The following is a 57,671-nucleotide window of genomic DNA, read 5'->3' on the forward strand; positions in this document are numbered from 1 at the left end:
TCTGTATTTTCAGTGTTAAAAGGCAACGCACGGCCATGTATCACATATTCTTTTCCGGCCATCGCTGTTGAAAGTACGTTAGGCTTATCATTGATATACTCTGCATCAATACCATTATCCGGCCCATCTGTTGCGCCGTCGATATAACCGGTATACATCTGCGAATATACTCCGGCAGCATTGGTCAGGTTAAGATAAACCCCATGGCTCTCAGGGCGTTGAATGCTGTTGTTCGCATTCCTGAAGAATTGGTTGGATGTATTTTCACTTCGCATGCTGTTATTAAACACAACCTCATTATCCGTTGGGTTTTCAACCATCTGAACTATGAAGCCCTGGCCTGTACGTATAACCCCAAGCGGATCAAGATCGGTATTCGGTTCTCCGTTATCTACATATTGGCCTGACCTGTTCATGGTTACGTAGGCTGACGTTGCTGTTGATGCATTCTTTTTACGCCAAACATAAACCGTCCCTGTAATTACGTTTTCATTCTGCGACAGGAATGCCGGCAGGTTAAGCGGTGAAGGGTAGGGGTTACCAACAAGGTGATAGCTTCCGCCTGTATTTGAAAGCGTTACTGAAATATCGCCATTATTTGGAACTCCCGTAAATTTACCGTTGAAAACCATTGTGGCAGTACCATTATTGTATTGCGTCACAGTACCGTTTATAGTGCCTGTTGGAGCTTGCGTGTCAAAATTATAACCGCCATTTGGCATACGTATAAGATATCCTTTCCCTGGTTCAAAATTACCATTTGCGCCTATATACATTCCATTTTCTTGTCCTTCATTTTCTCCCGGCTCAGGACTGTATTGGTAATAACGCCCCGGAGTTGTAGCTGGTGAAAATGAAACTATATCCTGACCCGCTACCGGCGATGACCACATTACATAGTCATTCCTGAACAGTGGTGAGCTGTCACGCTTAACAGTGATTGCGCCGCTATTGTTGTTTTGTGCATTATTCTGGATCAGGTTACCATTGTTCTCCACCACAAAGTTTTCGGCAGTGGCATTGTTTACTATGTTATTCTCAACGGTAAAGTTTGTACCTGCTGCAACTGTGAATATACCGCTGTTTATCGTTACGCTTTTTGGTGTAAACACGCCGTTTGTACCCGTATTATAGTTGGTTTCAATAGCGGTGTCAATAGTTTCATTTATTACTAATGGAGTAGTGCCGTCAGCGTAGAATTCAGGAACCCATTTAGCAGTACCGTTTACATCTTTCCATGTAACCGTACCTCTTGTAATTACCTCTACAGTTTCAGATTCTGCAGTTGTACAATCAGCTGTATAAGCGCTTACCCTGTAGTAGTATGTTGTAAATGGATCAAGGCCTGTAACTGCGGCAGAAGATGATGACCCACCCGCTACATCAAAGTTTTCATAACCATCAACAAACAGAGGGATAAGGCCGCCGTCATAGGTATGCTTGCCTAAATATGAAATGAAAACATTAGTTGCTACAGTTTCAGCTATCCATTCGTTTGTATTATATGTGGTTGACGGTGATAATACCGATGCTTTCCTTCTCAGGTTTACATCAGCACCCCAGTTGGCGCTGCTGTTTGCCACACCAACAATATCAATCATTGTGCTGCCTTTAAACAAGCCTATTGCATCATTGCCTGTAAAATGCACTGTTGGGCCACCTTGGGCTGATTGGCTAAAATTCAGCGAAGTAGTCAAGCCTGAAGGATGAGCAGGGTCAATAGTCAGGCTGGTAGCTCCATCTGACCTAAGAATGTAAACGCTGCCGGCAGGAAGGCTAACAGCAGGAAAATTGAATATGTATGACGACGTCGCCCCGAAATTCCCGCTACCATTTTGCTGTTGCCTTAGAGAGTATCCCGACAGGTTAACATCCGCACCGGTGCCATTATAAATTTCAAGAGCTTTATTATTGCCCGTCACGCTTTCAATGTATTCTGATATGATAAGGTCGGTACCAAAATTGCCAATCCCAAACTCAGGGCTTGTGCTTACATCAAGTTTGTAACCTGCTGCGTTTTCTACGGCCTCCCAGTTTGCGGTAAAGCTTCCGGCAGCTATTTCAGTAGCTTCGAGGCTTTCAGGCGCTGCAATTGCAGTGGTTGTGAATGAAAGCTGTGCGCTGTAAACCGATGCGCCTGATGTTGTTGTGTATGCCCTGTAATAATACGTTTTACAAGGCAGAAGGTTTTCAAGTGTAACAGTATATGCCCCGCCTGTAATTCCTGTGCCGGCTATCTGTGTGCCGTTACCCGGTGTAAAATTGTTTATTGTGCTGTACTCAATGCCATAGCCCGTATTGGTGGTACAGTTACCTTCTGTTGAAGTTGCGTTTATACTTGCCGATGTCATAGTAATGTTGGCTGCAGCTTCGGCAGTTGCCACGGCAGCATTAAATATACCCGCGCCTGTTACAGGTACTGTCAGCGTTGCGGCAGTGTAAGGCGCTGAGCCCTGTACCACGATATTTCCGTTATAGGCTTGTACTGCTGTTGGGCTGAACTTAACAAATACGGTTATCTCACCTCCGTTAAAGTCTGGAATTGAAAGTGTTGAGGTATAAGTGCCTTCTTCAGTAAGTGAGTAAGTATACCCTGTAAGCGCAGCAACAGTAAGCGTTGCACCCGTCATTCCTGAACCGGTAAATGTGAAAGAACCTGTTTCTGTAGCATTAGTACATACATCACCAAAAGCAAGGTTGTCGGTTTCGCCTAATGTAAGATATTTTAAAGTCGTAACTTCTATTGTATTAGAATTGTCTGTTGTACAATTAGTGCCATACGCACGCACCCTGTAGTAGTATTGGGTATCAGGGTTAAGGCCCGTAACTTCCTGAGATGTGCCTGTCGTGACAGCCAGGTTGTTGTAGCCGGCAATAAGTTGAGAGTTGCTTACTTTAATATCGCTGATCTGGAACCTGTTAAGGCTTGTAGCAGCTGTTTGTATCCTGAATTTAGAGTTTGCAGTGCCTCCTGTTACAGGTATGCTGTAAGTGACAAACTGGTCGGTTAATACAATTGTCTGCAACGTGGCTGAAAAAGTTGAGCCATTTGCTGCATGTAAAATAGTGATTGATTTATTTGTAGTTGAAGATACGTCGTGTTTTGCAGTGATGTATAACGTAGCAATACCACCGGTTGAAGATAGGTTAACAGTAGGTGTTGTAATATGGTGTGTGCCGCTGCCTGTTGCTACCCTCACACTGCCACTTTCTGCATATACATTGGTACCTGTCCATCCTGTAGTTGAGGTAAGGCTGTTTATCTTTTTGTTTTCGGGCGTGGTTGTGTTTGTAACCGCTATATTGTAATCAGTCTCACCTTCAGCAGGTGCAGTAACACCTGAAAAATCTTCGTTTAAGAATATAGTTTCAAAATCAGGGTTGGCGCTTACATCAAGGTAATAGCCTGCAGCTCCCGGTACAGCATTCCAGTTGGCTGTAAAGCCGGTTTGTGTTAGGCCAGTTGCATCTGTACCGGCTGGTGCAGATAGGGCAAGGGTTGTAAATGTACCCTGCGTGCCATAATATGTACCTGTTGCGTCAGTTACATATGCTTTGTAGTAATACACAGTACATGCGGTTAGGCCGGCAATATCAACAGTAAAGTTTCCTGAAGCAAGATTACTGCCTGCTACAGCTGTACCCGTACCATCACCAAAATCAGGTGTAGTACTGTATTCTATACCGTAGCCTGTAATACCGGAACAACCCTGGGTAAGCTGGCCTGCAAGTGTTGCCCCTGTTACTGTTACATTGCTGCTTGTACCTGTTGCTGCCATGGCAGGCGTATTTACACCTTCGCCAAATACAGGTATATTAAGTGTGCTTGTATTGTTTGAGTTAATACCAATTGTACCCGGAACGCCGCCAACTTCTTCAGGGTAAGACTGTACGGCTGTAGGACTGAATTTTACATAAACTGTAATAGCTGAGCCAGTATTGTTGAAGAACAAGCCGTTTTGATAGGTTCCGTTCTCCGTTAAAGAATATGTGAAACCTTCTAAACTATAAACGGCTATCTGCTGTCCTACCGGCACATTATTTGCCTGAAAGGTAAAGTAGCCTGCGTTGCTGGTAGTATTGATACACAAAGGGCCAAATGCAAGGCTGCTGTCTATAAGCGTGAAATAAGGAGTCGATGGTGATGCAGTTGATTCTGTTGTTGAACTGCTGTACGGTGTTTCGATACCCGATATATTACGCGCTTTTACATCAAAAGTATATGATGTGCCCGCACTCAAGCCGGTAACAACAAGCGGTGAAGCAAGCGTAGTGCCTGTAAGCCAAACTTCTGTATCTGTAACGCCGCCCAGACTGTTGATGTAACGTATGCCAACAGGAGTAAGTATCCGTATTACATACTCTGTAGCTGTAGGGTTACTATTTGCATCGTTGGTAACAGTAAGTGTTGTAGTTGTTGGGTTATTTACCACAGGCATACCCGGTGTAGCTGCTTTGCTATAAAAATTATTTATTGCACCGTAGCCTGTTGCAGTACCGTTATTTGCGAAAGCGATATAGTAATATCTTGAGTTGGGTAAAAGCCCTGATATTGCGATAGTAAAAGCGGCATCGGTATCATCTGTATCATCAACTGTAGTTGCATTGGCATTATCTACGGTAAGGTTTTCACCGGTTGAATTCCATACGAAGCCCTTGCGTACTATGGCAGCATTACCGTTGTTTGTTACGCTACCTTTAATATTCGCACTATTTACGCCGGCATCATCCTGGTTATTGAATGTGGTTGTTACCACTGTAGGCGCTACTATGTTGAGTGTAGAAAATGTTACAATGCTTCCATAAGATGTTCCTTCAGGGCTGGTGGCATAAGCCCTGTATTTATAAGATGTATTCATTGACAGCCCCGTTAATGTTGAAGGGTAGCTGCCTGTTCCTGTACCATCGTTGGTAATCCCCAGGTTTGTGGTTATTGTCGGGTCGGCCGATGTTGATAATGCCCATACAATACCTTTGGCGGTTACCGTACTTGCTGTTACTGACGTGCCTCCTGTTGTACCCAAAGCGGTGACGTTACCACCTCCTGTGGCTGAAGTTGTAGTAACATTTGACTGTGCCGTTGTTGTAACTGTTGGCAGGGAGGCTGTGTAGAAGCTTAAAACTGTTGGCGCATATGATGTGCCGGCAGCATTTGTTGCATATGCCCTGTAATAATATAGTGTACCGGGTGTAAGGCCTGTAAGTGTGGTTGTAAAATCACCTGTAGCCGTACCTGTGGCCACTGATTTTGAATGAGATATGGTTGGCGTGGTCGCGGTTGATGAATATACAACACCCCTCTCGGTTAATGTTGCGCCGCCATTGCTTGATATATTACCACCCGATGCAGCGCCGGTTGTTGTAATGGCAGTAGCCGTTACGGTTGAAGCAACTGTTGGAGGATTTCCTGTAGCGTAAGATATTGATACATTGTCAAGCGCTATACCGTCACGTGAGCCGCTACCGCCTAATTCTGTGTAACTCCAGCGGATATATACAGTGCTCGACCTATTATCAAGCGCTGAAATATCAATATTTGTATAAGCTGTTGTCGTACCTTCCGCAATTGTTCCGGAGGCATAAGTCCCACCGGTAACAGCGGTAAATCCGCTTGTTGGAGATGTTGTGCTTATTTCCAGATTAAAGCTGTTACTCCGGTTTTGTTCGCGGATTTTGATTACACTGTAAGATATTTTTAATGCTGACTTACCCGTTGTATTTGTTATTGAAAGTACAATTGAGGAAGGTGAGAATGCACTGCCAGATCCTAAAAGCCCTATTCTTGAGCCATAATTATAATTAGCTCCGGCTGTACTGCTTGAGGTACCAACACTCATCGCGTTGTCAGCAGTAGTCCCGTCATAAGAAGTCCACCCTGTAGGATAGGATGTTCCGCTGGCTCCGGGAGTAGTATTAAAATTTTCAGAATATGGAGATGTAGCGGGTAAGGTCACCTGCGCCCAGGCTCCTACACCTGCTAAAAAAAACATTATCAGAAAAATGCATTTCATCGATTTTTCTTGTAGTAGTTTCTTCATTATAGTATTTTTTTAAATTTTATCCGTTGAATTTTAAGAGGTTACAAATATTGTATTCAAATGTTAACTAAGATACACATTTATATCAACACTCTGTTATCATTTTGTTAACAGGAAAAGCCCCTTGCGGGGCTTCAGGATAAAATCACAAAAACTAAACAAATTTATTATCGCTTGAGCGTGAAATGCGCTTTAAACTCTTTGGTCACTTCCACGCCGTCTGTCATTTCTTTGTATTCTACGGTGAACCAGTAGTCATCTGCCGGTACCGGGCTGCCCATGTAGGTGCCGTCCCATCCCTCGCCTTCAGAGGCTATCTGCTTGATGAGCTTGCCGTAGCGGTCAAAGATGAAGATCTTGGCTGTAGCATTGTTGTTCCGGCTGCCAAGGCCTACGATGTTCCACCTGTCATTGAAGCCGTCTCCGTTCGGGGTGAAGAAGTTCGGGTAGTCGATGATGCTTACATCAACTATGGTAAGCGGCTCACAGGCATCTGCCGTGGTGTCGCGCACTCTCACATCATGGTCTCCCGGTGTCACACCCGTGAAGATGTTGCTTGCCTGCCATGGGCCGTTGTCCAGCCTGTACTCATAGCTGCCATAGCCTTCTACGGTGATGGTTATAGTCTGGTTATCACTAAATGCATTGCTTACCGTATAACCGTTGCCTACCGGTACTGCCTGGCTGCTGCGTACTACCTGTACAGGTGTCTGCGGATTTGATACGCACCCTGTGGCGCTGGTGGCTATCACAGAGTAGGCCCCTGCCTCTTCTGCAAGGTATGATGGCCCTGTGGCTCCCGGTATCACGTTGCCGTCTCTGTACCATACAAAGGTATGGGTGGCATCCAGCCCGCTGTCAAGGGGTAGCGGCCTCACAATTGCACCTGAAGGGTATTCCACACATATGGTGCCTCCTGTAAGCTGCGGCTCAGGGAGCCTTTCAACTAGGATGTCAATGCTTACATACCCCCTGCACGGTGCCTGGGTGGCGGTGTTTGTTACCACTGCCCATACTGTTACCAAATCAGGTGAGTTGGTATTCACATACGCGTTCGGGGTTGCTATGGCCACAGCGGCAGGGTTCACCCTCGGGTCTTCTTCATAATAGGTTACCGTAAACTGCGGCTGCGGCTGGGCGCCTATAATGTCGGCATCCATCGTAGTCAGGTTAAGCTGCGTTATACCGTCATTGGTGCCGTCATTGTCACATGTGTCAGGCACATTGGCAGGGTTTGGCGTGTTGGCTACCGCACCAAGGTCTATAAGAAGGTCAAATGTACCAATGGCATAGCATCCTGTGGCTATGTTGTCGGCACGTACCCATACCTGTTTCTGAGGCACGCTGCTTACGTACTGGTTTGGCATGGCCGGTGCGCCTGCCTGTGCTGCTGCAAGGGTTTCAAAGAACCTCACATTGTAGTCAGCTGCATTCTGGCCTATCAGTATCTGCGGCGTATGGCTGTTAAGTATAAAGGTTGCCGTGCCTATATATGGTATCTGGCATTGTGCATATGGCCTGATAGCAGGGGTATTGGCAGGGTTGCCCAGTACCGGAAGCGGGTTCACCACTATCTGGAGTTCCACCACACTGTAGCACGGGGTATCCAGCGGGTTGCCCGTATTGGCTGTCATCCTTACATAGATGGTAGCGCCGGCGCTTTGGTAGTTTCCTGCATTTGGTATTGCATTGGTGCCTGCCTCAGCATCTGCCATACTGGTATGGAAGGTGATGATGGCCGAGCTGTCATTGTTCCTGATGTCGGCTTCTGCATCGTTCAGGTTAAATTCTGCCATGCCTGCCCCTATTGCAGGGTCTTCGCACTCCTCAAGGGCATCAGGGGTGGTATCCGGGTTCGGCTTTGGCAGCACCCTTAGCGTTAGGGTGGTATAGCTGCGGCATCCTTCAGGGCCGGTTACCCTTACAAACAGTGTCTGCGCGGCTCCTGCAGGCTTCACATAGGCCTCAGGGTTAGCTATGGCCACTGCCGTGGTGTTGGTGCGCGGGTCCTGTACAAAGTATTCTACCGTATAGCCCTGGCCTACACCGAAAGGCCCAAGTATTTCATTGTCTTTTGTGGTAAGGTTAAACGTGGCCGAGCCTGTGCTTGGTATCACATTGCTGCATACTGCCAATGGTGTTGGCGTGGTTAGCTGTAGCGGCTTGCCTATCTCCAGTTCAAAGCTTGCTATGGCGAAGCAGTCATCGCCATCGGTAGCCCTTACCCAGATGGTCTCCCCATTAGTGCCTATATAGGTTGTCGGGTTGGTTATCCTGGGTGCACCTGCCTGGGCAAAACTTTCCTGCTTAAAGTATTCTATGGTATAGCCGGTTCCTGTTAACATGGCTTGCACATCGGCATCACGCTGCCTCAGGTTTACTATGGTCTCGCCGTCCTGGTCATTGCTGTCCTGGTCACACAGCACTATGTTATCAAGCTCTTCCAGCACCGGCGGGGCGGTTACTTTAAGCTCAAGCCTCTCAACCTGGGTGTTTACGCAACCTGTCACCGTGTTCTCTATCCTTAGATAGATAAACTGGGCATTTGGTATTATATTGGTATAGCCTGAGGTATTGGCTATATAGTTATTGTTACCTGCCTGGGCATCTTCAAGGGTTTCGTAAAAACGTATCACAAGGCCAACGCCGTTGTTGATCATTGCTGCTTCAAGGGCCTGAAGGTCAAACACCGCATAGCCGTTGGCGCCGCATGCCTGAAGGTTCTGTGCCGGCGGCATGGTTATCTGCGGAAGCGGCTCTACCCTGATGTCCATCAGCACTACCCTGTAGCAGCCGGTTACAGCATTGGCCACCCTTACAAAGATGGTCTGTACCGTGCTGGTGTTGGTATAGGCTTCAGGGGTGGCTATCGCCCCTGTGTTTGCCTGGGCTGCCGCCATGGTAAGGTGGAAGCTTACATTCACGCCTGTGGCACCGCCTGTTATAGCAGCTATCCTGGTGGTAAGGTCAAACACCTCGCGCTCATCGCCCGGGTTATTATCATCACACAAGGTATACGGCACCGGGGTGTTGGCCACCGGAAGCGGGTCTACCACAAGTTCAAGCGCTACTACGTCATAACAGCCTGTTGGATTTGAGGCTACATTATTGGTTACCCTTACATACAGCGTGGTGCTTGGGCTACTGTAGCTGGTTACGTTGGTAATGGCGCCTGTGCCTGCATCTGCTGCTGTCTGGCTGGTGTGGTAGGTCACCACATAGTCGGCAGGGCTTTGCGTGCCCAGTATCTCGGCATTCCTTGTGCTCAGGTTGAATACGGCTACACCGTCTGTATTGTCATCGCACACATGGTACGGCTCAGGCTCTGTAGCCTCAGGTACCGGGTTGGCGATAAGCTGAAGGGCCACAACATCAAAACAGTCAGTCAGCGTGCTTTGCACTCTTATATATACAGTTGGGACTGCTGCGCCATTGGCGTTAATGTTAGTATAACAGTTATATTGTGCAGGCTGTATTACATACCCGTTGAACTCTGCACCTTCTTCGGTCTCGTGTACCGTAAGGGTGACGTTTGGTATAGTAGCTGTAAGCTGGGCTAGTGTCGGGTTCAGGTTAAAGCATGCCACGTTGTCATTGTTCAGGTCGCACTCCTGAAGCGGTGCCGGGTTCGAGGCTACAGGGCCACCTGCAGATGGATTTACAGTAATAACCTCATTTGAGACACACCCATCAATACTCATTACAGTAACTGTATAACTTCCGGGCTCAACGGTAAAAACATTGCTGGTTTGGAAATTTATTCCATCAAGGCTGTAGGTAAAACCTGAACCAACCGGAGATGTTACCGTGATTGTTCCTGTAGCAGTAGTACATGTTGGCGGCATTTGTGACAATTGCGGTTGTGAAGGTATAGCAGGTGCATTGCCTACTGTTATAGTGCCAGATGCTGTACAGCCGTCAACATTTCTTACAGTTACTGTGTGCTGACCCGGCGTTACATTAGTAAACTGGTTTGATGCCTGGTAAGCGCCGCTATCTAGTTTATATTCAAGCCCTGCTACAGGCAATACTACTATGCTTCCGGTTGAGGTTGTACAGTTTGGAGGCGTTTGCGACAGTATTGGTGCATTAGGTATTGCCGGTGCAGCATTTATTGTAACCGGGTCTGATGCATTTGTACAGTTAGCAGCGTTTCTCACAGTTATAATGTGTGTTCCCTGCGATACATTGTTGAAGATGTTAGAAGTTTGGTATGGCCCTCCGTCAAGGCTATATTCAACGCCGGCAATAGGATTTACGCTTATTGAACCTGATGTACTGCAGGTAGGCTGTACAGGTATCGCAACAGGCTGTACGGGAGCCAGAGGTACAGCGTTAATCACTGCAGTGCCAAAATCTTCACATCCATCAGCATTTTTCACGGTAACATTATAAGTGCCCGGAGCGAGGTTGCTGAACTGGCTATTGGCCTGGAATAAAGCGCCAATACTGTATTCAAGCCCAGTTCCCTGTGCGTTTACTATGATTGTGCCGAATGAAGTAGTACAAGTAGGATGCTGGATACCAATATTCACTATTTGTGGTGATGCCGGAGCCGGGCTAACCATTATGGTGTTCGAAGCTGTACAATCCGCAGCATTTTTTACCGTCACAGTATGCGAACCGGAATTTACCCCTGTGAATATATTTGATGATTGATAAGCGCCGCCGTCAAGGCTGTATTCCAATCCGGCAACAGGTGTAACTGTAATTGTGCCTGTAGCTACCGTGCATGTAGGCGGGGTCTGCGTCAGCTGTGGCGTGGCAGGCGAACCCGGAGCCGGGTCAACTATTATAGTGTTTGAAGTTGTACAACCCGCCGCATTTTTTACTGTCACCGTATGCGAACCGGAATTTACTCCTGTAAATACATTTGATGCCTGGTAAGCGCCACTGTCAAGGCTGTATTCCAATCCGGCAATGGGTGTAACTGTAATTGTACCCGTAGCTACTGTGCATGTAGGCGAAGTCTGTGTCAGTTGCGGCGTTGCAGGCGAACCCGGTGCCGGGTCAACCGTTATGGTGTTTGAAGCTGTACAACCCGCAGCATTTTTTACGGTCACTGTATGCGAACCGGAATTTACTCCTGTGAATATATTTGATGCCTGGTAAGCGCCGCCGTCAAGGCTGTATTCCACTCCGGCAACAGGCGTAACTGTAATTGTGCCTGTAGCTACTGTGCATGTAGGCGGAGTCTGTGCCAGTTGTGGCGTTGCAGGCGAACCCGGTGCCGGGTCAACCGTTATGGTGTTTGAAGCTGTACAACCCGCAGCATTTTTTACTGTCACTGTATGCGAACCGGAATTTACCCCTGTAAATATATTTGATGTCTGGTAAGCGCCTCCGTCAAGGCTGTATTCCAATCCGGCAACAGGCGTAACTGTAATTGTGCCTGTAGCTACCGTGCATGTAGGCGGAGTCTGTGCCAGTTGTGGCGTTGCAGGCGAACCCGGTGCCGGGTCAACCGTTATGGTGTTTGAAGCTGTACAACCCGCAGCATTTTTTACTGTCACTGTATGCGAACCGGAGTTTACTCCTGTAAATATATTTGATGCCTGGTAAGCACCTCCGTCAAGGCTGTATTCCAATCCGGCCACAGGCGTAACTGTAATTGTACCCATAGCTACTGTGCATGTAGGCGGGGTCTGCGTCAGCTGTGGCGTGGCAGGCGAACCCGGAGCCGGGTCAACCGTTATGGTGTTCGAAGCTGTACAACCCGCAGCATTTTTTACCGTCACTGTATGCGAACCGAAATTTATCCCTGTAAATATATTTGATGCCTGGTAAGCGCCGCCGTCAAGGCTGTATTCCAATCCGGCTACAGGTGTAACTGTAATTGTGCCTGTAGCTATTGTGCATGTAGGCGGGGTCTGCGCCAGTTGTGGCGTTGCAGGCGAACCGGGTGCCGGGTCAACCGTTATAATATCAGATGCGGTGCAGTTTCCAACCTTAATAGTTATAGTGTACGGTCCGGGCGCAAGGCCGTTAAAAATATTTGAACTTTGAAAGGTTGTACCATTATTACTATATGTTGCACCTGTAACAGGCTGTACCGTAATAGTTCCTGTGGCTGTAGTACAGGTTGGCGGTGTCTGTGAGAGTATGGGAGGGTCAAGGTTAATGACATAAAGTTGTGCGGCTGTACTTTTTATGTTGCAATTTGATGATGTCATTTCGCAATAATATTGCGTATCATCAAGCGATGCAGGTGCAGCTATCACAGTAAGAGTTGCAGATGTAGCACCGCTGAAGTTTGGCCCGTTTATTACATTAACCCAGTTACCTGCTGCGTTAAGCATTTTCCATTGGTAGCTATAACCTGTGGGGCTGCTAAGAGTTGCTGTAAAAGTTGTGCTGGCACCCGCGCATATGGTTTTTGTTGCAACAGGTGTAACTGTTGGCGGCGTTGGTAAATTGAATACGCCGAGGTCAGCACAATAAGACGGATCAGGACTCGTGCCATGCACAACAATATCCCAGTCAGCACTATTAAATACGTTTTTAGGCGCAATTGCCGTGGGTTTCCTCCTTGTTGTAAAACCTGCTGCAGCGCTGGTGATATGAGCAACATCAATAACAACATTGTTTTTGAGCAGTTCAAATTTATCATTGCCGTTAAAGCCGTTTCCAAATTGTATGGTAGAAGGCGGTGTGGTGCATATTGACTGTAGTGGAGCTGTACCGTATAAAAGCAGTGTACTATTTGGCCCTATAGAGCCGGGCAGTACCAGGTCATAACCGGCGGTAGGGGTATTGTCTTCAATATCTCCATACCTTAGCAATCTGTATTGTCCGTTAAATATAATAGTACTTGCAGTAGGGTTATATATCTCAATCATACCACCGCTTCCTGTTTTCTGGTCATATACTTCTGATATGAAAATATCAGGTACGGGTGCCTGCGGCGTGCTGCATTGTGATGTCATCACCGAAAAATTTCCTGATGATGAGCCGTTACACCCAACAGCGTCAAAAACATCTATTTTGCCGGTAGTCCCGCCAGATGGCAGTACTGCTTCAATTTCTGTGTTGGACAGTACAGTATAATTTGTTGATGATACCCCGTTAAATTTAACAGCGCTCGCACCTGTAAATCCATTACCTAAAATGGTAATTTTTGTTCCGGCAGGCCCCGTGGCCGGACTGAAGGATGAAATAACTATACTGCTGCATGTTGACGCTACTGTACCATTTAAAGTAAAATCATCGAGCCTGAACCAACCACCTGTTGCGTTGGTCAGCCTGAGTTCAATGGTGGCGTTCCCGGTAATATTTACAGGCGTTGGCAGCGTGGTCACGCCTACAGAAGCCCCTGTGTTAACTGGTGTTGTACCGGTGGCAACAGATGTATTGTTGATTAAAAGTTCCCAGTTTTGCGGGCCAGAATTACTGCGAACCCTCCAGAAATTAAATGATGTTATAGTTGCCTGATAATTTGTGGTAACATTGAATTTAAGGTAAATGCTTGTTGTGCCGACAGATGTGTTTACCTGTATTGCCTGCCCCGGAGGCGCCCCAACACCGCTTGTCCAGCTGTTTTGGCTATTTGTCCATGATGAGTTGGATAAATTAGGATGTATTGTTACAGGTGCTGCCGTATAAGGGTGTGTAGTTATGGTTGTTGTTCCAAAGTTATGCTGGTAAAGCTGGCCACTCATATTCAGAGTGCCGAGTAACATAAAGAACGGTATAATAAAAAATTTAGTAAAAAGCCTGCTCATATCCTGTTGCATTTCCCATTGGTTTTAACAGGCCGAAATTAGATGATATAAGATGAAAGCTAATTTGTAAATAGTTATTTTTTAATCACTTAAATTTAAACTTAATGTTACGAGTGTTAATGAAAAGTTAAGAGCTACAATACTGCGGCCTTTAACTTTTGAAAGATTAAAACTAGTTTTCGCGGTTAATATATACCCATCCGGTTTTTGATGTTCCGGAGGCCTCAATAATGTAATAATAAGTACCTGTCGGCAGCTCATTATCATTACTCCCCTGGCCATGCCATTCATTTACATAATTGTTTTTGGAGTATACTTCTTTTCCGTAACGATTATAAATCAACAGCCTGCTAACATTTAGGCCTGCCAAATTAAAGCTGTCATTTTTAGAATCATTATTTGGCGAAATACCTTTTGGCACATCGCAGAAAATACCGTTTATTATAAATGTAAAGGTTTGTGAGCATCCGCCATTTGCAGTTACTTTCACTGTTATATTGAAAGGAAATTGGACAGTGTTTTCCTGGAAATATTCAGTGGCATCAAATGTATTTTCACCTGATGAAAGCAGCTGGCCTGATGCATCACGCCACTCAAATGCTGATGTTGCAACATCGAAAGAGTTATTAAGCGGAAGTGCTTCCAGTATGTATTTCCTGCCTGAAATGGTTTCTCTGCATCCTTCTGTACTTCCAATTTCAGGGATAACACCAGTGTCCGGGTTCACAGTTACAGTAATAGCAGGCGACACACATCCCGCCGCATTTTTTACCGTAACATTATAGGTATTAGCCGCTACGTTGTTGAAGATATTGCTTGCCTGGTAATTAATCCCGTCAATGCTATAGGTTACACCCGCAACTGGCGTAGCCGTTATAATTGCAGGAGTGGTACATGTCGGCTGGGTAACAACAGCCACAGGAGCAGCAGGAGCGCCCGGTACAGTATTTACAACTACGCTAACTGCAGGTGATACACATCCCGCTGCATTTTTTACCGTAACATTATACGTATTGGCAGGTACATTATTGAATATATTGCTTGTCTGGTAATTAATCCCGTCAATGCTGTAGGTTACACCCGCAACCGGCGTAACCGTTATAATTGCAGGTGTGGTACACGTTGGCTGGGTAACAACAGCTACAGGAGCGGCCGGCGCGCCGGGAGCAGGATTTACAGTTACAGCCACCGCAGGCGACACACAACCAGCGGCATTTTTAACGGTAATATTATAGGTGTTGGCAGCTACGTTGTTGAATATATTGCTGGCTTGATAATTTATTCCGTCAATGCTGTAAGTCACACCCGCAACAGGGGTTACAGTTATTATTGCAGGCGTAGTACACGTTGGCTGGGTAACAACAGCTACAGGAGCGGCCGGCGCGCCGGGAGCAGGATTTACAGTTACAGCCACCGCAGGCGACACACAACCAGCGGCATTTTTTATCGTAACATTATAGGTATTAGCCGATACGTTGTTGAAGACATTGCTGGCCTGGTAATTAATCCCGTCAATGCTATAGGTTACACCCGCAACCGGCGTTACTGTTATTGTAGCAGGTGTGGTACACGTTGGCTGAGTAACAACAGCCACAGGAGCGGCAGGAGCGCCCGGTACAGTATTTACAGTCACGCTTACAGCAAGCGACACACATCCCGCGGCATTTTTTACCGTAACATTATACGTATTGGCAGGTACATTATTGAATATATTGCTTGTCTGGTAATTAATCCCGTCAATGCTGTAGGTTACACCCGCAACCGGCGTAACCGTTATAATTGCAGGTGTGGTACACGTTGGCTGGGTAACAACAGCTACAGGAGCGGCCGGCGCGCCGGGAGCAGGATTTACAGTTACAGCCACCGCAGGCGACACACAACCAGCGGCATTTTTTATCGTAACATTATAGGTATTAGCCGATACGTTGTTGAAGACATTGCTTGCCTGGTAATTAATCCCGTCAATGCTATAGGTTACACCCGCAACAGGCGTTACTGTTATTGTTGCAGCAGATGTACATGTCGGCTGGGTAACAACAGCTACAGGAGCGGCCGGCGCGCCGGGAGCAGGATTTACAGTTACAGCCACCGCAGGCGACACACAACCAGCGGCATTTTTAACGGTAATATTATAGGTGTTGGCAGCTACGTTGTTGAATATATTGCTGGCTTGATAATTTATTCCGTCAATGCTGTAAGTCACACTCGCAACAGGGGTTACAGTTATTATTGCAGGCGTAGTACAAGTTGGTTGAATAACAACAGCTACAGGAGCGGCCGGAGGGGCTATAAGTGAAAGCTGTACAGCATTGCTTGCCAGTATACACGTACCCAAAGTGGCTACGCAATAATATTGGTTTCCTTCAAAGGAGGCAGGGATATCATTAAGTATAAGCTTATTTGTAGTAGCTCCTGAGTAATTTGCATTATTCGCCACATTTACCCAGTTACCAGCGGCATTAAGTACTTTCCATTGGTAGGTAAAGCCTGCAGGTGCACTGATAGCGATTTCAAAAAATGAGTCACCGCCGGGGCATACGGGGATATTAGCAGGCTGCATAGTAATGGTTGGCGCAGGTGGCGGCGTAGTACCATGGCTGCCCAAATTATCACAATAATTATTTGGGGTAGTGTCATTGTGTAAGGTAATATTCCAGTCGTTGCTTTCATATACAGCATCCGGTGCAATTGCATCAGGCTTGCGTATCATTGTAAAGCCCGGCTGTGAACTCGGGGTATTTACAATATCAATCCGCTGTCCGTTTTTCAGCAGTTCAATCTTATCATTGTCATTAAACCCTGAAACAAAACTATTATCATTGTTATTGGGGGGGCAATACAAATGGCGGGGTTGGGTAAAGAGCCTGCTACAAGGAAGGTAGATTCAGGATCAATTGTGCCGGTAATGTTAAGTATATAACCCGGCGTTGGGGTATTGTCTGAAATATTGCCGTAACGCTGCAAAACATAAGTGCCTGTAAGCACAATAGCATTGTTGGTAGGGTTATATAGCTCTACCATACCGCCGCTGCCTGTTTTTTGGTCATAAAGTTCGGATATATAGATTTCACTCCCTCCGGAAGATGATATGCTGCAGTTAGAGTATGTTACCGTAAAATTACCGCCCGTGCCTGTACAGGTTTCAGTAGTGGCGCTTATGCTTCCGTTATTAGCATTTGCAGGCACTACTGCTTTTAAAGATGTATCTGAAATTACAATAAATGATGCTGCACTCACACCTCCGAATTTAATACTGCTTATACCTGCGCCCGTCTGGAATCCGCTGCCGGTAATGGTTACAACTGTACCAACCGGGCCCGTTGCAGGAAACACAGATGAAATTGCAGGATTAGTGCATTGGGGTGAAGCGTTTGTTGTTTGAGCCGATATGCTCGCTGAAAACAATATCACATAAATGAATATTGTACTTAAAATATTTAGCTGTTTTTTCATAACGGGGAGTTTACGGTTTTCTCAAATGCCAAAAAGACAAATGCTGCGCAAGCTACCTTATTAGTACAAGATGTTTATTAAGACAATTTTAACAAATAGTTAGTTCTTAGACACAAAAAAAGCCCCGGATACGGGGCTTAAATTTTATGTAAGGTAACTGTTATTTTATAACAACGTTTTTAGATGTTGTTTTTCCGGCAGCAGTTACATTTACCATGTACATTCCTTTTCCGGCGCTGCTCATATCAACAGGCTCATTGGCATTTACTTTTTTAGAAAGTACCAGTTTACCCATTGTATTGAAAACCTCAACCTGCGCGCTTTCATTACCTTCGGGCAGTGCCACGTTAAATTTACCGTCAGTCGGGTTAGGGTAAAGCTTTACACCTTCTTCTTTAACGGGAGCGCTAAATGTTTGAGCAGGCCTTGCAGAGTCGCTGTAGCATGTCCATGCAATATCGTCTATAACCGACCTATTACCGCTGTTTTCAATCCTGATTGTAGCATTACCGGCAACATTTATAGGTTCAGAATAAACAGCCGGAGTTGTAGAAGATACTACAATATCAGCGCCATATTGCATATCGTTTACAAAAACCTTAATTACAGAGTTGTTTGTGAATACCCTGGCATATGAGAAAGTAAGCGTACCGATTCCGCCGGTAATTACAGAAGTATTTTCTACTTTACCAACTCTTACGGCAATAGCCCTTCCGTTTAAGGTCTGGTCTGTCCTTGCATCTGTAGCAGTCCATGTCACACCATTATCTCCTGTCCAGTTCCTTGTAGCATAAGAACTTGCATTGGCAGGCATATTTGCAAAAGTTTCTGCACCGCCGCATGGGCCTTCAAGCGTTGAAAGCTCATCTTCAAGGCCTGCGCTGTAAGCAGGGCCTTCAAGGCATCCTGAATTGTTGTAAGCATAAACAAAGAGAGCATATGTTGCAGAAGCATTAAGCCCTTCAATTGTAACTGCACTGTCAGGGCCTGCATATACTACCGTACCATCGCCAAGCGAATCACCGGCTTCATATACAGTGCCGTTTACAGGTGGTGTAACGGTTCCGCCTTCACTTACAACTATTACATATCCTGTAGTAGTAATTCCTGTTATAGTTACATCTGCACCTTCAATAGTTTCGTTAGAAACAGCTATAGCGCCCGCAGCATTGTCAGGTGCAACACATACATCCTGAGCTTCAGCAGACAGGTTAACCACACATGAAGCTTCATCAATATCAGAGCTTTCAATTGTAAGCGTAGCCGGATTATTACCCGCAACAGCGCTGTTGAATTTTACAACAACTTCCTGAACATTGAGAGAGTCAACTGTAAACGGCGCTACAGGAGAAACTATAGAGTAGTTTATTGAATCGCTAAGGGTTAATGCAGTTACATCTAGCGCTGTTTGTCCCTGGTTTTTGATTGTGAATGTCGCAAGGCTGTCAGTGTTGATTTTCACCACACCAAAATCAATAGTAAGGTTGCCGCATGTTTTGCTTATTCCGTTAGCGTCAAGCAATTGAATTTCTGCCGTTTCAGATACTGTGTAGCAATTCCATGTAAGGTCGTCAATAATCACCCTGTTGCCGCTGTTTTGTATTTCAACAGTAACATCTCCAGGTACATCAATAGGCTCAGAGAAAAGCGTTGCAGTATCTGAAGATACAGTGATGTCTCCGCCATATTGTACACCGTTTACAAAAACTTTAAGTGTAGAGTTGCCTGTAAACACACGCTTGTAGTTGAATGAAAGCGTTCCTATACCGCCTGTTACAGGGGTGGTATTTTCAAGTGTTCCTGTGCGTAAAGCGATAGCCCTGCCTGTAAGTGTCTGGTCTGTCCTTGCGTCTGTAGCGCTCCATGCAACACCGTTGTCACCTGTCCACGTCCTTGTGGCATAAGCGCTGGAGTTTGCCGGCATGTTAGTAAAAGTTTCAGTAGCGCCAATGCACGGGGCAACAGGCGTAGTGAATTCTCCTGTAAGCTCACGCGCGAATATTGGCCCCTGTGTACAGTCAACATTGTTGTATGCATATACAAACAGGTAATAATCAGTGTTTTCAGCAAGGTCTGCCAGTGTAAATGCGGCATTGTTACCATTGTAAACTACCACACCTCCGCCTATGCTGTCACCTACTGTATAAGTGGTTCCGTCTACAGGAATGGCTGTAAGAGTATTGTCTAATGAAAGTACGGCAAGGTAGTTATCTGCCAAAACATCAAGCACATCAACATTGGCCGATGATGCTGTAATACTATCAACAGCTACTGTAGCGCCAGTAACATCAGGCGCGGCACAAAGCTCAAGGGCAACACCTGTAAGGTTTACAGTACATGAGCCTTCATTATCATCATTGCTTGTAAGGGTAAGTGTAGATGTCTTTAAGCCGCCGGTGGCAGCCTCAAAACGTACAAGAACAATAGCAGAACCCGATGCCGGTACAGAAAATGCACCTACCGGAGATATAACTGCAAAATCTGTATTGTTGCTAAGTGATACAGAAGATACATTAAGTGCAGTTGTGCCGATATTTTTTACAGTGAAAACAGCGTCGGTATAAACACCTGTTGCCTGAGAGCCAAAATCAATTTCAAGGCTTCCGCAGTCGGCATTTGTTCCGGCGGCATTTGCAAGCTGAATTTCAGGGCCTGTTACAGGAGTTGAGTAGCACGTCCAAGCAATGTCATCAACAATGGTGCGGTTGCCGCTGTTTTTGATTTCGATTGTGGCATTTCCTGTAACATTTACAGGATAAGAAAATGTTGCAGCAGTTTCTGATGATACCGTGATATCACCGCCAAATTGTACGCCGTTTACATATACCTTTAATGTAGAGTTGCCTGTAAATACCCTTTTGTACTTAAAGCTTAGTGTGCCCACGCCTCCTGCAGCAGGTACAGTGTTTTTAATAGTCCCGGTTCTTACAGCAATAGCTTTACCGGTTAAAGTCTGGTCTGTACGAGAATCTGTTGCGCTCCAGGCAAGGCCGTTATCGCCCGTCCAGGTACGTGTTGAGTAAGTGCTTGAACTTGCCGGTATGTTGGCAAAGCTTTCAGAGCCCCCGCCCGTACATTCAACTACTGCGGCAGTTGCAGCATCAAAACCCGAGAAGAGGTTGGTGGTCACTGCACCGGCAATGGTCATCCCTGCCATGGCAATGGCTAAAAAGAATCTTTTTCTAAACATGATTAATAATTTTAAGTTGGTGAATGTTCTGTTAAAGCATTTTTCTACCTGCAGGGTTTTATCGCTTTAGTGAACCAAAGGTATATTGAGGAATGATACAGAAATCGTTTTCGAGGCTAAGGTTTCATCATTCCTGTGTTAATAAAGTGCTAATAAACAAGAGTGTAGCTTCAGGAATTGTAAACTTAATTACAATGTCATTATATATTAAAATACCATCTATCATTTATGCCATTACCTGTAAATCTTTAAAGATGCGATAATAATTAAAGAAAATTTTTAAGGATGTTGAAAAGCAATTACTAATATTTATACATTTGTTAGTTGTTAAAGAAATATTAATAAAATTTTTATGAATCAAATCTACTTTGTGCTGCAGCAGGCTTTAGGGCTTTCTGCAAAAAAACAGACAGAAGATTTTACTGTGACCAAATCACCTGGCAGCAGTATAAATGCTTCTTATGTTACAGCCTTATTAGCTGTAATGCTGTTTTCCTGCTTGGGGGCCTACGCCCAGACAAGTTATTATTCCAAAGCAACGGCTACGGATTTTAATGATGTTAACAGCTGGGGAACCGCAACTGACGGTACGGGGACTGCTCCTTCGGCAATCTCAAATGCCGATAATTTTATCGTAGCAAACAGTGCTGCATTAACATTAACAGGTAATGCAGCGGTAAGGCAGCTAACAGTAACTTCGGGATCATTGGCTGTAGCTTCAAATACGCTTACGGTCGGTATTAATGCTCAAAAGAATTCAGTGCTGCTTATTAATGGCGGAACATTGAATGTTTCAGGCGGAACCATTAACATTGATGGCTACCTTAGTTACACCTCAGGTAATTTCAGCCAAAGCGGAGGGTCAATCATAATTGACCCTAATAATGCCGGCGTTGCTGCAACAAGTACAACGTCAACCCAATACTCGCTTAACATTACAGCTGCAAATGCAGTAAACTGGACGGGAGGATCTATAACTATTCTTGACCCTCCTGCTTCTACAGGCACTTCTCATTACTCGTTTTATTACAATACCTCTGCAACAGCAGAAGTATCTGTTAACCACACCATTAAATTCGGGAATGGTGTCTCTGCAGATGCGGGTGGAAGTACTGCCAACTTCCTAATATATAACTATGTCGGAAGCGGCAAGCTGAACTGGGGTAACTTTGAAGTGTATGGGCCATCAGCCAATAACCGCAAAGTAAGGCTTTTTACATACAGTAATGGTATACGAGGCAATGTCACGGTTTATGACACAGCTGAGTTAGACATGAACAGCATTACCATGTATATTACCGGTAATGTTACTATCAACTCTGGCGCTACCTGGACCGCAAGCGGAACTGCTTATTTTGCACAGGCATCAGGAACAAGTTTTGTGGTAGGTACAAACCCTTCAACGGTAACTATAGCTCCGGGCGCTACAGTACGAAACCTGGCAACATCGCCAACAGCCAACTTTAGCCAGGTTACTGTAAATAATACTTCTTCTGCAGGAGTTACGTTTAATGGCACAAGCGCAATCAGCGGCCAACCTGCAGGGTCACTTTCTGTAGGCAATACTCTTACATTTGTTGCCGGTAAGATTACTTCATCAGGCAGTATGCCAATAGTACTAGGTACATCTGCACCGTCTACAGGAACATTAACATATACCTCGGGTGGATTTGGCACCGGAACTGTTTTCGGGCGTTGGTTTACGGCAGCAGGAACAGGTAGCGCTTTTACAGCAGGCGCTGATGTTACTACAGCTACATCAAGATATCCGTTTGTTAATGCTGCTAATCAAAACAGGTCGGCATGGATAGAAAGATTAAGCCCTGCGTCAGCCGGAGGCGTACTTGCTATGACATATAATGAGGCTGCGGGTACAAGTGCTATAAACGTAGCTGACGGTGCATATACCGCAAATCTTAAATCAAATGACACATGGTCTGCATCTGCGCTTGCTGGTACGCCGCTTGCGGCTACAACTTTTAAAGTGCATATACAGGCACCGGGAATATTTGGTCTTACACCTTCAGCAGCAAATGTTAGGGTAATACAAGGCAACACATTTGTTGGTACACATCAGGCGGGTACTATAACACCAGGCGGACAAAGGGTTGGCCTTACTGCGGCAGAGCTTACAGCGGCGCCATTTGCCCTGGCATTAAACTCAGCTGACCTTCCTGTAATTTCACTTGCCGGTGGTGACTGGAATAACCCTGCTATCTGGAGCAACGGCGCAGTACCTAATTGTAATACTTCAGTAAATATTCAGGCGGGGCACACAGTTACCGTTAACAGTACTATTAATGAAGTTAAAGGTATTACAATAAGCACTGGTGCAACGCTTGTTGTTGCCAGCGGAGACCTGACAGTTGGCTGTACGTTGTATAATAACACGCTTACAAATAACGGTACACTTACAGTGTCAGGAGGAAGCCTGTATATAAACGGTAATCTCAATAATACTGCAACATCAACTTTTGCCCAGCTTGGGGGTGAAATTTATATTGACGGTAATAATGGGGTGGTGGCAGAATCTGTACCATCAGGCACTCCGCTATTTAACCAGTTGTCAACAAATATCAGCCTAAGTGCAGGTATTCTAACCTTTATAGACCCGCACATAGCCACAACCAATACAAATGGTTATACACTATTTTTTAGCAATGGTACACCAACAGTTTCAACACTAACTGCTTCGTTACTGCATACTACAGTATTTGGTGATGGCGTGTCTTCAGACGCCGGGGGTAGCACAAGCGGTTTCTATATCAATAACTGGGCGTCATCAGCATATTTATCTTTTGGCAATATAGCTGTAAATGGCAACGGTGGTACAAACCGTAACGTTACAACAGTTTACCAACTTACTGCAAACGGTGATGTAACTGTTACATCTAACAGTACTCTTACTGCGGCTAGCCTTATTATTGGCGGTAACCTTGAAGTAGATGGTACTTTTGTAAATACAACCGGCACAACTGCGGCAGTTGTTGCCAGCAATACAGGTACGGTACTTACGTTTGGCCCATCGCTTAACGCGCAAACATTTGTAAATAATGGTACAATTGCTAACCTGGCAACTTCGCCTACGGCAAACTTCGCAGCATTATCCATTAATAACGGCAATGCTCAGGGTGTAACACTTGCCAGCCCAATCAGGGTGAGCGGTACACTTACACTTACGGCAGGTAAGATTAATACTGATAGTGATAACATGCTTACACTTGGTACTGCTACTGCTGCAGGTACACTTACCGGGGGCAGTGCCACTGCGTACATAAACGGGCCGTTTGAAAGAACGATTGCTAATAACAATGCCAATACAAACTACATACATTTCCCTGTAGGTAAGACAGCTTACGCCCCTATATGGCTGGCTCCGGCAACTACATCTGTAGCTGTAATGAGAGCTGAAGCTTTTGATTCAAATACAGGTACTGCCAATGCGGCAATTATGGACCTAGCTTCAAACAGAAGATGGGAAGCTCCTTTGGTATCAGGTACTGTAAATAATGTTAATGTAAGGCTTGGAGGAACATTCGTGGCAGACAATATACCGGTAATGGCTAATGCCGCCGCCGGTCAATATAACAGCACTTTTGGTTCTACCGCTACATTTGTGGCAGGGCCGCCAACAACAATACAATCAACTACACCTGCAGCAGCAGGTGATTATACAGGGTTTATCTCGTATGCTAAATCTAATCTTTGTTCAGGTACACCAAATCCGGGCAACACAATAGCTTCGGCAACCTCAATCTGTTTAGGTACTTCAGTATCATTATCAGTAGAGAATGCCACTGACGGATCTGGAGTGTCATACCAGTGGCAAAGTTCAGCAAACGGTGTAAACTTTACAGATATTGATGGCGCTACAGCCGCAACATTAACTGTTACCCCTGCAGCGCCTACATATTACCAGCTTAAGGTGACATGTTCTGCAGGCCCGGCAGTGGGCACATCAACTTCTGTATTTGTACAATTTACAAATAATATCACGGCCAGCAGTGGCGATACACGTTGTGGCGCAGGTATAGTAAACCTTGGTGCAGCCGGTTCAGCCGGAAGTACCGTAAAATGGTATACTGCCCAAACTGGTGGTGCAGCAATAGCTACAGGTGATACTTACTCACCTTCAGTTTCTGCAACTACAGATTATTATGTGGCAGCTGAAGTTACAGGCGCCCCATCTGTAGGAGGAAAAATGACTGTAGCCACAACAGACGGCGGTACAACACCGTCAACATACGGACTTGTTTTCAACAGTAATGGCTTTAAGCTAAATTCAGTTGATGTATACCTAAACTCAACTACTGCCGGAAACGTTAGTATGGTATTACAAAACAGTTCAGGCGTTCAGCTTTTGGCAGGTACATTTGCGGTGCCAGCCGGTAATGCTACAAACCCGGTACAATATTCAATACCTTTAAACTGGGAAATTCCTGCAGGAACAGGCTTGAGGCTTTTGGCAATATCAGGGCCAAGCATGATTCGTGAATTTACAGGAACCGCTTTCCCTTATGCGTTAGGTACAGTAGGCACTATTACCAGCGGTTATATAACGGGTACATCTACTACGTATTATTATTTCTATAACTGGAACTTTAATACAGTTTGTTCTTCACCGAGGGTTAAAGTTACAGCTACTGTAAACACGCCTCCTGCTCTTACACTTAGTACTAATACTGTTACTATATGTAATGGTGCAACATCAGCGCCTGTAACAATTACTGCCGGAGGTACAGATTATAGCAATTACAGCTGGACGCCTGCTTCAGGCGTAAGCGGTAACGCTGTTACAGGATGGACATTCAACCCAACTGTATCAGGCACCTATACTCTTAACGCTTCACAAAGTTCGGGTGACTTATGTACTGCAAGCGCTACAGTTGCCGTTACAGTTAATACTGTGCCAACAGCCCTTACAATTACAAATTCAGGTGCAACAAGCACATGTATAGGCACTGTACAGTCGCTTACTGCTACTGGCGCAACAATACCGGGACAAGCAATTGTTGGTACAGATGTTACGCTAAATGCGAGCAATACCACAAACGCAGCTTACCCTGCGCCATATGGTGCTTATTATGAAAATACAAAACAGCAGTATCTTATACGCGCAAGTGAGCTTACAGCACTTGGTATGTCAGCAGGTAGTATAATTAATAATATTACATTTGATGTTACTACACTTAATGCTTCAGGCTTACATAAAGCATACACTATAAGTATCGGAAATACTGCACAGTCAGCTATCGCTACATGGGAAACAGGCCTTACCACAGTATTTGGCCCTGTTGACTATCAACCTGTATCAGGTGCAAACACGCACGTATTTAGCACTAATTTTACATGGAATGGTACGTCTAATATAATTGTTCAGGTTTGTCACACTAACGATACTACAGGTGCAGGTACAAACTTTACTAACAATGCGCTTAGTAAATATACTACAACAGCATTCAACAGTTCATTGGTTTACAGAGTAGATGATGCTAATGCTTGTGCAGGTACAACAATTACTTACACACAGGCTAAAAGGCCAAATATGGTATTTGGGCTTACTAAGCCTGAAAGTGTTACATGGTCACCGGCCACAAACCTTTATACTGACGCAGCTGCAACTACAGCTTACGTGTCTGGCAGTAATGCAAATATGGTGTATGTGAAACCTGCGGCAGCTGGTGCTATACTGTATACAGCAACTGCAGGAACAACCTGCCCTGTTACTGCAACAGTTACAATTAGCGCTGTTGATTGTGCTATAGGCTGGGGTAACCTGCAATGGCCGCCTAGCGCAACCATAAATACATGTGGTACAGAAACTGTATATGGTAAAGTATGGAAAGAAAATATTACCGAAGCTGCGGGTGCAAACCCTAATATGAAAGCGTGGGTAGGTATTTCAACAACAAACACCGACCCTGCAACCTGGACTGAAGCGCAGTGGAATGCTGCACAATATAATGTTCAGGTTGATAATGACGATGAGTATAAATATACAATCAGCGGCCTTGCTGCAGGTACATATTACTATGCTTTCCGTTATCAATATTTAACAGGTGCTTACTGGTATGGCGCATATAATGCCGGTGGTGGCGGTGCCTGGAATGGTACATCAAATGTAAACGGTATGCTTACTGTAAACGCGGTAGCTTTACCAACAGCATCAAACCAGACTGTTTGTGCCGGCGCTACAGTGGCTAACCTTGTAGCTAGCGGTACAGGCCTTAAGTGGTATAATGTTCAAATAAACGGTACTGCACTTGCATCTACAGATGTTGTAACTGCAGGTACATACTATGTATCTCAAACTATTGACGGATGTGAAAGTGCACGTGTAGCAGTAGTTGTTACTATAAGCTCATTTGATGCTCCGGTAGCTGCTGTAACTCAGCCTACCTGTAGTGTTGCAACAGGTACAATTACTGTTACATCACTGGGTACAGGTTACACATACAGCATTAACGGTACTGATTTCCAATCAGAGCTTGAGTTTGCAAATGTTGCTCCGGGTACTTATACGCTAACGGCTAAAAACAGTATTGGTTGTACAGCTTCAGCATCAGTAACTGTAAATGCACAGCCTGTTGCTCCTGTGGTAGATGATCCTGCAAATGTAACTGTTTGCGGAAGCTATACACTACCGGCACTTACAGTAGGCAGCTACTTTACTGCTCCTAACGCCGGAGGAACTATGCTGATGGCTGGTGATGTAATCACTACTAACCAGACTATCTATGTATTTGCTGAATCAGCAGGATGTTCAGATGAAGAAAGCTTTACTGTAATGGTAAACCAGTCGCCAGATCTTGGTACGGTTTCAGATGTTACTGCTTGCGGCAGCTATACACTTCCTGTACGCACAGTTGGTAACTACTACACCGCTCCAAACGGAGGTGGTACAATGATGGCTGCAGGTACAGTTATCTCTGCAAACCAAACAATTTATGTGTATGCTGAAAGCGGTACTACGCCAAACTGTACAGCAGAAGAGTCGTTTGATGTAACCATCACTACAGCTCCTGCACAACCTACAGGCGCTATTACGCAGACTGTTACTGTTGCTGACCCGGCTGATGCTACTATCGAAGACCTTGAGGCCACAGCAGCTGAAGGCGTACTATCTTGGTATGCAAGCGAAGCGGATGCACTTGCGGGGATAGATCCACTTTCTCCAGGCACACAGCTTACCAATGGCAACACATATTATGCTACTGCGGCCAGCGGTACTTGCTACAGCACAACTGCGCTTGCTGTAACAGTAAGTGTTGCACTTGGCAGGGACGATTTCAGCTTTATAAACCTGAAATACTATCCTAACCCAGTGACAGATAAACTTACAATCAGTCACAGCAGCGCAATTACTTCGGTAGAAGTTTATAACCTGCTTGGCCAGCTTGTAATAAGCCAGCGCCCTGGTACTGCAACAGTTGATGTTAATATGGCCCAGCTTCAGGAGGCAACTTACATTGTAAGGATTTCTGCTGAAGGTAAGTCTAAAGACTTTAAAGTTGTAAGGAAATAAGCTTAGGCTTATGCAAATAGAAAGGCCTCCCATAAAAGGGAGGCCTTTTATTTTTGTGCCATATATAAAAACAAAAAGAGGGCTGTAAAAGCCCTCTTTTGCTGTTAGGTTTTTTTAACTATGTGCCAGATTTGGTGTGTAGTAAGGTACTGTATTACGTATAATTTCTGCAGGCCTGCTTTTTTGTGTAATGCGGGTAAGCACTACATCATTACCGGCTGCAGAAAGCACATAATCATTTTGTTTAAAAAGTCCGAAAACTGTAAATGGTATTTCCTGGCCTTCAGCCGGCCTTTTCATTATAACCTGCTGGGCAGTTAGTTTATTACCGCCAATACTATAATAAATTGCGTTGCTAAACCTGTATTTAAGTAAAATCAGGCCTTGAGGCCCTTCTACAGGCTGGTGGTCAAGATGCAACAGGCGGATAGTTTTTTTACGTCGCGGCACCAGTTCAAAGGCTCGCTTTGCAATCTGGTAATAAAGTAAAATTTTTTGTGGCATATAGTAAAGTTATAGTTGGACTGCTAATTTATAATGACATTATGTGATGTGCATTATTACAAGGTTGCTATTTTTTTAGTTTTCGATAAACTGATTTTTTTATCGGATTAACGGAGATTTTCCTGCTAATATTTAAGTTAGTCCTTATCCTCGCACTAAAATTAATGCCGGTTTCTTTAACATTTCATGAGGAATTATTTGGATGCTGAATATGTATCTTTATTTGCAATGCCGCGAATATGCAGGAAATCATACCAACACAAAATAAATCCCGTTTTATAGCCGGCCGATGGGCACGTATCACTCTGCGCGCGTTAACAGTAATTATTGTATTACTTGTTTTTGCCTATGTGTCATTGGCATGGTATATACATTCTAATAAAACTGGAGTGCTTCAAAAGCTTACTTCATCTGTCAATGATAATATCTCCGGCGAGGTGACAATTGGCGATGTTGAGCCGACATTTTTGCAGGGTCTCCCATTAATATCCCTCCGGCTTGAAAATGTAACCATACGCGACAGCATGTTTTCCAAACACGGCAAGACACTATTGCGGGCGGAAGAAATAGCAATCGCCGTAAATACATTTGCCATGCTTCGCGGTACCGTCGAGATTAAGAGTGTAAGCATAAGCCGTGCGGCTATTGCACTGCATACCACAGCCGATGGGTATAGCAATACGAATGTATTCAGGAAAGGGCGCAGCACCGGCGAAGGTAAGGGAGGCAGTTTTCCTGAATTAAAGAAAATTATGCTTGATGATGTGAGCCTGGAGATTGACAACCGGAAGATGGGTAAATTATACAGCTTCAGCGTAAATAACTTTAAAGGTAAGATTGAGTATACATTGCCAGGATGGAAAGCTGTTGTGAATCTTAAAACAATGGTTAACAGTATGGCATTCAGTACCCGGAAAGGCAGTTTTATAAAAGGTAGGCATGTCGAGGGCAGGTTTGATATTACATTTAATGAAGATTCCGGATTACTTACTTTTAAAAGAAATAAGCTTGATATTGGCGGTGAAGACTTTTATGTAGCGGCCAGGATGAAAACCGGAGGCCCTTCAGCTGATTTCGCTATTGCCATAGAAAATAAAAGTATACTGTGGCGTGATGCGGCCAATTTGCTGTCTCCAAACATTACCCGTAAGCTTGTGATGTATGATATTAAAAATCCCATTAGCGTAAAATGTAACCTTATAGGTGATTTTAATGCAAAAGGAGACCCGTTAATTTATGTAACAGCTTTGGTTAAGAATAATGTTGTTGATACGCCGGGAGGTGAAATTGCCAACTGTAATTTTAAAGGCATATTCACTAATAATAATATCAGGCAACAGGGATTCAACGATGCAAATTCGGCCGTGAAGCTTATTGATTTTACCGGTGATTATAATGGAATCCCTGTACAAATGAAGCGGTTTTACATTCTTGACCTTGAAAAGCCTGTTGCGCGGGGAGATTTTAAATCAGATTTTGAAGTTAAGCATCTCGGAAAGATTATAGATGCAGAACTGCTTCAGTTTAAAAAAGGGCATGCTCAGGTGGCTGTTGATTTTACAGCTGACATAGTAGATTTTAAACTGTCAAAACCAAAGTTGAAAGGCCTTGTAAAAATAGAAGGTGCAGATGTTATTTATACCCCGAGAAAACTGAGGTTTAATGATGTAAATGTTGCACTTGATTTTACAGATACCGATTTAAACATCAGTAAAATTACTTTGAAAACAGGAAGGAGTACGGTTTATATGGAGGGGAGCATCCAAAACTTCCTGAATGTATATTATAATTCGCCTGAACAAGTAGTGCTGAACTGGAAAATACATAGCCCAAACCTGCATTTAGGTGAATTTTTAGCCTTCCTTAATGAAAGAACAGGCAGCGTAAAAACTAAGCGTAAGCCAACAAAGGGGAATTTTACTGAAGAACTGAATACACTTTTTGAAAAAAGCAATGTCGACATGCAACTAAAAGTTGACAATTTGTATTACAATGCTTTTCATGCCACTAATGCAAAAGCTAGTGTGCTGCTTACCGATAATGCGATTATCCTGAAAGATGCAGGGCTTTATCATGCCGGGGGCGGCCTTAAGCTTAACGGCAGCCTTGCACAAACCGGTAAGTATAACCGTTACACAGTAAATGCTGATGTGCGTAATGTAGATGTTAACCGTTTTTTCAAAGCGTTTAACAGCTTTGGGCTTGAGTCACTTAAACCTGAAAACCTTAAAGGTTCGCTGTCAGCAAAAGCAAATCTTTCAGGCCTGATGAATAATGATGGCGGACTTTCACCAAAATCTATGCAGGGCAATATGGGTTTCAGTCTTAAAAATGGGGCACTTATAAAGTTTGAGCCTGTTCGCAATATTGGTAAATATGCTTTCCCGTTTCGTGATATGGATAATATTACATTTAAAAACCTGAACGGAGTATTTATTGTTAAAGGCGAAAAGGTTACTATAAAGCCTATGCAAATAAACAGCAGCGTACTCAACATGGATGTGGCAGGAGTGTATTCTTTTGGGAAGGGTACAAACATTAATGTAGATGTACCATTACGTAACCCAAAAAAAGATAAAGACATAAGCGATGAAGATGAGTTGGCAAAACGGCGCAACCGTGGCATAGTATTGCATCTTACAGCTCAGGATGATGACGAAACCGGAAAGGTGAAAGTTAAATTGGGAAGAGGGTAAGGTTAAGCTAAATATAATAGCCGCAAGTTATAAGCCAAACTCAGAGTTTATATATAGTAGAATAGGCAACGAACTTGTGGCTTGTGGCTATTAAACTAATAACTTATTAATTTTTCCCCTCTTTTTCATTTAAATATTTCCAGTAACGTTTTGGTACGTGGCGAATATGCAGCTTCATGTTTTTACGGGCAGGTATGTTGGTGCTGTTAAAGTAATCTTTCCAAAGCATAGAGGCTAATTCTTCTTTTTCATCAATCATTTCTGAAGGGAGTGTTACTTTTGATGTGTTAATGTTTGATACAAAGTCATAAGTGATTTCCTCAACACGGTGCAGATTATAATACAGCCCGTATTTGCGTTTTACATCATAAATTATCCATCGCTGGTCAGCATACCGGTCTTTAAAAAATTTGGCTACGAGAGGCAGTACGTTATAGTCGGGTTCAATAGGGCAATAGTATATGCCGTCAGCAGTTTTCTGGAAGCGAATAAAGGCTTTCATACGATGGCGTTCACGGCTCACGCTGCGTTCCATTTTTCTGATTGCAATAACGTACGGATTACCAAAGTTGTTTTCTGCGCCTTGCGAATTGTCAAATATGTATATAGCAAAATTGAAGAGATCACTAAATGTTTGGGCATCTTCGGCCAGGTGAACTTTATAAAATTTCTGCAGCCATTCCGGTGACAGCTTTTTTTTCAGGCCATCCCATACACGTTTCGCCTTAGCTTCGTCAGGTACAATTATATGTCTTTCTTCCAGCATGGCAGGTTGGTAATGTTTATCCCATACTAAAATTGCACCTCCCGCTGGTTTGAGGTCATAAAAGTCAAATATAGCCGTAAGCGCTCCTTCAAATGTGCCATCAAATATAAACGTTACCATAAGCTAAGCTGGTTTTGGGCTGTCTTAAGATATTTACTGCTGCTTTCTGCAAGAATAGCATTTTTAAGATATGGAGCATCCGGCTCATTTAGCAGGTAAGGGCTGTCCGCACAGCGTATAAAATGTTTTGCCCTGTTATAAGCAATGCCTATTTTTTGTAGCTGATCACTGCGCAATTTTCCAAATTTCCGGGCCTGTATAATTTTTAATGCTGATTGTACCCCAATGCCCGGTACGCGCAATATCATTTTATAATCGGCCCTATTAATGTCAATAGGGAACTGGTCCAGATTACGCAGCGCCCAGCTGAGCTTAGGATCCATATCCGTATCAAGCCTTGGGTTGGCAGGGTTAAGCAGCTCTTTTACATTAAACCCGTAAAACCGCATAAGCCAGTCGGCCTGGTATAAGCGGTTTTCCCGGAGTAATGGTGGCTGTGTGCCAATTACAGGCATCCGGCTATCATAACTTATAGGGATATAGCCGGAATAGTACACCCGCTTCAGCGAATAATTTTTATAATACTGGTCGGCACTGTACATGATTTCCATATCAGTCTCAGGCGTTGCGCCAATAACCATTTGGGTGCTCTGCCCGGCAGGCACAAATTTTGGAATGGTTTTTATAAGCCCTGTTTTCTTTTCGTCTTTGTATTGGGTAATAGTATCCTTAATGAAACCCAAAGGCTTTTTTACATCCTCGTGTGATTTATCCGGCGCCAAAAGTTTAAGGCCGGTTTCAGTAGGCATTTCAAGGTTAATGCTCATCCTGTCAGCATAAAGTCCGGCTTCAGTAAGCAATTCTTCACTTGCCCCAGGTATGGTTTTAAGATGGATGTAGCCGTTAAAACGCTCTTCAAGGCGAAGGCGCTTTACAATACGTACCAGGCGTTCCATGGTAAAGTCAGCATTTTTAAAGATGCCCGAACTCAGGAAAAGCCCTTCAATATAATTTCGACGGTAAAAGCTCATGGTAAGTTCAACTACTTCGTCTACAGTAAAAGCGGCACGTTTTACATCATTACTTTTACGCGATACGCAAAATGCGCAATCATAAATACAGTGATTTGTAAGAAGTATTTTCAGTAGTGATACACATCGGCCATCTTCAGTATATGTATGGCATATGCCATTAGAGCTATCACCTATGCCTTTATTGTCATTTTTCCTGTTACCACCACTGGATGAGCATGATACATCATATTTTGCAGCATCAGCTAAAATGGTCAATTTCTCTCTTATCCGCTCAAACATCTCCGACTATTTTCGCAAATATAAGAAAAAAAGCTTAGAAAAAGTTAAATTTTTGTTTTTTGACAAAAATTATGTGATTTATAAATAGGGTTTGTATTTTCAAATTTGTTATTATTGTCTGTTAAATTCTTCTTAAATAACAATTTGTCATTTGTAAGGCATAGGTTAATTTATTAGCGATAATTTAATAATTGAATAATGTTTAATAAAAGTTTCAATTTGATTAGAATTAGAAAGATTATATAAAAGGTTTAAGAGGTTTAATTTGAATTATATAAAAAATACATGACTTTGATAAGAAAGCCTTAAATATTAATATATTACAATAACTTTAACTTTTAGTTTTATATTTGCCGGCTCGCTTAACCGGTTGGATTATAAGATTTTAAAATTAGCATCACATACTATAAAGGGAGACTGAACTATTGCTTGAAACTATGAAAAAAATTTTACTGTCGTTAATTTTATTGGCATCAATTGCAGGGTTTTCACAGGCTATCACTGTAAATCCTAATTCACACACCCCGGCGCAACTGGTAAATAATGTGCTTGTGAATAATGCATGCCTTGTGCAGATAACTAACCCAACTGTTAAGACCGGAACTACTTTCGGATCTACAAACGGTGTGGCGTATTATCAAAATACCAATCCGGCATTTAATGTAAAGCAGAGCGGGGTGTTATTAACAACCGGGCAGGCAGTACTGTCGCCGGGGCCGAATAATTCAGTGCTAAATGGCGGTAATACATCAACTACCTGGGGTGGAGATGCAGGTCTGGAAGCGGCACTTGCTTCGGCAGGTATTATAATGCAGTCTAAAAATGCTACAGTACTTGAGTTTGATTTTGTGCCAAATACGCCAAATTTCGGATTTGATTTCCTTTTTGCATCAGATGAATACGGTGAATTCCAGTGTACCTCAAATGATGCTTTTGTAGTTTTGCTTACCAATGTAGCAACAGGTATTACGCAAAATGTTGCTGTAATTCCTTCAACAAATACACCAATCACTGTAAGCACGATAAGGAATATTCTATATAATTCGGCTTGTCCTTCAGCAAATGCATCTTTTTTCGGTTCACTCAATGTTGGCAGCGCTGCGGCAACATCCCCAACAAATTATAATGGGCAAACGTTATTAATGCAAGCTTCGGCTACAATAGTTCCAAACCAGCAGTACCATATACGTTTTGTGATAGCTGATGATGGTGGCGCTGATGGCACTGATGGTGATTATGACTCTGCGGTGTTTATTCCTGCAGGCAGCCTTAACCTTGGCCAGAAATTATTCCCTCAGGATTTAACTGTTGCCAATGGCAATGCTTTGTGCTTTGGGCAGTCTTATACCATAAACACTAACCTTGACCCGAGTGTATACCAGTTCAGCTGGACAAGAAACGGCGGATCGCCAATAGCCGGGCAAACAGGCCCGTCTCTTACAGTTACAACCCCAGGTGATTATGCAGTGACATTAACACGCACCGATATAAGTTGCGTTACAACACAATCTATAAAAATTGAATACAGGCCTGAGGTTATGGCTCCTATGGCAACCAACCTGCTGAAATGTGATAATGGTTCAGGTTCATATATCTATGACCTTTCAATAAATACCCCTATATTAAAGCAAGGCCTTGATCCTGCTACAATTGTAACATATCACGCAACCGAAGCTAATGCTAATGCCGATACAGCTGCCCTGCCTACAACCTATGTAAGCGCGAGCGGCGCAATAATATGGGCAAGGGTTGAACTCCCTAACGGATGTGCGGCTATCCGCCAGTTCCAGTTATTGACATCACCGCCTCCAACTGCCACGACACCGCCGAATCTTACGCTTTGCGAGAGTGACCAGGGTGCAAACAATGCTGTTTTTAATATGGTTCAGCAAGGTGTAATAGCTCTTGGGGCACAATCTAATACAGAAAACCAAGTGCTGTTTTTTACATCTTTACCTGCAGCCCAAATTGGAACATCGCCAATAACCAACCCGGAAAGTTTTACAGGCACATCGCAAACAATTTATATACGTATTCAAAAAACAGGTGATTCAAATTGTTTTGTGATTACGCAGTTTAATCTTGTTGTGAGGCCGCTGGCACCGCTGCCGGCACCTTCAACTGTAAATTCATGTAATAGTTATACACTTCCGGCCATACCTAATGCTAATTACTACACAGGTATTGGCGGTTCAGGAACAATGTATACTGCAGGCACAGTAATTACTACATCACAACTGCTTTACATAAGGTCGCAAACTGCAGATACACCTCCATGTTATAACCAAAGCACGGTTCAGGTTAATATAATTACTGCAGCTTCAGTACCTTCAAATAAAGTTGGATGCCAAAGCTATATACTGGAAGCTCTTGAAGTTGGAGAATATCGTGATGCACCCGGAGGCGGAGGTAATATAATACCGGCTGGCACAGCTATTACAGCTAACACTACAATATATTACTATATACCGAGTGCAGCCTCTTGTACCCAAAATACATCATTTACGGTTACTATTACAACTCAGCCTACTGTAACCCAGCCTGCAAATGTTAACTCTTGCGGCCCATATACTTTGCCTGCATTACCGGGTGGTGAGAGCTACCGTACCGGCCCTAACGGTACCGGTACCGTTATAGCTGCAGGTACCCAGATTACATCTACGCAGACGTTATATGTGTATAATGCCAACCCGGCTAACCCGTCTTGTAATAAATCTAGTGACCCGTTTACTATCACAGTTACAAATATCAATATAGTACCAAGAAATCCGAGGGTAGCATGCGGAAACACGTTTTTACCACCTATAACTGTTGGTAATTATTTTACAGGCCCTAACGGTACAGGCACCCAGCTGAATCCGGGAGCTAGTATAACCACAACTATGACGGTTTATATTTATGCTGTGAGTCCTACCGACCCTACATGCAGCGCTCAATTTGAGTGGAGTATTACAATAAACCCACGTCCAAATATACCTCCTATTGCAAATGTAACAGCATGTAACAGTTATACGCTGCCTGCGCTTCCTGTAGGAAACTACTATACTGCTCCAAACGGTGGTGGTACTATGATTCCCGCCGGAACAGCGATAACAGCCACACAGCAAATCCATGCCTATGCTGTAGATCCTGTAACAGGCTGTGAGAGCGTGCCAAGGTCATTTACTGTTACAATAATTAATATTACAAACCCGGGAAACCAGACAGTGTGTGAAAGCTATACACTTCCTGCACTTTCTGTGGGCAATTATTATACAGGCCCTAACGGTACAGGCACACAGCTTCAGCCGGGCGCTAATATTACAACGACAAGAACAATTTATATAAGGGCTGTAAGTACTACTACGCCACAATGTATTGTAGAAGAAAGTTATGTTGTTGATGTTGTGCCGAGGCCGGTTGTAGCAAACATACCAAATGTAACAGCTTGTAACAGCTATACGCTGCCAGCATTATCTGTTGGTAAATATTATCCTAATCCTGGCCCACCTAGCCCAACAAATATTGAGATTCCTGCCGGAACTTCAATAACTGCCACCCAGACGATAAGAGTATGGGCTGAAAACCCTGCTTTGGCAGGTTGTGGTACACAGCGTACATTTACAGTGACAATTATTACAGGTGATATCGCACCGGCAGATGTTACAGCTTGCGAAAGCTATACGCTGCCGTCACTTCCTGCAAACAGGTTCTACCGTACTGCAGCAGCAGGCGGAGGTACAATTATCCCGGCGGGCACACCAATAATGACATCACAGGAGATTTTTGTATATTCCCCAGTTACTTCGGGTACTGGCGGCAATTGTAGTGATAATAACAGCTTTATTGTAACAATACTGCCTCAGGTTCCGGTTGATGACCCTGCAGATCAGGATATTTGTAATAACTATACGCTTCCGGCGCTTAGTAATGGTAATTACTATACGGGTCCGGGCGGTACGGGTACTTTGCTGAATGCAGGCCAGGTTATCACATCTACACAAATGATTTATGTGTATAACACATCTAATGCAGGCCTTAACTGTGCTGCAGAAAATAGCTTCCTTGTGCAGATACGCGATATTACAGTGAATGACATACCTGACCAGCTTGTATGTGCGGCTGACGGATTCACGCTGCCTGTTTTAGCAGAAGGTAAATATTATACAGGGCCAAACGGTACCGGAACAGAAATACCTGCAGGTACGGTTATAAATACTACACAAACAATATACATTTATGCTGCTACAACTACAGCGCCTATATGTACTGATCAGGAAGACTTTACAGTGACTATTAAGCCGGCTCCGCCAATTGATACCCCTGCAAACGTTGGTTCATGTGGCCCATACACGCTACCGGCTCTAACAGCAGGAAACTACTTTACAGCACCCGGTGGTGGTGGTACTGCGCTTTCTGCCGGACAGGTAATAACAGAAACTACACAACTGTACATATTTGCACAAACAGGTGGTACACCAAACTGTGTAGCAGAACATACATTTAATATACTTATAAACCCGGGTTCACCAGCAGACGTTGCCCAGTGTGACAGCTATACGCTGCCTGCCCCGCCATTTGGCGCTTACTTTACAGGGCCTGCCGGAAGCGGTACACAGCTCAACGCAGGTGACGTAATTACATCAACACAAGATGTGTATGTATTTATGCCTGGTACAGCGCCGGGAAGCTGCCTGGATAATATTAAATTCACCGTGACTATATATAACTCACCGGTACTTGCACCTGTAAGTAATATTGTAAGATGTGACAGTTATGAGCTGCCTGCACTAACTGTTGGCCAATATCGTACAGGCCCTGGAGGTACAGGTACAGTTTTACCTGCCGGACATATAGTAACAACTTCAGAAACAATCTACGTTTATGCAGAAAGCGCTACTTCGCCAAACTGTATTAGCGAAGACAGCTTTACAGTTACTATTAATTATACACCTATTGCCGATGCAAGGTCAGACGTCCCCGCGTGTAATAGCTATACGTTGCAAAATCTGATTGTTGGTACATACTGGACAGCGCCTAATGGCCCTCACGGAACTGGTGTTCAGCTTAATCCAGGCGATGTAATTACTACAACCCAAACAATTTATATTTATGCAGAAACAGGCACTATACCTAACTGCTTTACAGAAAACAGCTTCCTTGTAGAGATATTCTCAATAGATGTTGACCAGGTGCCAACCGGCACGTTGCATTGTGACAGCTATACTTTCCAGCCGCTTACAGTTGGTAAATATTATGCACAATCTGGCGGCCCAAGCCCTACAAACCCTGAAATACTGCCGGGTACTGTATTCACAACACCGGGTACCCATACATTTTACGTTTATGGAGAGACAACAGGAAGGCTTACATGTCCTGATGAAAAGCCATTCACATTCACAATTTATCAAACACCTGTGATTGATGAGTCGCAAACAAATGTGACAAGATGTAATAATCCTTTTGTACTGCCTACAATGGCCGCAGGAACAGTTGGCCAGTACTATACCGGGCCTAATGGTACAGGTACATTGCTTGCGGCAGGTACATCAATTTCAACCCCGCAAACCATATATGTATATGCATCAAACGGTCCAGGTGCGCTTTGTCCTAAACAGCACAGTTTTTACGTAAACTCTAATGTGGTTGATGTAACAGCTCCTGCCAATATAACCATATGTGGTGTTTATACGCTGCCTCCGCTGGCTTTGGGCAATTACTATACAGGTCCTAATGGCACCGGAACACAGCTTCCGGCAGGTACGCCAATTACAACTACTCAGGATATTTATGTGTGGGCTGCGGCCGCTACAAACCCTGCTTGTACAGATCAGGATATGTTCAGGGTAACAATCATTACGGCGCCACTGGTAATAGTGCCGACACCGCTTGAAGAGTGCAGTATTGATGACGCGGGTAACCAGGCGATATTTAACTTAAACCCAGCACTTGTGCAAGCGCTTGGCGGACAGCCTGATACTGCAGTTTCAATACATGAGACACCGGAGCAGGCTTCGGTTGCAGGTGGCCTTCCAATAGCTAATCCTGGAGCATATACCAATATTCAGGCAGGTAGCCAAACATTGTATATTAGGGTTTACTCAACAGTTTCAGACTGTTTTAGTATCGTTCCGCTACAGTTGACGGTAAACCCGAGGCCAATTGCTACCGAGCCTGATGACCTTCAGGTATGTGACGGTGAAGATGGTGACGGCTTTGCAATATTCAAATTGACAGACGTAAATGCACAGGTACTCGGCTCAATGAATCCGGCGCAGTTCAGCGTTACCTTCTACGAGAACCTGACTAATGCACAGGCAGGTACAAATGCTATTCCTAACCCTAATAGTTACAATAGTGATACAAAAACCATATATGTAAGGGTTACAAATACTACTCAGGCAACAAGATGCTATGATATAGTACCGCTCAACCTTATTGTTAATCCGCTTCCGGTTGCTAACACGCCTGTACCTTACACTCTTTGTGATGTTACAGGGCCGGCAAATGATGAGCGTGAGGTATTTAATCTTAATTCTAAGATTGCTGAAATTACAGGTGGCGCAACTGGTGTAAATGTTACTTTCCATACAACAATGGCTGCTGCTATTGCTGATACCGGCGCTATAACCAACCCTGCAACATATACTAATCAGCAGACAGTGCAAACATTGTTTGTAAGGGTAGAGAACGCAGTGACAAACTGCTTCAGGGTAGTGCTTATGGATATTAGGGTAGAGCCGTTACCATTGCTGCTAATGCCTTTGGCATCTGAGACTACAATGTGTGACCCTGACGGAGACGGATTTGTACAATTCAATCTACAGGCTTTAATGAACAACATGCTGAACGGTGGCAGCAACATACAGATTACGCTGCACGAAACGCCTCAGGATGCGCAATCAGGCCTTAACGCTATAACTAACCTTACAACATATCCTAACGAAGTAACTCCGGAACAAGTAATTTATGTAAGGGCGGTTAACACTATTACCGGGTGTGTGGCATACTGGCAGCAGTTTAAGCTATATGTTAACCCATCACCTCAGGTGCCGGATCTTGCTGACATCAATGTATGTGATACTGATGCGATTGTAAATGGTGAAACTATTGTAAACCTGACAGTTCCAAACACTGCAACAATACAAGCCGCATTAGGTACAGGAGTGACCATTCATTATTTCACATCTTTGGCAAATGCCCAAATAGGCTCACCACGTATTGTTACCCCATCAACATACCTGGCATTTAACGGTCAGGAAATATGGGTAAGGGTTATTGATGCTCAGGGATGTTTCGGTATAGAGAGCTTTACTGTAAATGTTGATGTTCCACTTGTGTTAACTAGCCCAACACCGCTTACACTGTGTGACAATAAGGACCTGCCAAATGATGGCAGCCGCGAGTTTGACCTTACAGTAAAAGAGAATGAGATATTAGGCCCGTTTGGTGTGGGCCAGGGCTTTGTACTGACGTATTTTACTAAGAATCTATCAACGCCGGGCAACATCAACCCAATAACCTCACCGGGCAGTTTTACACAGATTCTGAATCCTGCAGCTTATACTAATCCTGCTACGAATAACCCACAAACATTATTTGTGGTGGCTACAAGCTTGGGCGGGTGTAAGTCTTTCACAACAATGACAATACGTGTATTGCCAAACCCAATGCCGGATATGACTCCGGATGCACTTGAAGAATGTGAAGACCCTACATTACCAGTAGCAGGGCAGGCGGTATTTAACCTGACGGATGCTGCTGCCGATATAAGGAATGGAGATAATACAGCGCTGCTGTCTTACCATACATCAGCTGCTGATGCAGAGGCCGGAATAAACGCTATAACAAATACAACAGGCCATATAAGCGGTACTGCAACTATTTATGTAAGGATGCAGGCCAACACAGGCAATCCTGCTGACCCGGGATGCTATAGGGTAACAGAGTTGCCAATTGTAGTGAATCCTGTACCGGTACTGGGTGACCCTGTAACAGGCATTATTGCGCCACTTTCAGACTGCCAAGTGCCGTATATAGGTACAGCAACATTCTTACTTAACAGCCACATACCTAAGATACTTGTTGGGCAGGATGCAACACAGTTTACAGTTAAATTCTTTGCAACACAGGCATTGGCTCAGGCAGGTACTACCGCATTGCCAAACCAATATATTAGTAACGTTCCTTCAAGACAGATTTGGGTACGGGTTGAAAATATAGCTACGGGATGTATCACAATAAAAGACATGATGCTTTACATTGATCCCGGTGCTGTTGCCAATGTTCCGACAACCAGCCTTGATACATGTGATACTCAGGGAGCCAATGATGGTGTGGTAACGCTTAACCTAAGTTCACTTGACAGCGACATATTAGGAACTCAGCCTACTCCGCAATTTACTGTTGATTATTATACAGTAGACCCAAGAACTGTTAGCGGTGCAATACCAATAGCAACGCCGGGTGCTTTTGTTAATACAGATTTCCCTGATTTAGTGTCAATATGGGCTGTTGTAACTAATACAAACTCACAAGAGCCTTGCCGTGCTTACCGCAATATTAATATTGTTGTAGAACGCCTTCCTGTGCCAATCATTGAGTCTGACGGTGATCTAAACAAAGTCTGTATTGAATATGGTACAAACGTTGTATTAAGTAGTGTTATTCTTCGTGCGCCAAACTTAGGGCCGGGTTATACGTATGAGTGGTTCCGTGGTACTACATCAGTGGGTACAGCTGATTTCTACGAAGCCGAAGTTGAGGGTGCCTACACAGTTGTTGTTAAGAGCCCGTCTACACTTGCTTGCCAGTCATTGCCGAGCCCGGTATTTACTGTAATCAAATCTGGTCCGGCTGCTATACCTGCAGGTGAAACAGGCTATACTGTAACAAATGCCTTCAGTGATACACAGGTGATTACAGTTAACATTGTAGGGCATGGTGAATATGAATACAGGTTAGGCAACGGTCCTTGGCAAACAAGTAATGTGTTTACAAATGTGCCATTTGGTAAACAAACGGTAGAAGTTCGTGATGTTAAGGCAGGTAAACCGTCATGTGGTGACATTGAGATTGAAGTTAGTGTTATTGATTATCCTACCTTCTTTACGCCAAACAATGACGGATTTAATGACAAATGGAATATTGTAGGGCTTAGCGATGCAAACAATAACAAGTATGCTAAAATTTACATCTTTGACCGTTATGGTAAGCTTGTGAAGCAAATAGCGTCTGAAGGTGACGGATGGGACGGTACCTTTATGGGTAGCCCGCTGCCTGCTGATGACTACTGGTTTACCGTTGAATACCAGGAAGAAGTTGATGGAGTGTATGTAACTAAAGAATTTAAATCACACTTCTCGCTGAAGAGGTAATACTTAAATTATAAAAGCGATCAGGGCTGCCATTTGGCAGCCCTGATTTGTTATGAAAGAAAATAATTTATCTGCGCAGGGCTTCAATACGGGCTACATACTTCCCAATTACATCAAACTCAAGGTTAACGGTTGTACCAACTTCAAATTCATGGAAATTGGTGTGCTCATAAGTATACGGAATGATTGCTACGCTAAAGCTGTTGTCTTTTGAATCAACTACGGTAAGGCTTACACCGTTTATAGTAATCGACCCTTTCTCGATTGTAATGTTGTTATACCCTGGATCATATTCAAAGGTAAAATACCAGCTGCCTGCCGCTTCTCTTATTTCGGTGCATGTGCCGGTTTGGTCGGTATGGCCCTGTACAATGTGTCCGTCAAGCCTGTCTCCGAGTTTCATGGCTCGCTCCAGGTTTACTTTTTGCCCTGTTTTCCACTGTCCAAGGTTGGTTTTACTTAGCGTTTCTTTTATGGCGGTAACAGTATAAGTGTCGCCTTCAATAGCAACTACAGTTAAGCATACGCCGTTGTGCGCCACACTCTGGTCAATCTTAAGTTCATGTGTTATGGGTGACTTTAATGTAAAATGCCTGTTATCGCCTTCCTCACGTATATTTTCTATTATCCCGAAGGTTTCTATTATTCCTGTAAACATCCTTTTATTTTACTAAATTTGTAGTTCAAAAGTAAGCATATAAGCCATTATGACAAAGAAAGCACAGAATGTAATTGCAGGTATATCAATAGGCGACCTTAATGGTATAGGCAGCGAAGTTATCCTCAAAACATTTGAAGATAACCGTATGCTCGAGATGTGTACCCCTGTAATTTTTGCCAACGTAAAGCTGCTTTCGTTCATAAAAAAAACACTGAACATTACTCCTGAAATTAACTTCCACGGTATAGATTCCCTGGAACAGCTTGTGCCGGGCAAGATAAATGTGCTTAACGTGTGGCGCGACCCTGTAAACATTAATTTCGGGCAAAATGATGAAGCAGCCGGCCGGCATGCGATTCAATCTTTTACAGCAGCAACAAAAGCTTTGAAGGAAAAACAGATTGATGTGCTTATTACGGCGCCAATAAATAAATATAACATACAGGCGGAAGATTTTAAATTCCCCGGACATACTGATTATCTTAACCAGGAACTGGATGGTGATGCGCTCATGCTTATGGTGCAGGACAACCTGCGTGTCGGCCTTCTTACAGACCATATACCGGTAAATGAAGTGACAGCCCACCTTACTGAAGCGCTCATCCGCAAAAAGATTATCACTATACATAAATCATTAAAGCAGGACTTCAGGATTAGCAAGCCTAAGATTGCTGTATTAGGTGTAAACCCGCACTGCGGAGATAATGGTGTGATAGGTACTGAAGATGATAAAGTGCTGCGACCTGCGCTTAAAAAGCTTTATGAAGATGGCGTGCTGGTGTTTGGGCCCTATTCTGCAGATAGTTTTTTTGGCAGCGGCCAGTATGAAAAATATGATGCCGTAATTGCTGCCTATCATGACCAGGGTCTTATTCCGTTCAAAACCCTTTCCTTTGGCAAGGGAGTGAATTATACGGCCGGGCTTAGCGGCATCAGAACTTCGCCCGACCATGGCACAGGTTATGAAATTGCAGGCAAAGGCCAGGCCGATTATAACTCATTTAAGGAGGCAGTTTACCTTGCCCTTGATGTTTACCAGCACAGGCAGGAATATGCTGAGCTTAACAGTAATCCGCTTAAAACAAAAGAAAAGCCGTTATAAACAAAAAAATGTTGGTAACTGTGGTGTAATTACAATAAATTTATATCTTTGCACGCTCAAAACTATTGTGGCAAAACGAGTTGCGCATATAATAGTGGCGAAATTTAATCATACTGGAAAATGAAAGCGAATAAAGAATTTTTGATTCCGTTTGCGGGATTAAAACAGGGGAAGCACCAGTTTGAATTTCAGATTAATAAAACGTTCTTTGAGGCCTTTGATTTTGATGAGTTTAATGACGCAAATATCAAAGTAGACCTTGTACTGGATAAGAAAATCACCATGCTTGAGCTTAGCTTTAAGCACAGCGGAACTGTAAATGTACCGTGCGATATTTCAAATGAAGATTTCGACCTGCCTGTAAAGGGCAAGCTCGACCTGATTGTGAAGTTTGGTGATGAGTATAACGACGATAATGACGAGATGCTGATACTGCCGCATGGCGAATATCAGGTTGATGTGGCACAATATATCTATGAAATGATTGTGCTTTCGGTTCCCACAAAAAGGGTACATCCCGGAATTAAAGACGGAACAGTGGCGGCAGATATTGTTGAGAAACTAAACGAGCTGGCGCCTAAAGAAGAACATAAAGAAGAAGAAAAGAGTACTGACCCCCGGTGGGACGAATTAAAAAAACTGTTAAACGGATAAATAAGATAGTAAAATGGCACATCCTAAGAGAAAAACCTCGAAAACGAGAAGAGACAAAAGAAGGACACACTATAAAGCAACTGCTCCTCAAATCGCTACTTGCCCGGTAACCGGCGAAGCGCACCTTTACCACAGGGCTTACTGGCATGAAGGAAAAATGTACTACAGGGGCCAGGTTGTTATAGACAAGGCAGAAGCTGTAGCATAATTGCAGAAAATATATGAGCAAAACTCTCACAATGTGGGAGTTTTTTCGCTTAAATAAGCTGCGTTTTAAATAAAACAGGTTGAATATTGCTTGGTTTTGCAATTTTTTTGTAATTTCCACAACTTTTCAAACCGCACGGTATTGAATTGAAAATTATATCCGTATGAGTAAAATAACTGCTGCCATTACAGCTGTTGGTGCCTATGTTCCGGAATTTATATTGTCAAACAAAGTGCTTGAAACTATGGTTGACACCAATGATGAGTGGATAACATCGCGTACCGGCATAAAGGAAAGGCGCATCTTAAAAGATAAAGACAAAGGGACTTCTTATCTTGCTATAAAAGCTGCTGAAAATCTTATTGAAAAATCAGGGCTTAATCCCGCTGAAATTGACTGCGTATTAGTAGCAACAGCAACGCCTGATATGCCTGTGGCAGCAACTGCCGTATATGTGGCCACCCAGATAGGCGCCGTAAATGCCTTTGCATATGACCTGCAGGCGGCATGCTCAAGCTTTCTATATGGCATGAGTACAGCATCTGCTTATGTTGAGACAGGGCGTTATAAAAAAGTATTGCTAATAGGTGCCGATAAAATGTCATCTATTATCGATTATACAGACAGGGCAACCTGCATCATCTTTGGAGACGGTGCAGGTTGTGTGCTTTTTGAGCCTAACCATGAAGGCTTTGGCTTCCAGGATGAGATTTTGAGGAGTGACGGCATAGGGCGTGAATACCTTAAGATTGAAGCGGGTGGCTCTATATTGCCGGCCTCTGAAGAGACTGTTGCCAATAAGCAGCATTATGTTTTCCAGGATGGTAAAACGGTGTTTAAATATGCGGTTTCAAACATGGCCGACATCAGTGAGCGCATCATGCAGAAGAACAACCTGAGTAATGATGATGTAGACTGGCTCATATCGCACCAGGCCAACAAACGCATTATAGATGCTACATCACAGCGCATGGGCCTTGCCGATGAAAAAGTGCTGGTAAATATCGAGAAGTACGGTAACACTACATCAGCTACGCTGCCATTATTATTAAGTGATTTTGAGCACAAATTCAAAAAGGGTGATAATCTTATATTCGCATCATTTGGTGGCGGGTTTACATGGGGTTCTATCTATTTGAAATGGGCATACGATAAAAAACAGACAAACTAAAAACAAAAACAGGAAGTATGGATATTAGAGAAATTCAAAACCTAATCAAATTTGTAGCAAAATCTGGTGCTACAGAAGTAAAATTAGAGATGGATGATTTTAAAATCACCATAAAAACCACAATGGAGGGATCAGCCCCTGAAGCTACTTATGTTCAGCATATTCCTGTAGCCCAGGCAATGCCACAGGCGCCTGCCGCACCGGCACAAAGCGCACCTGCAACGCCATCAGCTCCTGCAGCGCCTGCAGGCGGTAACGATGATACTTCTAAATATGTTACCATAAAATCGCCAATTATTGGGACGCTTTACCGCAAGCCATCTCCGGATAAAGCTCCGTTTGTAGAAGTAGGCACCTCAATCTCTAAAGGAGATGTGGTTTGTGTTATTGAGGCGATGAAGCTTTTCAACGAAATTGAGTCTGAAGTATCAGGTAAAATAGTAAAAGTGCTTGTTGATGATTCATCACCGGTTGAATTTGACCAGCCATTATTCTTAGTAGATCCATCTTAATTATTTTAAATTTTGAATTTTAAATGCCAAATGTTCCGGCATTTAAATGATTTAAAATTTAGCATTCAAAATTTAAAATTGTAAAGACTATGTTTAAAAAAATACTGATTGCAAACAGGGGCGAGATTGCGCTCCGCGTTATCAGGACATGCCGTGAAATGGGCATCAAGACAGTGGCTGTTTACAGTACTGCCGATGCTGAGAGCCTGCATGTGAAGTTTGCTGACGAGGCCGTATGTATAGGTCCGCCGCCAAGCAATCTTTCTTACCTTAAAATATCAAATATTATTGCCGCGGCAGAGATTACAAATGCAGACGCTATACATCCGGGCTACGGCTTTCTTAGCGAGAATGCAAAGTTCTCTAAGATTTGCGCTGAGCACGGAATTAAATTTATCGGTGCATCACCTGACATGATTGACAAAATGGGTGACAAGGCCACGGCCAAAGCAACCATGAAAGCTGCAGGCGTACCATGTGTACCGGGATCTGACGGGCTTCTTGAATCTTACGAGCATGCTGAGAAACTTGCCAAAGAATTCGGATATCCTGTAATGCTTAAGGCTACTGCAGGTGGTGGTGGTAAAGGTATGCGTGCCGTATGGAAGCAGGAAGATTTGCAGAAAGCTTGGGAAAGTGCCAAGCAGGAAGCCGGTGCTGCCTTCGGTAACGACGGTATGTACATGGAAAAACTGATTGAAGAGCCACGCCATATTGAAATTCAGGTAGTGGGCGATTCATTTGGTAAGGCATGCCACCTTTCTGAAAGGGATTGTTCTGTACAGCGCCGTCACCAGAAGCTTACTGAAGAGACTCCGTCACCATTTATGACAGACGAGCTTCGTGAGAAAATGGGCCAGGCTGCTGTAAAGGCTGCTGAATTTATTAAATATGAAGGTGCCGGTACGGTTGAATTCCTTGTAGACAAGCACAGGAACTTCTACTTCATGGAAATGAACACCCGTATACAGGTAGAGCACCCAATTACCGAGCAGGTTATTGACTATGACCTTATCCGTGAGCAAATCATGGTGGCTGCAGGTGTGCCAATTTCAGGTAAGAACTACCTTCCGCAACTGCATTCAATAGAGTGCCGTATCAATGCTGAAGACCCATATAATGATTTCCGCCCATCACCGGGAAAAATCACTACGCTTCACATGCCGGGCGGGCACGGGGTACGCCTTGATACGCATGTATATTCAGGCTACACTATTCCGCCTAACTACGACTCAATGATTGCAAAGCTTATAACTACTGCGCAAACCAGGGAAGAGGCGATTAACAAAATGAAACGCGCCCTTGATGAGTTCGTGATTGAAGGTATTAAGACAACAATACCTTTCCATAGGCAGCTTATGGATGACCCGGCTTATATATCGGGTAACTATACCACAAAATTCATGGAAACTTTTGTAATGAAAGACCCTGCATAAATAAAAATCCTCCGCAGTAACGGAGGATTTTTTTATTCCTGTTTTTTTCGTATCTATGCCGTCATTAATCTAAAAAACGAAACATGAATTTTAATCTTATCAAAAAATTTGCCGGCGCTGTTGTGCTGATGCTTACTTTCACTATCAATGCGGCTGCGCAGGACAAAGCTGTTGCCGGAGCTAAGAAAATTACCGAAAACATGAAAGAGCAGCTTTCACTAAACGAAAGCCAGTATGATAAAGTGTTTATCATTAACAAGGAGTTTTTACAGAAGGCTATCGAAAACAGAGAGTCGTCAAAGACTAAGGTTGACAAAGCTAAAAAACTAAAAGAGCTTGACGACAGCAGGGACACAAAATTAAAATCTGTACTTTCTGCTGACCAAGTAAAACTCTACGTTGCTACAAAAGCTGAAAATCGCAAAAAGCTGCGTGAACATTTCCAGGAAAAAGAAGAATAAATGAAAAACCCTCACATTGTGAGGGTTTTTTTATATCCGGCCAGGAGAATTTAAAAAGTGTAACCTATCCTTGCATGGATATCAACAGCGAGATTTGAACCGTAGTCTACATTACTGTTCTTACCAGACAAATATCCGACATACCCGACACCGCCTCCAAACTCATAGTTGAAATTACTGCTGCCTATGTGCCTCCTCATCATCCATTTCGGCACAATGCTTAATTGGTTAGGTACATTTATATTGTCGGGATGTCCGCCTATAGTAAATGTATCTGGGAAAAACTTAACCGCTACTGTATAATATTTGCACTGTTTTTAGCTATGTTTTTGCCTTTCTCAGCGCGTTTTTTCAGGTTATAATACCACCTTGGCTCAATGCTTATACATGGGGCCATAAACGCTCCTTCCACTCCCTTTTCATTTTCACCATATATACCTAGCTCCAGTCCCAGCTCCGTACGTAAGGCAAACTGGTCTGCAAGCCTTAACTCGTTACTTACCCAAATGCCTACCGGTCCGGTCTGCACATTAAATAACGATTTTTCAACAGTTGCACCTTCTTCCTGCGCCGAAAGTAGTGATGTGACAGATAATGTCACTACAGTCAATAGTAATTGTATCCTTTTCATAAATTTTATTTGGCGCGAAAGTATAAAAAAGTCCCGAAACCTGCCGGAATCGGGACTTTTAAATATTTTAATTCAATTACGATTTTATATCGAGCTTTTTCGCCATGTCTTTGGTAAGTCCGCCCTTGTTCAAAAGGATAGCTGTAGTCTTGTACTTTACAAAGTTCTTTGTCATGTACATATAACCTTTGTAGTCATTAGTAGCACCCCAGCTGTTCTTTATGATATAATATTCTTTACCGTTCTGGTCTTTTGTAAGGCCTACGATGTGCATGCCATGGTCATCAGTAGTGGTATAGTTGTCAAATGCTGCCTGGCGCATTTCCTCAGTAATTTCAAGTTCAGCTTTAGGGCCTGCAAATAAACCCTCTTTCTCTTCGGCAGTCATATCAGCAAACGGTTTTGCAGGTACATACGCCACGCCGTTTTTCCAGCTGAAGCCTTTTTCGCTTACATCACCTGCCCAGGCAACGCTGTAGCCTTTTTTAAGTGCAGCGTCAATAATATCAGTAAGCTCATTCATCTTTACGTTATACACCTGGTCAAGCGACCAGTTGTCAGGCACCATAAGTACAAATTTGGTGTAATACGGATGCTCTTTTAGTGATGAAATTTCCACATAATCATCAGGGTTTATGCCTACCACTTCTTTTGCAAATGTTTGCGGTGTATATTTTTTGCCTTTGTAATCAAAGCTTTCAGGCACGGTGCCAAGATAAGTATCAATTACTGCAGTATAGGCTTTTATCCAGTTAGGGCTAAGCTCTCCGTTAGGGTTTTTCACGGCAGCTGCAAGCACGCCTTCGCCCATGGCAGCCATCTCGGCAAATTTATTATTGGCAGTACCGTAATTAAGGCCGGTATATACGCTTTGCGGAACCGCACCATACTTGCGGTACATATTAATAACATCATGCAGTGCACCACCATCACCCAGCGTAATAGCACCATGCATTTTTACGTAGTTTTTGCCTTTTTCAATATAAGCATTGCGGGCAGTGTAAATTTGCGAAATTTCTACCGGCTGCTTGCCCATGCGTATCATTTCTGACTCAAGGAATGAGTTGGCCGAGTAGCTCCAGCATGTGCCTGAAGATCCCTGGTTTTTTACGGGTGTATTCTCGATATTTATTACCTCGGTAAATTTAAAGGCATCTTTACTATTGGCGCTCTGGTTGTTTTTAAGTGAGTTTACCAGATAGTCCTGTGCAGACATAGTTGAAAAGCCTGCAAGCAATAGACCTGCAGCTATATACGGCTTAAGAGAGTAGTGTAGCGTTTTCATTCGTTAGTTATTTAGGGCCGCTAAAATAGCGTTTTTAATATAATTGATTAATCTTTTTACAAGGTTTCGGCGAGCCATTTAAAGAATTCCCGTTGCCATACCATGGCATTTTGCGGTTTCAGTACCCAGTGGTTTTCATCAGGGAAATACAGGAAACGGCTCTTTATTCCCAGCAACTGTGCCGCCTGGAAAGCTTCCTGCCCCTGCCCGATAGGCACACGGTAGTCTTTACCGCCTTGTATAATAAGTATCGGGGTATCCCATTTTGTTACAAAATTTACCGGATTGAATTGACTGTAAGTCTTTTGTGCTGCTGTATTATCTTTTTCCCAGTACGGCCCGCCACTGTCCCAGTTGGTGAAAAATACCTCTTCAGTCGTTCCGTACATGCTTTGCAGGTTGAACACGCCGCAATGCGAAATGAAGGTCTTAAAACGCTTGTTGTGCATCCCGGCAAGGTAGAACACCGAATAGCCGCCGTAGCTCGCGCCAACAGCCCCTAAACGTGTTTTATCCACATAAGGTTCTTTGGCTACATCATCAATAGCAGAAAGATAATCATTAATCACCTGGCCTCCCCAGTCTTTGCTTATCTGCTCGTTCCATTCAACACCATGGCCCGGCATACCGCGGCGGTTTGGCGCTACTACAATGTAGCCCTGTGCTGCCATTAATTGGAAATTCCAACGGTATGAGTAGAATTGGGTAAGCGCGCTTTGCGGTCCGCCCTGGCAGTACAGTAACGCCGGATACTTTTTCTTCGCATCAAAGTCAGGCGGGAGGATTACCCAAACCAACATTTTTTTACCATCTGTAGTAGTTACGTAGCGCTTTTCAGTTTTGCTCTTGCCGATGCCTGCAAGCAGGGCATCGTTCACGTTTGTAAGCTGCTGCCATTTTTTTGATTTCAGGTCATAACTGTAAATTTCGGTAGGGCGGTTCATGTCAGCACGCTCTACTATAATTTTTCCAGCTGTGAAGCCTACAATGCTGTTCACGTCAAACATGCCATCGGTAACTTGTCTCACCGTTATCGCGATTCGTGTACGGCCCGGGAAGTTTACTTCAAAAAGTTGTTTTGTCCCGTCAACAGCGGCGCTAAAATATACCTTTTTGCCGTCTTCGCTCCAGGTGAAACTGTCAACAGTACCGTCCCAATTTGCAGTTAGGTTGATGTCGATGCCGTTGTGCCGAACAATAATATCATTTTTATCAGCCTCATAGCCATCGCGCTTCATCTGCAGCCAGCTTAGGTCGCCCTGCGGGGAGAATGCAGGGTGCGTGTCATATCCCGGATTACCGGATGTAAGATTTTTTGTTTGTTTAGTAGCCAGGTTATATTCATACAAATCGGTATTGGTGCTTACGGCATAGGCTGTGCCGGCTTTTTTCTTCGCAACGTAAACAATATATTTACCATCCGGAGCCCATGTGTAGTCTTCTTCACCGCCAAAAGGTTTCTGTGGTGAGTCATAAGGTTCATTCGGCATGATGTCGGTAAAGGCTTCTTTATCATTTACCGGGTGATAGCCCACATGGTTGTGAGTGCCGTCATTCCAGGTGTCCCAGTGGCGATAGTCAAGGCCATTGTATACTTGTGCCGTTGACTTTTCAAGCTCAGGGTAAAAATCCTTTCCGTTTACTTTTGAAACCTTCACTTCTTTATGTGTCAGCTGCAGCTTACCGTCAGGCGAAACATATTTATCTTTCAGCAACTGCTTGTATTCAGTTATTTCTTTAGCCGCCCCGCCGTTTACAGGAATGATATAGAATTTTGAGTTTGATTTATTCTCAGCTACATCAGGAGTCGATACCTTGTAAATAATTGACTTTCCGTCGATAGTAATCCCCAGTGAGCTTACACGGCCAAGTTTCCACAAAAGTTCAGGTGTCATTTTTTGCTGTGCCGAAGCCGATACTCCCATAAGTGTGAGGGTTAAAAATAATAATTTCTTCATGTTGCGTTTATTTGGGCTTAAAAGTACGCAATTCTTCAAAATGCGGAAACGGAATGCGATTGCCTGTTTAATTAAATTACCATCAAAAAACTACTTTACCTGTGGCAGAAAACTGCTGTTTAAAAAAATATGAGTAATTTCACGGACTTAAATTTTAGTGTGTGAGAAGCAATACAAAATTATTTATCGCAATAATCGGCGGCTTGTTCCTTGGGGTATTGCTCGGCTGGTATGTAAACACCAATTTTTTGCCTGAAGAAACGGCAGATTTCGCTAAAAAAATTAAACTGCTCGGAACCATTTTCATCCGGATGGTGCAGATGATCATAGCGCCGCTGGTATTTACTACACTTGTAGTAGGAATTGCTAAAATGGGCGATATGAAAATGGTAGGACGTGTTGGCGGCAAAGCCCTTGCATGGTTTATTACAGCATCACTTTCGTCATTGCTTTTAGGCATGGTGCTTGTAAACTGGCTGAAGCCGGGCGCGGGGATAGACCGTAGTATGGCCAACGAAGATGCCGCTAAAGAATTGGTAGCCAATACCGGCACATTTTCCATTGAAAATTTTGTGGTGCATGTAGTGCCGAAAAGCTTTATCGAGGCAATGGCTACCAACGAGATTTTGCAGATAGTGATATTCTCCATAATGTTCGGTATTGCGCTGGCATCAATGAAAGAGATTTCCACACCAATAATCAAGGCGCTTGATACTGTTGCGCATGCTATCCTTAAAATGGTGAGCTACATTATGTGGGTGGCGCCATTCGGCGTTTTTGGTGCTGTGGCTGCCGCAATAGCTGTTTACGGATTAGGAATTCTTGCAGTATATATCAATTATTTTGGGGCATTTCTGTTGGGTATTGCATTGTTGTGGATCTTGCTATTGATAGTAGGTTTCCTTATTCTCGGCAACAGGCTCTGGACGTTGCTCAAAAGGCTTGGAAGCCCTTTGCTTATAGCTTTTTCAACTACAAGCAGTGAAGCTGTATTCCCGAAACTTACTGAAGAGCTGGAGCGTTTTGGCGCCGACCCTAAAATTGTATCATTCACGCTGCCTTTAGGTTACTCATTTAACCTTGACGGCAGTATGATGTATATGACTTTTGCAAGCCTTTTCATAGCACAGGTATACGGGATTGATATGCCTATCGAGAAGCAGCTGCTTATGCTGCTGGTGCTTATGCTTACGAGCAAAGGTGTGGCAGGGGTTCCCCGTGCATCGCTAATTGTGGTGATTGCAACCTGCGCCATGTTTGACATCCCTGCCGAAGGTATAGCGCTGATATTGCCGATAGACCATTTTTGCGATATGTTTCGCAGTGCGACCAATGTTTTGGGTAATGCGCTGGCAACCACGGCTGTAGACAAGTGGGAAAGAAAACCTGAATCAAATTAAATCAATCAAATAAACTCAATCAATTATGGACAGTTTTCACTGGACGCAACTTTTAAACCCTGAATTTTATATTAACCTAACGGTGTCAGGCGTTCCTGTCGGCATCTATGTTGTGCTTTTTATAGTTTTTGCCGAAACAGGCCTTTTTGCGGGCTTTTTCCTTCCGGGCGACAGCCTGTTGTTCCTTGCGGGTATCTACAGCAATGAGCTGATGAATACCATAATGCCAATGGAAAATGATTTTCTTAATGTGGCATTGCTGTCAACATTCGTAGCGCTGTCGGGTATTGTGGGCAATACTTTCGGGTACTGGTTTGGCGCCAAAAGCGGAAGCTACCTTTATAATAAAAAAGATTCTTTCTGGTTCAAGAAAAAGTACCTTATACAGTCACATGAGTTCTTCGAAAAACACGGTGGGCGTGCCATAATTTTTGCGCGTTTCCTGCCGATAATCAGGACGTTTGCGCCAATTATTGCCGGTGTGGTAAAGATGGATAAGAAGAAGTTCATGTTCTTTAATATCCTCAGCTCATTCCTTTGGGCGTTCATCCTCATATTTGCAGGGCATTACCTGTATGACCTGTTCCTGAACCATATGGATATTGACCTGAAAAAGCACATCGAAATCATCATCCTTGGTATAGTGGCAATCACTACCGTACCGCTTATTCTAAATGCGATAAAAGGAAACAGAGTGACTGAAAAAGAGGCTGTTGAAGAGCTTGAAGACGGCCAGGACGATAACCTTCCGGGATGAAACTGAGCTTTTGGGAAATAAACACGTGGTTCACCAATGTTGACTATACTATTGTAGGCAGCGGCATTGTGGGCCTGCATACGGCATTGCGCCTGCGTGAGCGTTTCCCTGAAAGCAAAATCCTGGTTTTAGAGAGTGGCCCTTTACCACAGGGCGCAAGTACAAAGAACGCGGGTTTCGCTTGTTTCGGTAGCCTTTCTGAAATTAATGATGATTTGAAAAACCATACCGAAGAAGAAGTAATCTCGCTTATTACAAGGCGATGGAACGGCCTGCAACTTCTGAGAAAACGTCTTGGCGATGCTGCTGTTGACTACAAACCTTACGGCGGTTATGAGCTTTTCCTGAAAGATAACGCATCGGGTTACGAAGAATGCCTGCGCCGTATGCCGTTTGTAAACGAGGTACTGAAGCCGCTTTTTAAAACAGATGTATTTGCGAAAGAAGTTGACCGTTTCGGGTTCAACGATATACATGATTACCTGATATTTAATCCGTTTGAGGCGCAAATCAATACCGGTAACATGATGCAGGCATTGCTGAAAGAAGCATATGCGAACAATATCATGATACTGAACGGGCAAACCGTGACTTCAATCCAGGAAAGAGGAGATGGTGTGGATGTAGCTTTGGGCGATTTTAATTTCACATCTAAAAAAGTGCTTTTTGCCACCAACGGTTTTGCCGGAGGATTGACAAAAGGCGCTGTAAAACCCGCACGTGCACAGGTACTTATCACAGAGCCTATACCAAATCTTGACATCCGCGGGACATTTCACATTGACCGGGGCTATTACTATTTCCGTAATTTTGAAGACAGGATACTTTTCGGAGGCGGCCGCAATCTTGACTTTGAGGGCGAAACCACAACTGATTTCGGAAATACAGAACTGATTCAGAACAAACTAGAAACTATGCTTCGCGAAATAATCCTGCCCGGAACCGATTTCAAAATAGCCCATCGCTGGAGCGGAATTATGGGTATGGGCACACACAAAAACCCGGTGGTACAGCAGCTTTCAGAGCATGTGTATTGTGGTGTTAGGCTCGGCGGCATGGGTGTGGCCATCGGTAGCATAATAGGGCAGGAGCTTGCCGATTTGGTTTAAAGATTTATTCCTAATTTTGCTCCATAACTAACCTATATGCTTCGCAAGATTTCACGTTTTCTCCTTAAGCTATTCCTTTGGTTTATAGGGCTTTCAATACTATCGGTCATTATTTTCAGGTGGGTGCCGGTGCCGGTAACCCCGCTCATGCTTTCGCGGTATATTGAATACTGGAATGAAGACAATGTAGGCCTCAGCCATGATTGGGTTCCTATAGAAGAAATATCTGAAAACCTCCAGAAAGCTGTAATTGCCTCTGAAGACGATACCTTCCTCACCCATAACGGCTTCAATTTCAAAGCAATGCAGAAAGCCTATGAGCATAACTCAAAAGGTAAAAAGATAAAGGGTGGCAGCACCATATCACAGCAGACTGCTAAAAATGTATTTCTTTGGCAGGGAAGGAGTTATGTGCGTAAAGCCCTGGAAGCCTATTTCACAGTGCTTATTGAAATCTTCTGGAGCAAAGAGCGTATTATGGAGGTTTACCTCAACAGCATTGAAATGGGTAAAGGCGTGTACGGGGCGCAGGCGGCCTGCCAGCACTGGTATCACAAAAATGCTAAAGCCCTGACAAAGAGGGAAGCAGCAGGCATAGCAGCAATATTGCCCAACCCACGGAAGTACAACCCTGTACGCTCATCATCATATATAGAGAGGCGTAAAGGGCGTATTGTGAGGCTTATGCGTTACGTAAAGCTGGAGTACTGATGCAAAGGTTTTACATTTTTTACCTCGCAATTTTTTCACTTCAGGTTTTGGCCCAACGGCCATCTGAGATAGGCGTAATTACTGATAATGACCTTTATACATCATGGGAAAACGACCAGTATTACACAAACGGGCTTGAGCTATACTACCGCTATCTCGGCAATCACAAAAGTGAAAATGTAGCGAAACGAGTTACGGAATTCAGGCTGGGCCAATATATCTACAATCCGCAGTCTGCCAGTGCGGCTGATATCAACGTAAACGACAGGCCCTTTGCAGGTTATCTCTTTGCCGAGGCAGGAATCAACAAGTTTTACCTGAACGAGGACGTGCTGAAAATGAATTTTCAAATCGGCGTAGTTGGGCCTCAGGCGCAGGGCGAGCAAGTACAGGAAGGGCTGCATAACCTGTTGGGATACAAGAAAGTACAGGGCTGGCAGTACCAGATTAAAACAGCATTGGTGCTGCAGGCGAATTTATTTTACTCGAAGAAAATATTTAGTGGACGGTTTAGGGAAAAAGTAGATTTTCATGCGTGGGGCGACATCAACGCCGGTACGATATGGATGGGCGGATCACTTGGAATTACTGCGCGTATAAGCTTAAAAGGACTGCTGACACCAATGTATGATTCGGCGCTGCACGGTGCTGCTCTTTTCCGCGAAAAAGAAAAATACCGGCAAAGCGAACTCTTCCTGTTTTTTTCGCCATCAGTTAATTATCAGGAATATGATGCAACAATCCAGGGGAACAGGTTTAAAGACCCGGAACAAAACCCGGTGACTTTCCCGATTTTACCGTGGCGTTTTAATGGAGAAATGGGAGTTAAGTGGCGAAAGCAAAACTGGAACTTTTCATATTCAATAAATTACAGAGGTAAAGAGCTCTCAAACCGAGTTATCACCGGATTTTACTATGGCTCAATAAACATAGGATATTTCTTATAAGAAATTTGCTGTTAACACTTTTTAACATCTTATAGCAAAAACGTAG

Annotated in this window: 28 protein-coding genes (1 of these 28 cut by a window edge); 15 read left to right on the top strand and 13 right to left on the bottom strand. The window is 43.8% G+C overall.

Annotated elements, in window-relative coordinates; translation table 11 throughout:
* The 5 genes from LRS05_RS03800 to LRS05_RS03820 form a co-directional block, all read right to left on the bottom strand.
* A protein-coding gene (locus LRS05_RS03800; RefSeq protein WP_257867104.1) for a T9SS sorting signal type C domain-containing protein crosses the window boundary here: on the bottom strand, positions 1–6,011 show its 5' portion. Its footprint begins 463 nt before the window's first position; the window shows 6,011 of its 6,474 coding nt (coding positions 1–6,011); the start codon lies at positions 6,009–6,011; its stop codon lies beyond the left edge, outside the window.
* 194 nt (positions 6,012–6,205) lie between these two features.
* Positions 6,206–13,717 carry a T9SS type B sorting domain-containing protein gene (locus LRS05_RS03805; RefSeq protein WP_257867105.1) on the bottom strand — a complete coding sequence of 2,504 codons (7,512 nt, stop codon included), beginning with the start codon at positions 13,715–13,717 and terminating at the stop codon, positions 6,206–6,208.
* A gap of 214 nt (positions 13,718–13,931) precedes the next feature.
* Positions 13,932–16,601 (bottom strand): gliding motility-associated C-terminal domain-containing protein, encoded by a 2,670-nt coding sequence (locus tag LRS05_RS03810; protein WP_257867106.1) that lies wholly within the window; start codon positions 16,599–16,601, stop codon positions 13,932–13,934.
* The gene (locus LRS05_RS03815; protein WP_257867107.1) at positions 16,526–17,212 is read right to left on the bottom strand and encodes an IPT/TIG domain-containing protein; all 687 of its coding nucleotides are present in this window, start codon (positions 17,210–17,212) and stop codon (positions 16,526–16,528) included. The genes LRS05_RS03810 and LRS05_RS03815 overlap by 76 nt, the downstream gene beginning before the upstream one ends.
* A gap of 160 nt (positions 17,213–17,372) precedes the next feature.
* Complete coding sequence (locus LRS05_RS03820; RefSeq protein WP_257867108.1) at positions 17,373–20,402, bottom strand: choice-of-anchor D domain-containing protein; 3,030 nt, start codon at positions 20,400–20,402, stop codon at positions 17,373–17,375.
* Between the two features lie 352 nt (positions 20,403–20,754).
* On the opposite strand from LRS05_RS03820, the gene LRS05_RS03825 reads away from it, so the two are divergent.
* On the top strand, positions 20,755–27,927 hold the full coding sequence (locus LRS05_RS03825) for a T9SS type A sorting domain-containing protein (protein ID WP_257867109.1): 7,173 nt from the start codon (positions 20,755–20,757) through the stop codon (positions 27,925–27,927).
* A gap of 114 nt (positions 27,928–28,041) precedes the next feature.
* On the opposite strand, the gene LRS05_RS03830 is transcribed toward LRS05_RS03825, so the two are convergent.
* Positions 28,042–28,431: a hypothetical protein gene (locus LRS05_RS03830; RefSeq protein WP_257867110.1), complete on the bottom strand. Its 390-nt coding sequence runs from the start codon at positions 28,429–28,431 to the stop codon at positions 28,042–28,044.
* Between the two features lie 239 nt (positions 28,432–28,670).
* On the opposite strand from LRS05_RS03830, the gene LRS05_RS03835 reads away from it, so the two are divergent.
* Positions 28,671–31,127: an AsmA family protein gene (locus tag LRS05_RS03835; RefSeq protein ID WP_257867111.1), complete on the top strand. Its 2,457-nt coding sequence runs from the start codon at positions 28,671–28,673 to the stop codon at positions 31,125–31,127.
* A 106-nt stretch (positions 31,128–31,233) separates the two neighbouring features.
* Here the strand turns inward: LRS05_RS03835 and LRS05_RS03840 are convergent, their stop codons facing one another.
* Positions 31,234–32,013: a TIGR03915 family putative DNA repair protein gene (locus LRS05_RS03840; protein ID WP_257867112.1), complete on the bottom strand. Its 780-nt coding sequence runs from the start codon at positions 32,011–32,013 to the stop codon at positions 31,234–31,236.
* Complete coding sequence (locus LRS05_RS03845; protein ID WP_257867113.1) at positions 32,007–33,266, bottom strand: putative DNA modification/repair radical SAM protein; 1,260 nt, start codon at positions 33,264–33,266, stop codon at positions 32,007–32,009. Before LRS05_RS03845 ends, LRS05_RS03840 begins: the two co-directional genes overlap by 7 nt.
* A gap of 437 nt (positions 33,267–33,703) precedes the next feature.
* Between LRS05_RS03845 and LRS05_RS03850 the strand changes: the two genes are divergently transcribed.
* Positions 33,704–42,622, top strand: a complete 8,919-nt coding sequence (locus LRS05_RS03850; RefSeq protein WP_257867114.1) for a T9SS type B sorting domain-containing protein — start codon at positions 33,704–33,706, stop codon at positions 42,620–42,622.
* A 67-nt stretch (positions 42,623–42,689) separates the two neighbouring features.
* Here the strand turns inward: LRS05_RS03850 and LRS05_RS03855 are convergent, their stop codons facing one another.
* Entirely contained in the window at positions 42,690–43,280 is a 591-nt protein-coding gene (locus LRS05_RS03855) for a riboflavin synthase (protein ID WP_257867115.1), read from the bottom strand.
* Between the two features lie 49 nt (positions 43,281–43,329).
* Between LRS05_RS03855 and pdxA the strand changes: the two genes are divergently transcribed.
* The 7 genes from pdxA (at position 43,330) to LRS05_RS03890 (ending at position 48,827) form a co-directional block, all read left to right on the top strand.
* Entirely contained in the window at positions 43,330–44,385 is a 1,056-nt protein-coding gene (gene pdxA / locus LRS05_RS03860; RefSeq protein WP_257867116.1) for a 4-hydroxythreonine-4-phosphate dehydrogenase PdxA, read from the top strand.
* Between the two features lie 120 nt (positions 44,386–44,505).
* Entirely contained in the window at positions 44,506–45,039 is a 534-nt protein-coding gene (locus LRS05_RS03865) for a DUF177 domain-containing protein (protein ID WP_257867117.1), read from the top strand.
* A 13-nt stretch (positions 45,040–45,052) separates the two neighbouring features.
* On the top strand, positions 45,053–45,247 hold the full coding sequence (rpmF, locus tag LRS05_RS03870) for a 50S ribosomal protein L32 (protein WP_257867118.1): 195 nt from the start codon (positions 45,053–45,055) through the stop codon (positions 45,245–45,247).
* A gap of 163 nt (positions 45,248–45,410) precedes the next feature.
* A complete protein-coding gene (locus tag LRS05_RS03875) occupies positions 45,411–46,418 on the top strand; it encodes a beta-ketoacyl-ACP synthase III (protein WP_257867119.1) in 1,008 nt (335 codons plus the stop codon).
* Positions 46,419–46,435: 17 nt separating this feature from the next.
* On the top strand, positions 46,436–46,930 hold the full coding sequence (gene accB, locus LRS05_RS03880) for an acetyl-CoA carboxylase biotin carboxyl carrier protein (RefSeq protein WP_257867120.1): 495 nt from the start codon (positions 46,436–46,438) through the stop codon (positions 46,928–46,930).
* An 89-nt stretch (positions 46,931–47,019) separates the two neighbouring features.
* Entirely contained in the window at positions 47,020–48,366 is a 1,347-nt protein-coding gene (gene accC, locus LRS05_RS03885) for an acetyl-CoA carboxylase biotin carboxylase subunit (protein ID WP_257867121.1), read from the top strand.
* An 83-nt stretch (positions 48,367–48,449) separates the two neighbouring features.
* On the top strand, positions 48,450–48,827 hold the full coding sequence (locus LRS05_RS03890) for a hypothetical protein (RefSeq protein WP_257867122.1): 378 nt from the start codon (positions 48,450–48,452) through the stop codon (positions 48,825–48,827).
* Positions 48,828–48,877: 50 nt separating this feature from the next.
* Here LRS05_RS03890 and LRS05_RS03895 read toward each other — a convergent pair whose 3' ends face one another.
* The 4 genes from LRS05_RS03895 to LRS05_RS03910 form a co-directional block, all read right to left on the bottom strand.
* Positions 48,878–49,042 (bottom strand): hypothetical protein, encoded by a 165-nt coding sequence (locus LRS05_RS03895; RefSeq protein WP_257867123.1) that lies wholly within the window; start codon positions 49,040–49,042, stop codon positions 48,878–48,880.
* A gap of 77 nt (positions 49,043–49,119) precedes the next feature.
* Positions 49,120–49,458 carry a hypothetical protein gene (locus LRS05_RS03900; RefSeq protein ID WP_257867124.1) on the bottom strand — a complete coding sequence of 113 codons (339 nt, stop codon included), beginning with the start codon at positions 49,456–49,458 and terminating at the stop codon, positions 49,120–49,122.
* Positions 49,459–49,534: 76 nt separating this feature from the next.
* Positions 49,535–50,743 (bottom strand): aminopeptidase C, encoded by a 1,209-nt coding sequence (locus LRS05_RS03905; RefSeq protein WP_257867125.1) that lies wholly within the window; start codon positions 50,741–50,743, stop codon positions 49,535–49,537.
* A 56-nt stretch (positions 50,744–50,799) separates the two neighbouring features.
* The gene (locus LRS05_RS03910) at positions 50,800–52,701 is read right to left on the bottom strand and encodes a S9 family peptidase (RefSeq protein WP_257867126.1); all 1,902 of its coding nucleotides are present in this window, start codon (positions 52,699–52,701) and stop codon (positions 50,800–50,802) included.
* Between the two features lie 161 nt (positions 52,702–52,862).
* On the opposite strand from LRS05_RS03910, the gene LRS05_RS03915 reads away from it, so the two are divergent.
* From LRS05_RS03915 to LRS05_RS03935, 5 genes are read left to right on the top strand one after another with little or no spacing between them, the layout of a single operon-like run.
* Positions 52,863–54,101, top strand: coding sequence for a dicarboxylate/amino acid:cation symporter (locus LRS05_RS03915; RefSeq protein WP_257867127.1), 1,239 nt, complete (start codon positions 52,863–52,865; stop codon positions 54,099–54,101).
* A 25-nt stretch (positions 54,102–54,126) separates the two neighbouring features.
* Positions 54,127–54,858, top strand: coding sequence for a DedA family protein (locus LRS05_RS03920; protein WP_257867128.1), 732 nt, complete (start codon positions 54,127–54,129; stop codon positions 54,856–54,858).
* Positions 54,855–55,967, top strand: coding sequence for an FAD-binding oxidoreductase (locus LRS05_RS03925; RefSeq protein WP_257867129.1), 1,113 nt, complete (start codon positions 54,855–54,857; stop codon positions 55,965–55,967). The genes LRS05_RS03920 and LRS05_RS03925 overlap by 4 nt, the downstream gene beginning before the upstream one ends.
* A 36-nt stretch (positions 55,968–56,003) precedes the next feature.
* The gene (gene mtgA, locus LRS05_RS03930; RefSeq protein ID WP_257867130.1) at positions 56,004–56,678 is read left to right on the top strand and encodes a monofunctional biosynthetic peptidoglycan transglycosylase; all 675 of its coding nucleotides are present in this window, start codon (positions 56,004–56,006) and stop codon (positions 56,676–56,678) included.
* Positions 56,678–57,625, top strand: coding sequence for a lipid A deacylase LpxR family protein (locus LRS05_RS03935; RefSeq protein WP_257867131.1), 948 nt, complete (start codon positions 56,678–56,680; stop codon positions 57,623–57,625). Before mtgA ends, LRS05_RS03935 begins: the two co-directional genes overlap by 1 nt.
* Positions 57,626–57,671 lie beyond the last annotated feature (46 nt).

It is taken from the genome of Flavobacterium sp. J372 (assembly GCF_024699965.1).
GTDB lineage: Bacteria > Bacteroidota > Bacteroidia > Flavobacteriales > Flavobacteriaceae > Flavobacterium.

Bases quoted from the DNA above. Each gene is read 5' to 3' on its own strand.
- LRS05_RS03805 (WP_257867105.1), bottom strand. From the start codon at position 13,717: ATGTTACTCGGCACTCTGAATATGAGTGGCCAGCTTTACCAGCATAAC.
- LRS05_RS03890 (WP_257867122.1), top strand. From the start codon at position 48,450: ATGAATTTTAATCTTATCAAAAAATTTGCCGGCGCTGTTGTGCTGATG.
- accB (WP_257867120.1), top strand. From the start codon at position 46,436: ATGGATATTAGAGAAATTCAAAACCTAATCAAATTTGTAGCAAAATCT.
- LRS05_RS03925 (WP_257867129.1), top strand. From the start codon at position 54,855: ATGAAACTGAGCTTTTGGGAAATAAACACGTGGTTCACCAATGTTGAC.
- LRS05_RS03850 (WP_257867114.1), top strand. From the start codon at position 33,704: ATGAAAAAAATTTTACTGTCGTTAATTTTATTGGCATCAATTGCAGGG.
- LRS05_RS03920 (WP_257867128.1), top strand. From the start codon at position 54,127: ATGGACAGTTTTCACTGGACGCAACTTTTAAACCCTGAATTTTATATT.
- LRS05_RS03875 (WP_257867119.1), top strand. From the start codon at position 45,411: ATGAGTAAAATAACTGCTGCCATTACAGCTGTTGGTGCCTATGTTCCG.
- LRS05_RS03845 (WP_257867113.1), bottom strand. From the start codon at position 33,266: ATGTTTGAGCGGATAAGAGAGAAATTGACCATTTTAGCTGATGCTGCA.
- LRS05_RS03935 (WP_257867131.1), top strand. From the start codon at position 56,678: ATGCAAAGGTTTTACATTTTTTACCTCGCAATTTTTTCACTTCAGGTT.
- accC (WP_257867121.1), top strand. From the start codon at position 47,020: ATGTTTAAAAAAATACTGATTGCAAACAGGGGCGAGATTGCGCTCCGC.
- LRS05_RS03830 (WP_257867110.1), bottom strand. From the start codon at position 28,431: ATGCCACAAAAAATTTTACTTTATTACCAGATTGCAAAGCGAGCCTTT.
- pdxA (WP_257867116.1), top strand. From the start codon at position 43,330: ATGACAAAGAAAGCACAGAATGTAATTGCAGGTATATCAATAGGCGAC.
- LRS05_RS03825 (WP_257867109.1), top strand. From the start codon at position 20,755: ATGAATCAAATCTACTTTGTGCTGCAGCAGGCTTTAGGGCTTTCTGCA.
- LRS05_RS03840 (WP_257867112.1), bottom strand. From the start codon at position 32,013: ATGGTAACGTTTATATTTGATGGCACATTTGAAGGAGCGCTTACGGCT.
- LRS05_RS03815 (WP_257867107.1), bottom strand. From the start codon at position 17,212: ATGAAAAAACAGCTAAATATTTTAAGTACAATATTCATTTATGTGATA.
- mtgA (WP_257867130.1), top strand. From the start codon at position 56,004: ATGCTTCGCAAGATTTCACGTTTTCTCCTTAAGCTATTCCTTTGGTTT.
- LRS05_RS03905 (WP_257867125.1), bottom strand. From the start codon at position 50,743: ATGAAAACGCTACACTACTCTCTTAAGCCGTATATAGCTGCAGGTCTA.
- LRS05_RS03865 (WP_257867117.1), top strand. From the start codon at position 44,506: ATGAAAGCGAATAAAGAATTTTTGATTCCGTTTGCGGGATTAAAACAG.
- LRS05_RS03910 (WP_257867126.1), bottom strand. From the start codon at position 52,701: ATGAAGAAATTATTATTTTTAACCCTCACACTTATGGGAGTATCGGCT.
- LRS05_RS03855 (WP_257867115.1), bottom strand. From the start codon at position 43,280: ATGTTTACAGGAATAATAGAAACCTTCGGGATAATAGAAAATATACGT.
- rpmF (WP_257867118.1), top strand. From the start codon at position 45,053: ATGGCACATCCTAAGAGAAAAACCTCGAAAACGAGAAGAGACAAAAGA.
- LRS05_RS03835 (WP_257867111.1), top strand. From the start codon at position 28,671: ATGCAGGAAATCATACCAACACAAAATAAATCCCGTTTTATAGCCGGC.
- LRS05_RS03900 (WP_257867124.1), bottom strand. From the start codon at position 49,458: ATGAAAAGGATACAATTACTATTGACTGTAGTGACATTATCTGTCACA.
- LRS05_RS03820 (WP_257867108.1), bottom strand. From the start codon at position 20,402: ATGTTTAGAAAAAGATTCTTTTTAGCCATTGCCATGGCAGGGATGACC.